Origin of the sequence: Shouchella tritolerans (assembly GCF_025770735.1) — a bacterium.
Classification (GTDB): domain Bacteria; phylum Bacillota; class Bacilli; order Bacillales; family Bacillaceae_D; genus Shouchella; species Shouchella tritolerans.
The window spans coordinates 1-57,671 of the sequence record NZ_JAODPB010000007.1 but is presented as its reverse complement, the minus strand read 5'-3'; the positions used below and the strand labels follow the sequence as shown (position 1 = coordinate 57,671).

35 protein-coding genes (1 of these 35 running past the window's edge) are annotated in these 57,671 nt (G+C 46.9%); 30 read left to right on the top strand and 5 right to left on the bottom strand.

All coding sequences use genetic code 11. The annotated features are described in order from the left end of the window. Nucleotides 1-216, top strand: the 3' end of a protein-coding gene (locus tag N6H06_RS19210) for an MFS transporter (RefSeq protein WP_263707737.1). 1,008 nt of this gene lie to the left of the window's left edge; only the last 216 of its 1,224 coding nucleotides appear in the window; its start codon lies beyond the left edge, outside the window; its stop codon occupies nucleotides 214-216. A gap of 111 nt (nucleotides 217-327) precedes the next feature. Here N6H06_RS19210 and yicI read toward each other — a convergent pair whose 3' ends face one another. Then, nucleotides 328-2,631, bottom strand: coding sequence for an alpha-xylosidase (gene yicI, locus N6H06_RS19205; protein ID WP_263707736.1), 2,304 nt, complete (start codon nucleotides 2,629-2,631; stop codon nucleotides 328-330). A gap of 468 nt (nucleotides 2,632-3,099) precedes the next feature. On the opposite strand from yicI, the gene N6H06_RS19200 reads away from it, so the two are divergent. The 8 genes from N6H06_RS19200 to N6H06_RS19165 all read left to right on the top strand — a co-directional run bounded on the left by N6H06_RS19200 (nucleotide 3,100) and on the right by N6H06_RS19165 (nucleotide 14,082). Then, the gene (locus N6H06_RS19200) at nucleotides 3,100-4,899 is read left to right on the top strand and encodes a sensor histidine kinase (protein ID WP_263707735.1); all 1,800 of its coding nucleotides are present in this window, start codon (nucleotides 3,100-3,102) and stop codon (nucleotides 4,897-4,899) included. Then, nucleotides 4,892-6,373, top strand: a complete 1,482-nt coding sequence (locus N6H06_RS19195; RefSeq protein ID WP_213029426.1) for a response regulator transcription factor — start codon at nucleotides 4,892-4,894, stop codon at nucleotides 6,371-6,373. Before N6H06_RS19200 ends, N6H06_RS19195 begins: the two co-directional genes overlap by 8 nt. 94 nt (nucleotides 6,374-6,467) lie before the next feature. Further along, a complete protein-coding gene (locus N6H06_RS19190; protein WP_062750148.1) occupies nucleotides 6,468-7,433 on the top strand; it encodes an ABC transporter permease in 966 nt (321 codons plus the stop codon). Nucleotides 7,434-7,463: 30 nt separating this feature from the next. Continuing rightward, nucleotides 7,464-8,360 (top strand): carbohydrate ABC transporter permease, encoded by an 897-nt coding sequence (locus N6H06_RS19185; RefSeq protein ID WP_035202095.1) that lies wholly within the window; start codon nucleotides 7,464-7,466, stop codon nucleotides 8,358-8,360. Between the two features lie 23 nt (nucleotides 8,361-8,383). Further along, on the top strand, nucleotides 8,384-10,045 hold the full coding sequence (locus N6H06_RS19180; protein ID WP_263707734.1) for an ABC transporter substrate-binding protein: 1,662 nt from the start codon (nucleotides 8,384-8,386) through the stop codon (nucleotides 10,043-10,045). Nucleotides 10,046-10,187: 142 nt separating this feature from the next. Beyond that, complete coding sequence (locus tag N6H06_RS19175) at nucleotides 10,188-12,536, top strand: glycoside hydrolase family 95 protein (RefSeq protein WP_263707733.1); 2,349 nt, start codon at nucleotides 10,188-10,190, stop codon at nucleotides 12,534-12,536. An 84-nt stretch (nucleotides 12,537-12,620) separates the two neighbouring features. After that, nucleotides 12,621-13,352: an NAD-dependent epimerase/dehydratase family protein gene (locus tag N6H06_RS19170; protein WP_213029424.1), complete on the top strand. Its 732-nt coding sequence runs from the start codon at nucleotides 12,621-12,623 to the stop codon at nucleotides 13,350-13,352. Between the two features lie 130 nt (nucleotides 13,353-13,482). Next, nucleotides 13,483-14,082 (top strand): GNAT family N-acetyltransferase, encoded by a 600-nt coding sequence (locus N6H06_RS19165; RefSeq protein ID WP_249413936.1) that lies wholly within the window; start codon nucleotides 13,483-13,485, stop codon nucleotides 14,080-14,082. A 141-nt stretch (nucleotides 14,083-14,223) separates the two neighbouring features. Here the strand turns inward: N6H06_RS19165 and pelA are convergent, their stop codons facing one another. Both pelA and N6H06_RS19155 read right to left on the bottom strand, forming a co-directional pair. Beyond that, entirely contained in the window at nucleotides 14,224-15,258 is a 1,035-nt protein-coding gene (gene pelA, locus N6H06_RS19160; protein ID WP_263707732.1) for a pectate lyase, read from the bottom strand. A gap of 64 nt (nucleotides 15,259-15,322) precedes the next feature. Continuing rightward, complete coding sequence (locus tag N6H06_RS19155) at nucleotides 15,323-16,201, bottom strand: AraC family transcriptional regulator (protein ID WP_062750142.1); 879 nt, start codon at nucleotides 16,199-16,201, stop codon at nucleotides 15,323-15,325. A 95-nt stretch (nucleotides 16,202-16,296) separates the two neighbouring features. Between N6H06_RS19155 and N6H06_RS19150 the strand changes: the two genes are divergently transcribed. The 19 genes from N6H06_RS19150 (at nucleotide 16,297) to N6H06_RS19060 (ending at nucleotide 48,756) form a co-directional block, all read left to right on the top strand. Continuing rightward, nucleotides 16,297-18,585, top strand: coding sequence for a helix-turn-helix domain-containing protein (locus N6H06_RS19150; protein ID WP_263707731.1), 2,289 nt, complete (start codon nucleotides 16,297-16,299; stop codon nucleotides 18,583-18,585). Between the two features lie 211 nt (nucleotides 18,586-18,796). Further along, on the top strand, nucleotides 18,797-20,314 hold the full coding sequence (locus tag N6H06_RS19145) for an extracellular solute-binding protein (RefSeq protein WP_263707730.1): 1,518 nt from the start codon (nucleotides 18,797-18,799) through the stop codon (nucleotides 20,312-20,314). A gap of 212 nt (nucleotides 20,315-20,526) precedes the next feature. Next, nucleotides 20,527-21,486 carry an ABC transporter permease gene (locus N6H06_RS19140; protein ID WP_263707729.1) on the top strand — a complete coding sequence of 320 codons (960 nt, stop codon included), beginning with the start codon at nucleotides 20,527-20,529 and terminating at the stop codon, nucleotides 21,484-21,486. A gap of 19 nt (nucleotides 21,487-21,505) precedes the next feature. Beyond that, entirely contained in the window at nucleotides 21,506-22,381 is an 876-nt protein-coding gene (locus N6H06_RS19135; protein ID WP_062750138.1) for a carbohydrate ABC transporter permease, read from the top strand. A gap of 4 nt (nucleotides 22,382-22,385) precedes the next feature. Beyond that, nucleotides 22,386-23,318 (top strand): dienelactone hydrolase family protein, encoded by a 933-nt coding sequence (locus N6H06_RS19130; RefSeq protein ID WP_263707728.1) that lies wholly within the window; start codon nucleotides 22,386-22,388, stop codon nucleotides 23,316-23,318. Then, nucleotides 23,305-24,876 (top strand): glycoside hydrolase family 43 protein, encoded by a 1,572-nt coding sequence (locus tag N6H06_RS19125; RefSeq protein ID WP_263707727.1) that lies wholly within the window; start codon nucleotides 23,305-23,307, stop codon nucleotides 24,874-24,876. The genes N6H06_RS19130 and N6H06_RS19125 overlap by 14 nt, the downstream gene beginning before the upstream one ends. Next, complete coding sequence (locus N6H06_RS19120) at nucleotides 24,873-25,985, top strand: glycoside hydrolase family 88/105 protein (protein WP_263707726.1); 1,113 nt, start codon at nucleotides 24,873-24,875, stop codon at nucleotides 25,983-25,985. The genes N6H06_RS19125 and N6H06_RS19120 overlap by 4 nt, the downstream gene beginning before the upstream one ends. After that, a complete protein-coding gene (locus N6H06_RS19115) occupies nucleotides 25,982-26,476 on the top strand; it encodes a hypothetical protein (protein WP_062750134.1) in 495 nt (164 codons plus the stop codon). The genes N6H06_RS19120 and N6H06_RS19115 overlap by 4 nt, the downstream gene beginning before the upstream one ends. Continuing rightward, nucleotides 26,451-27,158, top strand: a complete 708-nt coding sequence (locus N6H06_RS19110; RefSeq protein WP_263707725.1) for a YesL family protein — start codon at nucleotides 26,451-26,453, stop codon at nucleotides 27,156-27,158. The genes N6H06_RS19115 and N6H06_RS19110 overlap by 26 nt, the downstream gene beginning before the upstream one ends. Further along, nucleotides 27,115-28,401 (top strand): Gfo/Idh/MocA family protein, encoded by a 1,287-nt coding sequence (locus N6H06_RS19105; protein ID WP_263707724.1) that lies wholly within the window; start codon nucleotides 27,115-27,117, stop codon nucleotides 28,399-28,401. Before N6H06_RS19110 ends, N6H06_RS19105 begins: the two co-directional genes overlap by 44 nt. Before the next feature lie 3 nt (nucleotides 28,402-28,404). Continuing rightward, nucleotides 28,405-29,901 (top strand): UxaA family hydrolase, encoded by a 1,497-nt coding sequence (locus tag N6H06_RS19100; protein WP_263707723.1) that lies wholly within the window; start codon nucleotides 28,405-28,407, stop codon nucleotides 29,899-29,901. A 13-nt stretch (nucleotides 29,902-29,914) separates the two neighbouring features. Further along, entirely contained in the window at nucleotides 29,915-31,396 is a 1,482-nt protein-coding gene (locus tag N6H06_RS19095; protein WP_263707722.1) for a tagaturonate reductase, read from the top strand. A 344-nt stretch (nucleotides 31,397-31,740) separates the two neighbouring features. Then, nucleotides 31,741-32,727, top strand: coding sequence for a sugar-binding transcriptional regulator (locus tag N6H06_RS19090; protein ID WP_263707721.1), 987 nt, complete (start codon nucleotides 31,741-31,743; stop codon nucleotides 32,725-32,727). Beyond that, nucleotides 32,727-33,176, top strand: coding sequence for a transcriptional regulator GutM (locus tag N6H06_RS19085; protein WP_263707720.1), 450 nt, complete (start codon nucleotides 32,727-32,729; stop codon nucleotides 33,174-33,176). Before N6H06_RS19090 ends, N6H06_RS19085 begins: the two co-directional genes overlap by 1 nt. Further along, nucleotides 33,176-33,745: a PTS glucitol/sorbitol transporter subunit IIC gene (gene srlA / locus N6H06_RS19080; RefSeq protein ID WP_062750127.1), complete on the top strand. Its 570-nt coding sequence runs from the start codon at nucleotides 33,176-33,178 to the stop codon at nucleotides 33,743-33,745. The genes N6H06_RS19085 and srlA overlap by 1 nt, the downstream gene beginning before the upstream one ends. After that, nucleotides 33,738-34,739, top strand: coding sequence for a PTS glucitol/sorbitol transporter subunit IIB (gene srlE / locus N6H06_RS19075; RefSeq protein ID WP_263707719.1), 1,002 nt, complete (start codon nucleotides 33,738-33,740; stop codon nucleotides 34,737-34,739). Before srlA ends, srlE begins: the two co-directional genes overlap by 8 nt. A 98-nt stretch (nucleotides 34,740-34,837) precedes the next feature. Next, the gene (locus N6H06_RS19070) at nucleotides 34,838-35,197 is read left to right on the top strand and encodes a PTS glucitol/sorbitol transporter subunit IIA (protein WP_263707718.1); all 360 of its coding nucleotides are present in this window, start codon (nucleotides 34,838-34,840) and stop codon (nucleotides 35,195-35,197) included. Between the two features lie 19 nt (nucleotides 35,198-35,216). Then, nucleotides 35,217-35,999, top strand: coding sequence for a sorbitol-6-phosphate dehydrogenase (gene srlD, locus N6H06_RS19065; RefSeq protein WP_263707717.1), 783 nt, complete (start codon nucleotides 35,217-35,219; stop codon nucleotides 35,997-35,999). 1,201 nt (nucleotides 36,000-37,200) lie between these two features. After that, nucleotides 37,201-48,756 carry an isopeptide-forming domain-containing fimbrial protein gene (locus N6H06_RS19060; RefSeq protein WP_263707715.1) on the top strand — a complete coding sequence of 3,852 codons (11,556 nt, stop codon included), beginning with the start codon at nucleotides 37,201-37,203 and terminating at the stop codon, nucleotides 48,754-48,756. A 213-nt stretch (nucleotides 48,757-48,969) separates the two neighbouring features. Here N6H06_RS19060 and N6H06_RS19055 read toward each other — a convergent pair whose 3' ends face one another. Together N6H06_RS19055 and N6H06_RS23105 are read right to left on the bottom strand one after the other, a co-directional pair. Beyond that, a complete protein-coding gene (locus tag N6H06_RS19055) occupies nucleotides 48,970-49,755 on the bottom strand; it encodes a lytic polysaccharide monooxygenase (protein WP_263707714.1) in 786 nt (261 codons plus the stop codon). Between the two features lie 172 nt (nucleotides 49,756-49,927). Beyond that, nucleotides 49,928-50,134 carry a sporulation histidine kinase inhibitor Sda gene (locus tag N6H06_RS23105; RefSeq protein WP_318527589.1) on the bottom strand — a complete coding sequence of 69 codons (207 nt, stop codon included), beginning with the start codon at nucleotides 50,132-50,134 and terminating at the stop codon, nucleotides 49,928-49,930. 841 nt (nucleotides 50,135-50,975) lie between these two features. Here N6H06_RS23105 and N6H06_RS19045 point away from each other — a divergent pair. Together N6H06_RS19045 and N6H06_RS19040 are read left to right on the top strand one after the other, a co-directional pair. Beyond that, nucleotides 50,976-51,536, top strand: coding sequence for a class D sortase (locus N6H06_RS19045; RefSeq protein ID WP_263707713.1), 561 nt, complete (start codon nucleotides 50,976-50,978; stop codon nucleotides 51,534-51,536). 113 nt (nucleotides 51,537-51,649) lie between these two features. Further along, on the top strand, nucleotides 51,650-57,671 hold a 6,022-nt coding region (locus N6H06_RS19040), incomplete at its 3' end, for an isopeptide-forming domain-containing fimbrial protein (RefSeq protein WP_263707712.1).

Below are 57,671 nucleotides of genomic sequence, written 5' to 3'. Positions count from 1 at the left end.
AGCTTGTTAATTGCGATGGGTGGACTAGGCGGAGCGCTGTTGCCTCGTCTAACAGGAAGCTTGCTTGATCATTACTCCGTGCAAGTAACGCTGCTCGTGATTTTCGCGATTGCAATCGTAATGACAGCGTTGATGTTTCTCATCTTCCATTTTCGCAAACGGTTGTTAAGAGAAGCGGGAAAAGGCGGCAGTGAACGGATAAGTGAAGTTGGGTGACGAGGACGACAGAGAAAAATGTTGTGGGGATGGCCATCTGACAAGTGGATCAAGCGCACAGGAGAGAGAAGACAGTTTGAACGGGGCAGCAATCGCTGCCCCGTTCTTATGTTAATCAGGCAATGTGACGCTTACGTCTTCGCCCACTACCAAGACGCCAAGCTCATGTGTTGTCCACGTCCCACCGTCTAGGTTGCGAATGGTGTCGACGTTGCGCAGCAGCCAAGTGCATGTTCCTGTTACGCCGCTTGCGCTCAAAGCGAGTGTGTTGCCTGTTTTTGAGGCGCGGGCAGAAGCAGCAGCTGTCCCGTTTTCATCGTGGATTGTACACGTTGCTTCACCGTTTATTTCGAATAAATGAAAGGCCACATTTTCGGTATAATCATAGTTCGCTGTTTGCTCTTCTGCTCCGAAAGGAAGAATCGTGTTTTCGCGGACGAGCAGTGGCAATGTTTCATAACTGTGGTGTTCGCTATGCCATTTTCTGCCGTCGATGAACGCGTTTGTCAGGAGGTTGGTCCAATTGCCTGCTGGCGCGTAATAGCGGACGTTCCCTGTTTCATTAAAAATCGGCGCGACGAGAAGGCGGTCGCCAAGCATGTATTGACGGTCAAGTGTGTGGCATGTTTCGTCATCTCGGTATTCGAGCAGCATCGGCCGCAGCATTGGCACGCCATTTTTGCTTGCTTCAACGGCTTTAGCAAATAAATAAGGCATTAATCGGTTTTTTAATTTCGTAAACAACCGTGTGACATCTACCGCTTCCTCGTCATACAGCCATGGCACTTTGTAATCGCCGCTTCCATGGTAGCGGCTATGGGAGGACAGCAAGCCAAATTGCGTCCAACGCTTGTACAGATCAGGCGTTGAGCCTGTTTCAAATCCGCCAATGTCGTGGCTCCAATAGCCAAAGCCAGCTAATCCAAGTGAAAGGCCGCCCCGGAGCGTCTCGGCCATGGAAGCGTATGTGGAAAAGCTATCGCCACCCCAATGGACTGGAAATTGCTGGCCGCCAACCGTTGCCGAGCGGGCAAACAGGACCGCTTTGTTTTTTCCTAGGCGCTTTTCAAGCAATGTGTAAACGGTTTCGTTATAAAGGTGCGTGTAATAGTTATGCATTTTCAGAGGGTCGGCCCCATTTGCATAAACAACGTCCGTCGGTATTCGTTCGCCAAAATCGGTTTTAAAACTATCAACGCCCATGTCAATCAATGCTTCCAGCATTTCTGTATACCACGTTTTTGCCTCTTCATTTGTAAAGTCAACAACGGCAAGGCCAGGCTGCCATTTGTCCCACTGCCACACGCTGCCGTCAGGGCGCTTTAGCAAGTAGCCTTTCTGTTTGGCTTCGGCAAACAGCGGTGATTTTTGGCCGATATAGGGATTGATCCAAACACAAATGTTTAGCCCTTTTTCTTTTAAACGTGAAAGCATGCCTTTTGGGTCTGGAAATGTCCGTTCATCCCACTGGAAGTTGCACCATTCGAACTCTTTCATCCATAAGCAATCAAAATGGAAGACATCAAAAGGCAAGTCCCGTTCTTGCATGCCGTCGACAAACGAATGGACCGTTTTTTCGTCGTAGTTTGTTAAAAACGACGTGCTTAGCCACAAGCCAAATGACCACTTCGGCAGCAGCGGCGGCTTGCCGGTGAGCGTTGTGTAGGTGCGGAGCACATCTTTAAGCGTATCACCAGAAATAATGAAATACTCAAGCTGTTCGCCGGGAACGCTAAATTGCGCTTTTGATACTTTCTCTGAAGCGATTTCAAAAGATACCCGTTCTGGATGGTTGACAAAAACGCCGTAGCCTTTATTGCTTACGTAAAACGGGATGTTTTTGTAAGCTTGCTCGCTGCCAGTGCCGCCGTCTTCGTTCCAAATGTCAACAGACTGGCCATTTTTGACAAATGGCGTAAACCGTTCGCCGAGCCCGTATACGTACTCACCGACGTCAAGTGACAGCTGTTCGCGCATAAATGGGGCCCCGTTGTCATCGATAATGTGGCTTAAGCATTGCCTTTCGCTTGTCGTCACGACTTCGCCTTTTCGGGAAAAAGCGAAACGCCAGTCGTTTTTATTGACTGTTAGCAGAAGTTCGCCGCTTTGGAAAGAAAAGGACTGTTCGTCTTCTTTGCTGGCAACGTCTGCTTTTTCCATATAAAGAGGAAAATCAGGGCCCTTGTCAACGCCGCCTCCGTGGTGGACGCTATGGACGCGAATGACGTCATTCATAGGAGCCGATACAGTGACGGTCATCATACCGCCGTCAAGTGTCATCCCTGGATGAGCAATTTTTTGGAATGGGCCAAACAGTGTTGCCTCTGAGTCTGTTTTGCGAATGTCATACACTTCTTGCGGAGATCGAATCTCAAAGCCTGCTCGATTCATCCAGCAGCCATTGCTAAACTTCATCGTCTCACTCACCTCATTTATATGATAGCGTTTTCGAAATCGGGATTATCGTACATGAGATTGCCGTTATGCGCAATGAGGCAGCTTAAGGGCAAAAAGAAGCAAAACGACGAGAGGACCGGAGAAAAGCCTTGATGGCATACGGTTTTCCAGCAATCGTGTTGTCTTGTTACCTATAATTTTAACATGAAATTTGCACTGATTTTTTCTCTATATGGCGCCCTTGCCTTTGTCCTACACTGAATGTAGAAGTAGGAACAGCAACGATAGCCAAATGGGGCAACTTCTGTGATTGTTGGCACTTCGGACTTACGGTCTACTCGCATCTTCACTCTTTATCTGACAAGTGTTTTCATCAGTCTGACGTCGACTGAATCAAAGCCTTAGCGGATTCCGGGAAATCGGCTTTTTAGGCATACGTTATAATGAGGGCACAATTGAAAGCGTTTGCTTGAAGGAGATGACAACATGAGGAAGGCTTTCCATCAATATGTTTCGACGAAACTGAATCAAATCAAAATAAGGGATAAGCTTATTTTGATGTTCCTGTCTGGCGTGGTCATCCCAATTGCGGTTGTTGGCTTGTTTTTAACCAATGAATTAAAAGCCAATGCCATAAAGGATGCGCAAGAACAGGCAGAAATGAATGTCGAACGTGTCAAACAGCGAATCAATGAAGTGCTGAAAGGGCCCATTATGGTTGCGAACCATTTGCAATTTGATGAACGGTTAAGCGAACTGGTCAACACTGACTACGATCACTCGTTTTCTGTCTTTCAAGCATACCGCTCTTACCCTGATTTTGCCTACCACAAAGGAAACCACCCAGAAATTGAAACCATCCGCCTTTATGTAGACAACCCAACGTTGTTGAATAACTGGACGTTTATACCAGTTGAAGAGTCGCAAATGGCCAGTTGGTACAACATCGCAAAAGCGGATGTAGGCTTTTACCAATGGTTTTATTTGCAAGACGAGACGCAAGGTGGCGGTTACTATTTAAGTTTAATGAAACGGATTAATTTTATTGAATATGGCACATTCGGATTGCTCGTTATTACGATTGCCCCTGACCTGTTGGAAACGATTATGCAACAGGAAACGCACCAGACGGTCGTGGTCGATGAACACAATTCCATTATTTCGTCGTCGGAACCGTCATTCATTGGCGAAAACTTGGACGAGCTTGTCGTGGTGACAGACCAGGGAGAAGGAAAGCGTGGATTTTACGAAGGCCAAGCAAATGGGGAACCGATTCACATGATGGAAACTAGTCTGTTTCCCGAGTTAAGCCAAAACCAACTGCGGATTGTCTCGATTATCCATACGGAGGATATCGTTGGCGCGGCGAAAAAACTTAGTTATTTTGGCATTCTTGTTACCGGGCTCGGCATTGCGTTCTCGTTATTTTTAATCGTGTGGTTTTCATGGGGGTATGTGAATAGGCTCTCGCGTTTAAGCGCGACGATGAAAGAAGTGGCACAAGGCAATTTAACGACGAAAGTGGCGCTCGATGGAACAGATGAAATTGGTCAAATTTCTTTACAGCTGAACAAAATGATTGATGACTTAAACAAATCGATTGCCCAAGTGCTCGAAGCCAATGAACAGAAAACGGCACTTGAACGGAAGCAAAATGAAATGAAATTTAAAATGATGGCAAGCCAAATGAACCCCCATTTTTTGTTTAATACGCTTGAGGCAATCCGTATGCGCGCCCATATGAGCAATGAAACGGACATTGCGAAGGCTGTCAAACGCCTAGGGCAGCTATTGCGAAAAAGTTTAGAAGTCGGCAGCAGCATGATTCCATTGAAGGAGGAACTTGAAATGGTGCGGAGCTATCTAGAAATTCAGTCGTTTCGCTATGGGGAGCGGTTAACGTATGACATGGACGATGCTGTTACAATCGATGAAGTTGCCGTGATTCCTCTCACGATCCAACCGCTCGTCGAAAACGCCGTCTCCCATGGGCTTGAAGCCAATGAGGCAGATGGCTACGTGAACATTTGCGTGAAGCAGGCAGAAGACGGAATATGGATCGAAGTGAGCGATAACGGGATCGGAATGGGGCCACAACGGCAGCAAGAAGTTCGCGCAATGATCGAAGATCCTCTTGAAAAGCCGGAAAACCGGATTGGGTTGCGCAATGTCCATCAGCGTTTAAAACAAACATATGGCACCGACGGGCTCTTGATCAGCAGCAGCCAAGGAGAGGGGACAACGGTGCGTTTTTTTATTCCGAAGGAGGAAGGAAGCCATGTATAAAGTGTTAATTGCCGACGATGAATGGATGATTCGGGAAGGGGTAAAAAATCTAATTCCCTGGAAACACTATGGTTTTGAAGTGGCTAGCTTAGCATGCAATGGCAAAGATGCCCTTGAAAAATACAAACACCATAAGCCTGATTTAGTCATCGCTGATATACGAATGCCACAAATGGACGGGCTGTCTTTGCTGAAGCAAATTCGCACTGAAAACGAAGCTGTCCCTTTTTTATTGCTTAGTGGGCATGCCGACTTTCACTACGCACAAGAGGCGATCGGTCAAGGCGTAGACGGGTATTTGCTCAAGCCTTTAGAGGAAGACGAGCTTATTGAGCATTTGCAAATCGTCTTTCACAAATTGGAACAAAAAAAGCAAACGCATGTCTTGCACCAGCAAAGTGTACGGTTCGAGCAACAACGACTTCTGCTCAACCTGTTGGAAGGAAAACCGCTTCCGCCAAGTGTGGACATCTCTCGGCTTGGCCTTGCTGCCTCACGCTATCAAATATTTTTGGTACACGCTGGGGAGAGAGACGAGTTAGAGCACTTAGCCGAACAAATTCCCCACACCGCCGTGCCCTTTGCCAAAGGCGGGCACGCTGGTTTATTGATTTGCCATAGGCAAGGGGGATTGGCGAAAAGCGAGTTGCAGCAGTGGGCGTCTCACCTGCTCGCCCATATGCGCCATGGGGCATTAGGGAAGTGTGTTCGCAAGCTGTCTGCGATTCAAGTTTCCTATACTGCTGCTAAAAAGCTTCTTTCACTCGCCTTTTATGCAGACAAAGGAAGTGTGATTTCAGAACGGCCGACTGTGCTCCAAAGCGGTCAGCCAGCGAAAAAGCCGCTTTCGTTTTATGAAGAGCGCGCCTATTTGGCGCTCCATATTGGTGAGAAAGAGCCGGCCAAACAGGCGGTCTCCGATTTTTTGGCGGATGTCGCTGCCGGGGGTATGAAGGAGGCTCCTTTAAAAGCAAAAGCAAGTGAATTGGCGCTGAACGTCATCCAACGCTTAATCGCTAGCCGTGTATTGGCAAAGGAATGGGCGCAAAAAGGCTATCGCTTCACGGCCCAGCTCCAAGAAGCGGAAGACTTTTTACAATTGCGGCATGTGCTTCTATGTTTGTGCGACGAGCTTGCTGCGAATACGAACGTGCGCAGCAACGATGCCGCCGTTAAAAAAATGATCGATATGATTGATAGCCGCTACGACGAAAATTTGCGGCTTGAGACGATTTCTGCCGTTTTAAACTACAACAGCGCCTATTTAGGCAAACGGTTTAAACAAGAAACAGGCGATTATTTTAACACGTATTTGGATAAAGTCCGCATTAACAAAAGCAAAGAGCTGCTTCGCGCTGGCTGCAAAGTATATGAAGCGGCAGAAAAAGTTGGCTATCCCAATGTCGATTATTTTCACCGCAAGTTTAAAAAATACACGGGAATGTCGCCGTCGGCATTCAGAAAAAAAGGCTAGGCCCTCCAATTTTGGCCTGATTTCTAGTCGGATTTAGTTGGTATTTCCAAAATCGAAATCCAGCTAAGATGAAAGACAGAGAGGCGGGGGTGAAATGAAGCTCACAAAAAAGAAAGCGCATTCAGTCGCTGCTGCGCCTTTAGGGCAAAAACGCTCCTTTTGGCAAACTGTACTGCAGCAACGGTATCTCTATGCGATGTCATTGCCGTTTGTCGCCTGGGTGTTTGTATTCCATTATTTGCCGTTGTTCGGCTGGACGATGGCCTTTCAAGATTATCGCCCAGGGCTGGCCTTTTTTGAGCAGGAATGGGTAGGGCTCAAGCATTTCATTGAGTTGTTCCAAGATGAACGCTTTTACTTAGTGTTGCGGAACACGTTAGTCATGAGCATTTTAGGGTTGCTTGTCGGTTTTACATTTCCAATTCTATTTGCCGTGCTGTTAAACGAAGCGCGGGCAAAATTGTTTAAAAAGACTGTACAAACCGTTTCGTACTTGCCCCATTTTGTCTCGTGGGTCGTTGTTGCCGGGATTGTCACAAAAATGCTTTCTGTTGATGGAGGCATTGTCAATGAAATTCTCGTGGCAACAGGGGCTGCTGATAAGCCGATCCAATTTATGACGAAAGGCGAATGGTTTTGGATTATTGTCACACTTGCTGATTTGTGGAAGGAAATGGGCTGGAACTCGATCATCTTTTTGGCGGCAATGGCTGGAGTCGATCCTCAGCTTTATGAGGCGGCAAAAGTCGATGGCGCCAGCAGGTGGCGGCAAATTTGGCATATTACGTTGCCAGGCATCCGCCCAACGATCTTAGTCGTGCTCATTCTGTCGATTGGCAGCTTAATGACCATCGGTTTTGAAAAGCAATTTTTGCTTGGAAACCCGACAGTTGTTAACTATTCTGAAGTACTTGATTTGTATGCGTTAAATTATGGCATTAACCTTAGTCGTTTTTCTTATGGGACAGCGATCGGCATTTTCAACTCGCTTGTAGCGATTATTCTGCTTTTTATTGCAAACGGCATATTCAAACGCTATTCCAATCAAAGTGTCATGTAAGGGGGGAGGGAAGTGAATAAAAGCAAGCCGATGCGTTTTTTAACAAGCGATGGGTTGTTTAATGTGATCAATTACTGTTTTTTAACAATCGTGTTTTTAGCAACGCTTTACCCTTTTTTAAACGTGCTGGCGATTTCTTTAAATGATTCAACCGACACAGTTCGAGGCGGCATTTACATTTGGCCTCGGGAATGGACGCTTGAGAATTACCGAACGATCTTCCAATACGACCATTTGGTGACAGGGTTCATCAATTCCGTGTTGCGGACGATCATTGGCACTGTGCTTGGCGTTTTCTCATCGGCCATGGTTGCGTTTACACTGAGCCGCGCCGATTTTCAAGGGCGAAAGTTTGTGTCGACGACGCTTGTGTTGACGCTTTATTTTACAGGAGGATTAATTCCCGGCTACATGTTAATGAGAGAGTTGAACTTAATTAACACGTTTTGGGTCTATGTTCTCCCTGGAATGGTGAATGCGTTTCACATTATCATCGTCCGCTCGTTTATGGACGGGCTGCCGTACTCCCTTCAGGAATCGGCCAAGATGGATGGCGCCAATGATTTTACGATTTTTTGGCGCATTATCATGCCATTATGTACGCCCGTGCTTGCGACGATTGCCTTGTTTGTCGCAGTTGGCCAGTGGAATGCTTGGTTTGATACGTATTTGTACAATGGCAGCAATCCAGACTTGACGACATTGCAGTATGAACTGATGAAAATCTTGCAAAATACGACAATGGGCGGTTCTGGCGATGCCAACGCTTACCGCAGCATAAGCGGCGAACAAGCCGCGCAAACGGTCTCGCCTGAGTCGATTAAAATGGCGATTTCAATGGTGACGGTCGTGCCGATTTTATTGGTTTACCCATTTTTACAGCGCTTTTTCGTCCAAGGCATGACGCTCGGTGCTGTAAAAAGCTAAATGATAAAAAGGGGGAAGAAGACATGGAGAAAAGAAGCGTGGTAAGGGTATCAACCATCGCTGGAGCGGTTATAGTGGCACTGGGAATGGCCGGGTGCACGAGCGATGATGCTAGCAATGAGTCAGACGATAGCCCGGTTACATTTACGTTGTTTAGCGCCGATCCTCACTCCCAGTGGGACAACATGGAAAGCCCTGTTAGCCAAAAAGTGATGGAAGAAACAGGCGTTACGTTGCAGCCTGAATTCGATGTCAACGGAGGCGAGCAAAAAATTGCCTTAATGGCGGCAAGTGGCGATTACCCAGATTTCATTTTGCCAAAAGGCTCTGCGAGCACACTTGTCAACGCCGGCGCCTTTATTGACTTGACAGACTTGATCGAAGAGCACGGCCCGAATTTAAAGAAAGTGTATGGCGACTACTTTAACCGCCTAAAATGGAGCGAAGAAGACGAGAGCATTTACATTTTGCCGACTGCGCCAATCGACCATACGTATTGGGAGCCTGGCAACGGCTTTATGCTCCAGCATGAAGTCGTAAAAGAACTCGGTTATCCTGACATTCGCACAGTCAAAGATTTTGAAGACGCGATCCGTGCTTACATGGAGGAAAATCCGACAATTGATGGCCAGCCGACACTCGGTTTGTCGTTATTGGCTGATGATTGGCGGATTATGATATCGACAACGAATCCGGCTTTCTATGCGACTGGAGCTTCAGACGACGGCGAGTTTTATATTGACCCAGACACCTATGAAGCGACGATGCATTACCGCCGCGCGGAAGAAAAGGAATATTTCCGCTGGCTGAACCATATGAATGACAGCGGTTTACTAGACCCAGAAAGCTTCGTGCAAAAATACGACCAATATTTAGAGAAAATCTCATCAGGGCGTGTGCTTGGGCTCATTGATGCAGATTGGCAAGTGGACGATGCGGAAAGGGCATTGCGAGAAGCAGGCAAACATGAACGGATGTACGGCATGTATCCTGTGACATTAACGGAAGAATACAAGCACCCTAATTTCCAAGATACAGGGTATCTTGGCGGCTGGGGCATCGGCATATCTGTCGACAATGAAGACCCAGTCAAGGCGATTCAATTTCTGGATTACCTCGCTTCAGAAGAGGGGCAAATCCTGCAAAACTGGGGATTGGAAGGAGAACATTATGAAATCGTCGATGGCAAGCGTGTCATCCCTCCAGAAGAAATGGAGGAACGGAATAACAATGCCAACTACGTAAAGGAAACGGGCATTGGCGTTTTAAAGGGCTTCGCTCCAGCTTACGGCGATGGTGTGGAAGATTCGACAGGGCAAACATTCACAATCGCCAATACAGAGCAAATCATCGATTCCTATACAGAAGTAGAAAAAGAAGTCTTAAGCAACTATGGCGCTGAGATGTGGAAAGACTTATACCCACAAGAAGACGAATTTCCAGTTAAGCCATGGGGAGCTGCTTACAATATTCCAGTTGATTCTTCCTCCGATTTGAATGTCATCATGCAGCGCTGCCTTGATATTGTCAAACGCAAAGTTCCTGAAGCGATTTTAGCATCTCCAGAGGAATTTGATAAAGTCTGGGATGAGTTTATGGCCGAGCTTGAAGGAGCTGGCGTCGAAGAAGCCGAAGAAGAATACACGGAACTTGTGCGCACACGCGTTGAATTGTGGAATGACTGACGATCACGGTGGCTGACCACAACACATCAGCGGAGACGACGGATGCGAGCGTTTGGCTACAAGCATCACTCAGACTGATGGTCTGAGAACCTGCGGCAAGCAGGTTCTTTTTTTAATCTATATACAAAAGGAGGAAGAACAGATGCAACTGACCGAACAGCAACCAGCGCGGACGTGGACCGAAGCCTATCCGATTGGAAATGGGCGGATAGGGGCGATGGTTTATGGCGGTGTTGAACACGAAAAAATGGCTTTAAACATGGACAGCCTTTGGTCAGGGCCGCCTGCTAAAAGAAACCAAGCGCCTGTGAAAGGAACAGTAGCGAACATGCGCGCAGCCATTGCCGCAAGAGACTTTCAGGCGGCAAGTCGATATGCAAAAGACATGCAAGGCCCATACACGCAATCGTATTTGCCACTCGGCGATTTGCATATCTCGTTTCCTTTACGTACGCATTCAAGCACTGATTATGAACGGAGGCTTCAGTTAGAAACGGCAACGGTGACGGTGGAAGACGGGTTATACAAACGAAGCGTTTTTGCTAGTAAGCCTGACGAGGCCATCATTTTGCGTTTAGAGGCAGTTGCCGAGCTGCCGTTATCTTTTTCGGCGTGGCTAACATCGCCATTGCGTACGATTGAATGGCCCGATCAGGACCATGTCGGACTAGCAGGTTGGTGCCCAGAACATGTGGACCCCAACTATGCTCCATCTTCAGAGCCGATTCGTTACACAAGCTATGAAACATCGTCGGCGATCCGCTTTGCTAGTGCGATACAATTACTAGAAACAGACGGGAACGCAGCGGTTAAAAACAACAAACTCGTTGTCGAGGATGCCCGTTATGCAACGGTGCTCGTTCTTATGGAAACTAGTTTTGCATCAGCACAGGCAGCCCAAGGCAAAGAGCCAGCTACGCTCATTCGCAAACGCCTCAGCGAAACGGTTACGAGCACGTACGAGACGTTGCAGAGCCGGCATTTGCAAGACTATCAATCCCTTTTTCAACGGATGACGTTTACCCTTAACGAAACGGAACGAGAGAAGCTTTCCACAAGCGAACGCCTCGCCAAGTACGGCGCCAATGATGGTAAGCTGGTTGAGCTGCTCTTTCAAATGGGCCGTTATCTCCTCCTTGCTAGCTCAAGGGAGGGGACAGAGGCAGCCAATCTCCAAGGAATATGGAATGAACACATTCAACCGCCTTGGAGCAGCAATTATACGTTAAACATTAATGCACAAATGAACTATTGGCCAGCAGAAACCGCCGCTTTGCCAGAATGCCATCAGCCTTTTTTAACATTTATCGAAGAGCTGGCCGAGCAAGGAAAAGCTGTCGCCAAAAATTACTACCAATGTAGGGGCTGGACAGCGCACCACAATAGCGACATTTGGCGGCAAGCAGAGCCAGTCGGCGGTTTTGGCGACGGCGATCCTGTCTGGGCTTTTTGGCCAATGGCAGCTCCGTGGCTCACGCGCCATTTGTGGGAGCATTATTTGTTTTCAGCGGATCGTTCCTATTTAACGGAGCGCGCCTATCCAGTCATGAAAGGCGCCGTATTATTTTGCCTAGATTGGCTCGTCCAAGATGAAAGCGGCGCCGTCTATACGAGCCCGTCAACTTCGCCAGAGCATCGCTTTCTGTATAAAGGCCAGCCTTATCCAGTCTCCGAAGGCGCTGTGATGGATCTTGCCTTACTGGAAGATGTCTTTCACCTTTTTTTAGCGGCAAACGAGCTAGTAGGCGGAGATCAGCAGTTGGCTACCGATGTGAAAGATGCTTTAAATCAGTTGAAAAAGCCGACGTTAAGCGCTGAAGGAGCGTTGCAAGAGTGGACGCACGGCTTTCCAGGAGAAAACATTCACCATCGTCATCTGTCTCATTTGTATGGTGTCTATCCAGGCAGCCAGTGGAGCAGCAACCACCAACAAAAACGTTACCAAGCAGCGAAGCAATCGTTAAGCGAACGGGGCGACGGAGGGACTGGCTGGAGTTTGGCGTGGAAGCTCTGTTTATGGGCACGATTTCTTGACGGGGAACGGACAGATGCGCTCATTTCCCGTTTTATGCAACCAGTGCGCGAAGGCGATGAACAGCATGAAAGCGGCGGCGTCTACCCGAATTTGTTTTCCGCCCACCCACCTTTCCAAATTGATGGCAATTTTGGCTTTGTTGCCGGAGTGATTGAAACGCTCGTCCAGTCCCATGAAGGGTTTATCCGGTTGTTGCCGGCTCTTCCCCATCGTTGGAAACAAGGCGCTATTACAGGAGTCAGATGCCGAGGCGGTTTTACCATTGATCTCGAATGGCAAAACAGCAGCGTTCTTGCTTGTACCGTCTATGCCAGTTGTGAGAATGCTTGCATCGTCGTCTTCCCAAATGTGATGAGTACGACTGAAAACGGAGAGCGAATTTCCATTGATGCAGGCAAGCTTTATGCGTTTAAGGCGGAAAAAGGCAAATGCTATACCTTTCAAAACAATGGTTAATGTGGAGCGGAAAACGGTAATAATCAATAGAGAGGCACGCTAAGCGCTTGCACGAGTTTGCCGAATGAGAAGGAGGGCGCGGTTGTGAAAAAAATCGTTTTAGTGGGCGGAGCAGGGACGATTGGCGCTATTCTTGCGGAAGGGCTAAAGGACAAGTATGAAATCGTCGTCATGGACGTGCAAAAGCCAGACGACAATGTGGCTTTTATTGAAGGGGATGCCATTGATTATCACGGTCTCTTAGAAAAGCTTCCTGATGACACAGATACGATTGTCAATTTGTTGCGGATCGAGTCAACAAAGGGCATTGACAGCAAAGAGCAATTTGACGACATGACGGCGTTGTTTTTCAATGCCAGTTATTATCTGTTATTGGCAGCGCAAACAAAAGGCGTTCGCCGGGTCGTGTTTGCGAGCAGCAACCATGTGACGGATGGTTACGAAAAAGACGGCTACTCTTTATTGCCACGGGAAATTACCGTTGACGATTTTCCGAAAACGAACAGTCTTTATGGCGTGCTGAAATTTGCCTCTGAACAGCTAGGTTATTTGTTTGCCAAAGAAGGCAAGCTATCTGTCATCAACTTGCGGATCGCCTCTGTCCCTCCAGCCGAAAAACGAAAACAGCCAAATGATCGACTTGAGCGGACGTTGCTTGCCGATGAAGACTTAGTGGCACTCGTTCAAGCGTCGATTGAAACAGACAAAAACTACGGGACGTATTATGGCGTTTCTGACAATCGCCATAAACCGTGGAGCACATTAAACGCCTACCAGGAGCTAGGATTTGGCGGAAAAGCAAGCAAAAGGGAGTAGGGAAGGAAATAGGGTTGTCCAAAAAGGCCGCGTGTCTATTTGGGCAGCCTTTTTTAAAAGGAATGGCATAACAGACGACGAATGATAAGATAGGTAGGAAACAGATAGATAGAATGAAGGGGTTATGATTATGGAAGATATTTTACAAAAAGTAGATGACAGCAATTATTTTTGGCAAGACGATAACGTTAGATTGCGTGCGATCCAACCTGAAGATTGGCAAGGAGACTATCTTAGTAAGTTTGATACACCGGCTCGTCGTTTTTTGGCATGCGCGATTGAGTTGCCTCCTACTATTTCAGGTTCTAAAACGTTTGCAGAGGAACATGCAGATTTTGCTTCAACAAATGGAAGAATCATGTTTACGATCGAAAATGAAGAAGGTAAGAATATAGGCGGTATTAATTTAAATAGTATCGACGAAAGAAATGGCACATTCAGTATTGGGATCATCATTGATAAAGAGCACCGGGGAAAGGGATACGGTACGAGCGCCATGAACATTCTTTTAAAGTATGCTTTCCTTGAACGAAGACTTCACAAATTCAATGATTGTGTTCTTGAAGGAAATGAAGGTTCTGTTAAAATGATGGAAAAGCTTGGCTGCGTTCAAGAAGGGGTACGTCGTCAAGTTGTGTACATAAACGGACAATATGTGGATTTAATACTATTTGGATTAACAAAAGATGAATTTGTTGAAGCGCGGAAAGAAGAATATACGTTTGGCTAAGGAGCGATTCTTCAATCAGAAGATCGCTTTTTTCTTATTACCTTTAAACGGACAGGGAGTGTAAGGGGATAGATAGGTCAAGGACTTCCAACATTGTGGAAGTCCTTGACTGTAGACTAACGACAACCTGAAAACCAACGTTTAACGAAGTTTTTGCGGCCACGTGCCAGCCCAAGCATAGCCATAACGTCGTTCTTGTTCAACGTTCATAATGTCATGGTGGATGACGCCATCACGCCCTGAAAAAATCGGGCGGTTGGTGCCGATTTGATAAAAACGATACCATGTCTCTGCCCCAGGCTCATGGAAAAAATGGGGCTCAACGCGGCGCTCGTAGCGTGTGTCAGCGACACGGGCTTCATCCATCCACGCCCGCGCGGCAGCGACCGCTTCCCGGACAGCGGCTGATTGGTTTGGTTGTTCTTCCAACCATTGGACAATGCCTACCGATTCATCTGTTGCAATCGAAGGGTGCTCATAAGCGCGCCCGTGCTGTGGTTCCAACGTCACAGGATCATGTTGTTGGCCCCAGGCGGTTTTTTTGCCGTTGGCGACGATTTGGGCACGTAAAATATAATCCAATCCGCCCTCAATTGAAGCGGCCATTTCACTGCGCTGTGAATCGTTGAATAAGTCGCCTCCAAATGGTGCTTTTCCTTGGCGGGCGTCTTCAAGCAAACGGAGGACGTTGACCATCGCATGGTCGTTAAAAGTGACATAATTGGAGTACCATACGGAACTGGACGGGTCGCTGCCCCGTTGTGGATACACTTGGCGAAAGCCGCCGCTCGGATATTGGAGTTTATAAAGGAAATCAATGCCGTTGTGGACGCTTGCTTTAAAGCGTTCGTCTTTTGTCAGTTGGTACGCTTCGGCAACAACGCGAATTTCATCGACGGTGGCATCATTGTCAATCGTCCCAAGTTCTTTTCCATTTGAAGTCCAAACTGATTTCGCTTCCCTGCCGTTCCAGTCTCGCATATACATTTGCGGCATGTCTTTCGACCAGCCGCCATGGTCCATTTGCCAAGTCAACAGGTGGTTGGCTTGTTTAATGATCGTTTCGTTGGAAACCGTTGCTTCTTCTGCGGCGGCAGTCGTGGATGCCAGCATAACGAAAAAGCCAGCACATAATCCGGAAATAACAAGCTTGGACATTCGTTTAAGCGCTTTCAAAAATGACCATCCTCCTTTAGTTAAGTTGCCTTTAGCATAACAAAGAAGAATTGACTGATTTTGTTTATCTGCCACCTAAAGATTGCCTATTTTTGTGCAAATAGGAATGACGGTATTGAATCGGCGAAACCGCCATTATACGTTTAAAGACGCGATGAAAATGTTCGAGGCTGGCAAAGCCTGCTCTCTGGCAGACGATTTTAACAGGCAAGCTTGACTCTCCCAATAGTTTGCAAGCCTCTGCAATGCGGACTTTTTGAATGTACTCGCTTAAACGAGTACCTGTGACATGTTTGAATAGCCGGCTTACGTAGGAAGGGCTTAAGTGGACATGAGAGGCAAGCCGATTAAGGTCTAACCGCTCCTGGTAATGCTGTTCGATGTGCTGAATTAGCTGTGATGCCACTCGTGTTTGTTCGGAAAGGGCTGGCAACGGCTGTTGCTCCATGTGCAGCGTAAAATCAAGCGCCCGCTTGCTTTCGATTAACAGCTGTGACAGCAGCGATTGCTGATAAAGAAGGCTTTCCTTCGTAGCAGGACTGTTGTACTCTTTAAGAAGCTGCATAAAAAGCTGATTAAACCCATCTGCCCGCTTTTGCGGAATTTGCAAAACGGTAAAAGCAGGGGAGAGCAGCGGTTTAGCCAGTTTTTTTAAATCGTTTGAGAGAATCGCTGGTTGGAAATTAACGACATAACGGGCATGTTCAGGTACAGGAGCGGCTTTCATTCTATGGATGAAGTGGGGTGAAATAATTAATAGTGTGTGCTTCTTTAACAAGATCGAGCCGTTTTTGGACATGAACAGACGCTCGCCTTCTTCCAGCCAATGAAACTCAAAATCGTTATGGAGATGGTAATGGTTCATATCAAACGGCGGTTTTATCTTGCAGTTGTAATGTACATAAATAGAGCGGCTTCGGACAGAAATGGCCAATCGGTTCATAATCAAACTCCTTTCTTTAAGGGAGACCTGCTCGGTATCTTTCACTTTACCAGAAATTTAAGCGCTTTCATATATACGGAAAAGGGGTGTATTGATTGCAGCGTAGCATGTGGATGAAATTGCTGTTATATGGTGGTCTGCTAAGCACCATACCGGTTATCGTCGTTGGCGTGTTTGCTTATATACAGTCAACGAACCAGGCCGAACAGAGAGTTGAAAATGAAAAATTGCAATTGATGAGGCAAGTGCAGGCAAATATTGAAACGGTGCTGACAACTGTCCACCATTCTTTAAATAATACGATTGAGTCGCCGACAATGGAAGCGGCCATTCGCACGCCTTTGTACGGCGAAGATTTTCTCGTTTACCGAGATTTGCGGACGGAGCTTAGCAAACTGCAATCATTTGATACAAAAGTAGAGGAAACGATCGTGTTAAACAATGACCAAAATTGGCTTGCCACCAATCAGGGCATTCGGCGCCTGGACAGCCACGTAGATTATGAACGCTATTTGACTTTTTTTGATTTGCCGTATGATACGACGTGGAAATTGATAGCCAATGATTCTTTTACAGAACCGATTATACGGCGGAATTGTCCGTATAGTCTCAGTCTTATAAAAAAATTGCCAGCACGGGCTAGTGAGAAATTTGGGCTTGTTTTTGCCAATATCCCGATGTGCACGATCCAAGAAATGATCGGCGGAGATGAAGTGGACGACGAGTTAATGATTTTAGACGAACATAACCGTGTCATTGTCCACTCTGATGAGCAGGCAGTCGGAAAAACATTAGCTGAATTAGGCTTTTCAGAACCAGTGTGGACAACGGAGGCAGCTGGCCAGTTTACGGTTGACCGAGATCAAGAGCCATTTGCTATTACCTATTCATCTTCTACATTTACTGGTTGGAAATATGTCTCAGTTACACCAATGGACGAATTAATGGCTGAAACAAAAAGCATTGGCTGGTTTACGTTTTATGTTGTGCTTGCGATCATTTTGCTGTCAGCACTCGTTGTATGGCTGTTCTCACGCAAGTTGTATTTGCCTGTGCAAAAGCTTGTTGCCGCAGTCACGCAAAAGGAGAACGGCGTGCCAACTGGGAAAAGACGGACGGAGTTCCAAGTCATTGAAGATACGCTGCAAGAGCTGTTCTCATCAAAGTCGATGCTGGAACAAGAACTAAGCATCCATGCGAAACAGTCGATGACGCTATTTTTAATGCGTTTGTACCAAGGCCATTTCTCGGAAGCAGAAAGGCAAGAACGGCTCAAACTTTATGGGCTCGACAGCCGCATGGCAAAGTGGCATTCCTATAGTTTGCTCGTTGTCCATTACGAGCATCCTCAAAAAGAAGAAGACCAACAGGAAATGGATTTGCTTACGTTTGCGATGCTCAATGTCGCTGAAGACACCATTCCCGAAGAATACCGTCTTCCTGCCGTGTGGGTCGACCAGTTGCTTGTCCTGTTTATTGGCTTAGAAACAGACAGCCAAGAACAAGGGAAGTCAGTCATTTACCAATGGAGCGAACGGCTTAAATCATTTATGCACCATTACTTAGAGACCGATGTTAGCATTGGCATTAGCGCCCCATTTACAGACATGGCCCAGACAAGCACTGCCTTTAAAGAGGCAAAAGAAGCACTCACCCATCGGCTTAAATTTGTCGATAACGTCATTATTAATTATGAAAGCATCCAAGCGAAAGAAAAGTCGAGTATGTTCCAGTACCCTGAACACTTGGAAGAAGAATTGTTGCTAGCGCTCCGTCTTGCCGATGAAAAACAAGCTTACAACTTGTTTAGCCACTTGCTGGCAGAGGTTAGCGAAGGAGCCCCTCATCTCGGTGAAGTCCGCGTTTCCTTTATGCGGTTGCTCAACCGAATGCTGCAACTATACCAAGAAAGCGGATTGCGCCACGATCTCTTGCCAGAAGGCACCCTTTATCAAGAGTGCTTAAAGATCCGTAGCCAAGAGCAAATGAAAAACTGGTTTGTCAGTCGCCTGATTGACCCATTGTTATCAGCCTTCAAACAAGTGAGCGAATCCCAGTTCCAGCACTTATCAGAAAAAATGATTGACTACATCCACCAGCATTACCACCAAGCGGTAACGCTTGAACAATGCGCGGCTGATTTGCATTACAATGCCAATTACTTGAGCAGCGTGTTTAAGGAAGGCACGGCAATGACGTTTAGTGAATATTTGGCCCAATATCGCTTGAAAAAAGCAAAGGAATGGTTAGCGAAGACATCAGAACCAGTCAAAACGATTGCCGAAAAGCTTGGTTACAACAACTCGCAAAACTTTATCCGATCGTTCAAAAAAATGACTGGAATGACGCCAGGCCAATACAGACAACAAAAACAATTAAAATGACGGTATAAACGTAAAAAAACAGGTCCGTAACCGCAGTAATCATTTTGTTAGGTGAGGCGCAAATCGTGGATTGCTGCTGGGATTATGGGCAAATGATTATTCAAAAAAATGCGGCGCCTCGCTAATATGGGAAGCAGAGAAAAAGGCTGCAGCCAAAAAACAAGCAGGTGGGAAGCGGAGAAAAAATGAACAAAAAGGTGGGGGTTTACAAATGGCAAGTTGGAAACAAATGTGTGCAGCATTGAGTGTGGGCGTTAGTTTAGTAGCGATCACAGGATGCGGCGCCGAAAATGAAAGCGCTTCCTCTGAAGGGGAAAAGCCTTCTGCTGAAGAAGGCCCGTTTAAATTTACAATCATGGCTAATTTGCATACAGCAGAAGTGCCAGAAAAAGAAGTCCAACATTTGTTGGAAGAGGCAACAAACACAGAGCTCGATATTCAATGGGTGCCAGATAGCAATTATGAAGAACGGTTAAATACCGCTTTTGCGACAGGGACGTTGCCCCAAGCCGTTTATATGAAAAACCAAACGACCTATGACCAGTTTAAAGATGCAATCCGCGATGGACAATTTTGGGAAATTGGCCCTTATTTAGATGAATTCGAGAATTTGAGAAAACTAAAACCGGAAGTCGTTGAAAATACAATGGTTGATGGAAAAGTATATGCGCTCTACCAAGGCCGTCCTTTAGCTCGTTCAGGCATCATCTATCGCAAAGACTGGGCTGACAACCTTGGGCTTGAGGCGCCAACAACGATTGAAGAGTTCGCAGAAATGGCCCGCGCTTTTACAGAAGACGACCCTGATGGCAACGGCCGCGACGACACGATTGGCTTAACAGACCGGAACGACCTCGTTTATGGGGCCTTTAAAACAGTCGCGTCGTGGCATGGGACGCCAAATGGATGGGGCGAAAAAGACGGCGAGCTTTTGCCAGAATTTATGTTTGATGAGTATATCGATACGTTAGATTTTTTTAAAGAACTTCATGAAAACGGATACATGAACAAAGACTTTCCAGTTACAAGCAAGCCGGACCAACAAGCGCTCTTAAAAAATGGAACAGCAGGCATCTATGTAGGCTCTATGGGCGATGTATTGACGCTGTATTCAGAAGCGTCGCAAATCAATCCTGATTTAGAATTTGATGTCCATAACTATGTCGAAGGGCCAGATGGCGAATACAACATTTGGGCGATTCCTGGTTACGGCAATTTAGTGATATTCCCGAAATCAGCGGTGCAAACAGAAGAAGAGTTAAAAAGCATTCTTTCTTTCTATGACCAGCTCATGGAGCCGGAGAACGCAAACTTGATTTACTGGGGCATCGAAGACGAGCACTACAGCGTGGAAGATGGCAAAGCTGTTGCGATTGAAGATACGCAACGGACGGAGCGCGAAGTCAAGCCATACCAATCGATTGAAATCGGCGAAGCTGAAACAAATGGCCGCTACTTAGGGCAAAGCCATTATCCAGTCAAATTAAAGGCCGATGAGCTCGAAATCGATAACGAGTCTTATTTGGTTCACGACCCGACAACGACGCTTCATTCGCCAACAGCGCAAACACATGGCGAACGTTTGCAGCAAATTATTAACGATGCAACGTATCAGTATATCCTTGGACAAACGGACCTCGCTGGCTTCGAGCAAGCAGTTGAAACATGGAGAAGCCAAGGCGGCGATGACATGATCAGCGAGTACAACGAGTCATACAACCAGCAATAATCCGCTATCATCCAGACTGATAGAAAACGCTTGTCAGCCGAGGCGCGAGCCGAGTGAAGATGCGAATAGAACATGGGTTCATGAGCACCTGAACGAGGAGAGCAACGAAGGATGCGAGCGTTTGTCTACAGTCTGAAAGGGCAGGTAAGCTTCGGCCAGAGTCATCGGGCGGAGGCTTGCCTCCCTTTATATTCGAGTGAAAGAGGTGTGCCATGGACAGCCCGATAATGGCAAATAAAAAATGGACCCGGACAAAAGCAGAAAGGCGCCAGGAACTATGGCGCAAAATCAAAAAGAACAAATGGATTTACTTAATGATTGCACCGGGTATTCTCTATTTTTTTGTCTATAAGTATATTCCCATGTATGGATTAATCATTGCGTTTCAAGATTATAAACCGTATCTAGGCATCACTGGAAGCGAGTGGGTCGGATTGGACCATTTCCGCCGGCTGTTTGCCGATCCTGACTTTTGGATGATCTTCAAAAACACGCTCGTTCTCTTTGCGTTGCAAGTGTGTATTTCGTTTCCAGTGCCAATCATACTGGCGCTGATGCTCAATGAATTGCGGAGCCGCGCGTACCAACGCAGTATTCAGACGATGATTTACATTCCCCATTTTATGTCGTGGGTCGTCATCGTTTCGATCAGCTATGTCATGCTGACGCTTGATGGCGGGATTGTGAACAACATTTTGCGCGCGCTCCAGTTTGACCAAATCAATTTCTTGCTAAACCCTGAATGGTTTCGGCCAATGTACATTTTGCAAATTATTTGGCGCGAGGCTGGCTGGGGCACAATCATTTTCTTAGCAGCAATTGCCGCAGTCGATCCCCAGTTATACGAAGCGGCAAAAATGGATGGCGCCAACCGTTTCCGGCAAATGTGGCATATTACGCTGCCAGCGATCCGCAGTGTCATCATCGTCTTGCTTATTTTGAAAATCGGCGATGTGCTTGAATTAGGATTTGAACATGTCTATTTGCTGTTAAATGCGTCTAACCGCGAAGTGGCGGAAATTTTCGACACTTACGTTTATACGGCTGGATTGAGGCAAGGCCAATTTAGCTACAGTACCGCCGTTGGCTTTTTTAAAGGGGTTGTTGGCTTAATTCTTGTTGTGATGGCCAACTGGCTGGCGAAGAGATACGGAGAAGAAGGAATTTACTAGGAAAGGGGGCGTTTGTTTTATGGTTGGCGATAAATCGTTATCAAGCCGCATTTTTAATGCGACCAATATGATCATTCTTGGCATCATTGCCTTGCTTTGCATTTTGCCGTTTATTCATGTCATCGGCAGTTCCTTTGCGACAGGCGCTGAAATTGCCCAACGCAGCTTTTTGCTGTTCCCGACACAATTTAGTCTAGACGCCTATCGCTACATTTTTTCAACAGACACGCTTCTGCGCTCCATGGGCGTTTCCATCGGCGTCACGTTAGGCGGCACGTTGTGGAGCATGCTGTTGTCCGTTTTAACTGCCTATGGCTTGTCACGGAGAGATTTAGTCGGCCGGCGCTTTCTCATGTTTTTCATCGTTTTTACGATGTTGTTCAACGGCGGCATGATCCCGACATTTCTCGTTGTCCAGCAAACAGGGCTGATTGATTCATTGCTAGCTCTTATCGTACCTGTAACGATTAACGCGTTTAACATGATTATTTTGCGGAGCTTCTTTATGAATTTGCCGAGCGGCCTAGAGGAATCGGCAAAAATTGATGGGTGTAGCGATTTCGGCGTGCTGTTTCGCATTGTCATCCCGTGCTCGTTGCCGGCCATCGCGACGATTTCATTGTTTTATGCCGTAACCTACTGGAACACCTATATGCACGCGATTCTTTATATAAATGATCCTGATAAGTGGCCTGTGCAAGTGCTGTTGCGGCAAATTGTCGTCTTAGCAACTGGGTTGAATTACGATGGCTCTGAATATACAAGCGTTCCGCCACCGGAAATTAGCGTCAAAATGGCGGTGATCGTTGTCGCGACAATTCCTGTTTTGCTCGTTTATCCATTCTTGCAAAAATATTTTGCCAAGGGCGCCTTAATTGGCTCCATGAAAGGGTAAGCCTATGGCAGAAATCGATGATTATTTGCAAGGGCTCTACCGGCAACAGGTTGGCAGCATCACTTGTAAAGACGAGCGTTTGGCAGCTTTACGCGAAGCGATTGGCGATTTCCCGAAAGCGACAATGCTTGAGGCGACTTGCCTTTATAAGCGGCAACACCGCTCGTTTACGGAGAGCGCTTACGTGCTTCCAACAACGGCAGAACTAAAACTGCCGTTCCGTTTATTCGAGCCTGTTGACGGCAACAAGGAGACGGTTGTACTCGCATTGCATGGCCACGGCGCAGGCGCAGTGGAAGCGTTGCAGGAAGATTCGAGCCATAACGCCTTTGCCTTAAAGCTTGTTGAGCAAGGGGCCGTCGTTGTGTTGCCTGAGCTTGCCGGCTTTGGCGCCCGTAAACGGAAGCAAGACCAATCGGAGCAGAACAGTTGTTTTTCCCTTGCCTCTCACTTGCTTCTTTACGGCAAAACACTTGCTGGCCTGCGCGTGTTTGAATGCGTCCGTTTGCTTGATTGGATAGGCGAAACGCGCCGTGGCAACGTTGGCTGTATCGGTTTTTCAGGCGGGGCCTTGATTGGGCTGTTGTTGGCAGCAACAGATGAGCGGATCAAAGCAACCGTACTAAGCGGTTTCGCGAGTCTGATGCGCGACAGCATTTTAGCTTCACGCCATTGCCTAGACAACTACATTCCTGGCTTGCTCACGATCGGCGAAACGCCACAATTGCTTGAGCTGATTAAGCCGAGGGCACTGTTTATTGAAAGCGGCAGCGACGATCATCTCTTCCCGTCTGAATCGGTAAAGCAAGCATTGCATGAAAGCAAATGGGGAAAAGCCGATTTTTTTGCCGGAGGCCATCAAGTGAACGGAACAAAAGCGATCCCGTGGCTTTTGAACGAATTGGGAAAGGAGCAACAACAACATGGAACCGTTTAACAATCCGATCATTCCAGGGTTTTATCCTGACCCGTCGATTTGCAGGGTAAACGAAGACTATTATTTAGTTACGTCTACATTCGAATATTTTCCTGGTGTGCCGATTTTTCATTCAAAAGATCTTGTCAATTGGAAGCAGATTGGCCATGTGTTAGATCGTCCAGAGCAGCTCAATCTTGATGGCACCCCGAATTCACGGGGCATTTATGCGCCGACGATTCGTTACCATAACGGCCTGTTTTATATGATTACCACATTTGTGGAGAGCCAACACGGCGCAAGACGCAATTTCTTTGTGACCGCAACAGACCCCGCTGGGCCTTGGTCAGACCCCGTCTGGATAAAGGGGGCGCCTGGGATTGACCCATCGTTGTTTTTTGATGAGGATGGCCGCGTTTATTATACAGGCAATCGTGTCCCCTCTACAGGGCAAACACACGCCAAGCATATGGAAATTTGGCTCCAGGAAATCGATCCCATTACAGGCCGCCTGCTTGGCGAACCGACTGGGATTTGGGATGGTGCGCTAAAAATAGCCCATGCCCAGGAAGCACCCCATCTTTATAAAAAAGACGGCTACTATTACTTGTTTATTGCCGAAGGGGGGACTGGATTCACCCATGCGGTGACAGTAGCGCGAAGCCGGGAGATTGCCGGCCCTTATGAGGCGAATCGGCGCAACCCCGTGCTGACGCACCGCCATCTCGGCCAGGACTACCCGATTACGAATGTAGGCCACGCCGATATCATCCAAACACAAGACGATGAATGGTGGCTTGTCTGTTTAGGTTCCCGTCCATATGGGGGCATGTACCGCAATATGGGGCGTGAGACGTTTTTAGCGCCTATGCGCTGGGAGGACGATTGGCCTGTTGTTTGTCCTGAGACAGGGAAAATCGAAGGCGAGATGCCAGGCCCGTCTTTGCCGCGGCAAAAGGTGGAACCCTTGCCGGTCCGGGATGATTTTAACGCTCGCAAGCTAGGCTTTCAATGGAATATGATCCGCACGCCGCGGACGCCGTTTTACTCCCTTGAAGAGAGGAAAGGGTATTTACAGTTAAACGTGCGCCCGGAAACGCTTTCTGACGAGGCAAATCCGAGTTTTATCGGGCGCCGCCAGCAACATCGATCGTTTACTGTCCGCGCTTTTATGGAATTCGATCCTAAGCAAAGCGGCGAGGCTGCTGGACTTGCTTTATTTTACAGCCAGAAAAACCATTACCGCTTTGAACTTATACATAGTGGGCAGTTGTTTATACGGCTCGTAAAAGTAGAGGATGGGGTGGAAACAGTGGTGGGTAAAAGCACGGCGCCGATTCCGGCAACAGCGATTGAATGGCAAGTTGACGCCGATTTGCAAGAACTTTCGTTTTCATACCGTGTGCCAGGTGGCAAGTGGCGCATGGTTGCTAATAAGCAAGATGGCAGGCTATTGAGCACAGATCGAGCAGGAGGCTTTGTCGGCACTTATATTGGCATGTTTGCGACAAGCAACGGACAAAACAGCACAACGACAGCCACATTTGATTGGTTTGAATACAAGGGGGAATCGACATGACCTCATTCGCGAAAGTGCGGAGCCAACAGCCGTTAGAGTGGGGAAAAAAGGCGTGTGAGGCGATTATGAGCAAGTACGAGCCGGTTGAAATGCCGCCAGCCAACCGCTGGCATTACCATCAAGGCGTGTTTTTATGCGGCGTGCACCGGATTTGGGAACTGGATCACAACGAAGCCTACTTTCAGTATGTGAAAGACTACGTCGATGCCTTAATTGATGAAGACGGCAACTTCCTGTTTCGCCGCGATGAGTTAGACGCGATTCAAGCTGGACTTTTGCTTTTGCCGCTGTTTAGGCGTACAGGTGAGTATCGCTATCAAGAAGCGGCCCGCAAACTCCGAGGCTTGCTCCATACGTTAAACCGCAACCGCTTTGGCGGCTTTTGGCATAAGGACAAATACCCGAACCAAATGTGGCTTGACGGCCTTTATATGGCTGGCCCATTTGCAGTCCAATACGGGCAACAATTTAATGAGCCTGAATTGATTGACCTTGTCCTGAGGCAAGAAGAGCTGATGCGCACCCATACGAAAGACGAAGCGACAGGTCTGTATGTCCATGCTTGGGACGCAAGCAAACAAGTAGCTGTCTGCGACAAAGAAACAGGCAAGACAGAGGAAGTTTGGGGCCGTGCTCTTGGCTGGTATGCGATGGCGCTTGCCGATCTAATTGACTTGCTTGGCGAGAATCATATGAAACGCCCTATGTTAGAAAGCGCGTTCCAGTCTTTAATGGCCCGCCTCCTCGCTTACCAAGACGAACAAACAGGGCTCTGGTATCAAGTCGTTGACAAAGGCAACCAGCCTGATAACTGGCTAGAAAGCTCATGCACGAGCCTGTTTGTCTATGCATTGGCAAAAGGCTACCGCCTAGGGTTGCTTGGTGAAGACGCGTTTTTCCATGCTGAAAAAGGGCTTTCAGGCTTGTTGGACTATGCGGTTGAGACGGAAGAAGACGGCACGCTTGTTTTAAAAATGATTTGCATCGGCACATCGATCGGCCGTTACGACGATTACATTAGCCGGCCGACGAGCGCCAATGACTTGCATGGCATCGGCGCATTTGCACTCGCTTGTACGGAAATCGAAAAAGGACGGAAGCACCGATGAACCGGCGGTTTGTTTGCTTTGCTGTCATCGTTTTGATCGCGTTAGCAGGATGCGGCAAACAAGGAGACGATGACCGCCTTCATGTGATGGCCTTCTCTGACGAGCTCTATCAACAGCAAGACCAGTTGCTTGAACTTGTCAATGAAGACGAAGCAAAGCTTACGGTGTTTCCAACCGTATTAGAACGGCTTGTCGTTGAGTTGGCAGGCCACGAAGCTGACATTTTGCTCGTGGATGGCAGCCTAACAGAGGCAATCGATCCAGAAGGGCTCGTTTCATTAGAAGGAATGGACGGCGTTCCTGTCCAATTAAAGGGAGAAGAGTCGACAGTCGCAGTGTCTGTTGACAGCGTGCTTGCCACAAGCTTCGCCCTCGACCATGAAGCCGTCCTTGTCCTGCCTGTTTATAGCAATAAGCAAGCAGAGGCAAAAAAGCAAGTCGAAAAATGGCAGGAGGGAGAACAACGTGGAGTTAACGGGAATGTGGGGTAGCTTTTACCGTGTATCTGTATTTATTTCCAAACTGGCTTATGGAAACGCTCTCTGGCTCGGTTTTACGGTGCTCGGGCTTGGCTTGTTCGGCGCGGCTCCAGCGACGGTCGCTTTGTTTGCCGTCACCCGGGGATGGGTGAACGGCAAGTGGGAAGAGGTGCCTGTGTTCAAAACGTTTTGGCAAACGTACAAACAGGAATTTTGGCGCGCCAACGGCGCAGCGCTTGCTTTGTTCCTTGTCGGTTTTCTCCTGTATTGGAATTTCACGTTGTTTGCTGGCCCTGGGCTCGCGATGATGGTCGTTCGCGGCTTATTGCTGATTGTGTCGGTGCTGTACGGCAGCATGCTGCTGCTCTATTTTCCTACGTATGTCGGTTTTGATTTAAAAGGCTTGAACCGTGTCCGCGCTGCACTGCTCATTAGTTGCGGCCATCCCTTGCATTTGATTTTGTTAGGCGCCTCCTTGTACGGCCTGCAATTTTTGTTTATGTCGATGCCAGGTTTGATTTTGTTTTTTGGCGCAGCAAGTGTCGTTTATGTGATTTCTTGGGGAGCCGAGCGGATTTTCCGCTCGATGAAACGGTTACAGCTTTCTCAGCAAAAGGCTTCATTAGAAAAGGAGCCAGAAGGAGTGTCTAATGGAAAGAGTCGTGATTTGCGGCCTGAGCAACAGGGCGCTTAAGATGTTTGTAGAACCGCTTATTGCTCGTTTTCACCAGGACAATGAGATTGTCGCTTTGCTTGATATTGACCCGAAACGGTATGAGGTTTGTTTGCAAACGTATCCTACACTTGCCAATGCCACGTTTTACCGGCCAGACCAATTTGAACAAATGGTCAAGGAAACGAACGCGACGATGGCCGTTGTCGCAAGCCGCGACGATACACATGTGGATTACATTTTACGCGGCTTGGCGTTAGGGCTCAACATAATTAGCGAGAAGCCGATGGTGACAACAAGCGAAGATGCGAGGCGTGTCCTCGAAGCGGAAAAGGCGAGCAAAGGAAAGGTCACTGTCGCGTTTAACTATCGTTACAACCCGTACCACATCAAAATTAAGGAATTAATCCAATCAGGGCGAATTGGCCGTATAACGTCGATTGACTTAAATTGGTATATCGATACGTACCACGGATCGAGTTACTTTAAACGCTGGAACCGAAACCGCGCTTTTTCTGGCGGTTTGTCTGTCCATAAGTCGACGCACCATTTTGACCTCGTTAATTGGTGGATTAGCCAGCGCCCCCAAGACGTGTTTGCCTTTGGCGACCTGCACTATTACGGGGCAAACAGCGAATTAAACCCACGGCGGGAAAATGGCCGCCATTGCGGGACGTGCAGCGATCAGCAAAATTGTTCGTATTACAGGCGCTGGTTTGGCCGCAGCCAATCGACGCAAATAAAAGACGACCATTTAATGGCAGGGCAGGACCTTGGCGCGTACACAGGCTATCGTCCCGACGCCTGTGTGTTTGACGAAGAAATTGACATTGAAGATACGTATGTTGCTAATGTCCGCTACGATGGCGGTGCATTGCTCAGCTATTCGATCAACTTCTCGCTTCCGTATGAAGGCTACCGCCTGGCGATCAATGGCACAAACGGGCGAATTGAGACGCAGGAATACCATGCGCCGTCGCGGACGCCATTTCCTGTGCCAGAACAAACGATTGAATTATTTCCGCTATTCGGAGCGAAAGAAACGATCCATGTCGTCCAAAAAGAGGGCGGCCATGGCGGCGGCGACCCGGTGATCCAAGAAGATTTGTTTTTAGGCGAAGATCCTACACGGCCATTCGACGTCCTCGCCGGGGCAGAAGCAGGGGCGCTCTCGGTCGCTGTCGGGGAAGCGGTGTGGAAGTCGGCGAAACAGGGCGCTCCGATTCGAATTGAAACGTTGCTCGCCAATAAAGAGGAGGTATAGGCTGTGGACGGCTTGAAGATCCACCCAAAAGACGATGTCCTCATCGTGTTAAAAGAGGCAGCTAAAGGCGATGTCATTAGCGTGGGCCAACAGCAGCTCGAGCTAGCAGAGCCAGTCGAACGTGGCCACAAAGTGGCCCTCCGCAACATTCGCGAAGGAGAACCAGTGTTAAAATACGGCTTTCCGATTGGCATTGCCAAACAGACGATTGCTACAGGGGAGTGGGTCCATACACACAACTTAAAGACGGGGCTAGACGGCAAGCTGGCGTATGAATACAAGCAAAGCCAAAGCGCGGCGACGGCAGACACAGACAAAGGGACGCCCGCTTTTACGTTTAAAGGGTACGTCCGCAAAAACGGCGATGTCGGCATACGCAATGAAATTTGGATTTTAAATACGGTCGGCTGCATTAATAAAACGGCTGAGCTCATTGCCCGCCTCGCCCAACAAGAGCATTTTGCCAATATTGATGGCGTCTACCATTATCCACATCCTTTTGGCTGTTCTCAGCTAGGCGACGATTTAAAAAGCACGCAAGCAATTCTGAGCAGCTTAGTCCACCATCCTAATGCAGCAGGTGTCCTTGTGCTTGGCCTTGGTTGCGAAAACAACTACATTGACGTGTTTAAAGAGGCCGTTGGTCCTTACGACAGCGAACGCGTCAAGTTTCTCGCCGTGCAAGAAGTAGAAGACGAACTAGAGGAAGCTCTTCAACTAGTGTCCGAAATGGCCGCTGTCGCGAAAAACGATGTACGGACAGACGTGCCAGCGTCCAGATTAAAAGTTGGCTTAAAATGTGGAGGCTCTGACGGTTTTTCAGGGATTACAGCCAATCCACTTGTCGGCGCATTTTCCGATCGGCTCATTGCCCAAGGCGGGTCAACGGTGCTGACAGAAGTGCCTGAAATGTTTGGCGCAGAAACGATTTTGATGGAACGAGCCGTAGATGAAACGGTTTTTAATGGCATTGTCGATATGGTCAATGGCTTCAAAGACTATTTTATCCGCCATGGCCAGCCTGTTTATGAAAACCCTTCCCCAGGCAATAAAAAAGGCGGCATTACTACGTTGGAAGAGAAGTCACTCGGCTGTGTGCAAAAAGGCGGCTTTGCGCCAGTAGCCGATGTCGTCCCTTACGGAGGCAGAATGAAAAAACAAGGGCTGACACTCGTGGAAGGGCCAGGGAATGACCTTGTATCTGTCACAGCCCTTGCTGCTTCAGGGGCCCATATCGTGTTGTTTACAACAGGACGGGGCACACCATTTGGCGGCCCTGTTCCAACTGTCAAGCTATCGACGAATACGCCTTTATATGAACGAAAGAAAAACTGGATTGACTTTAATGCAGGCACACTCCTTGACGGAAAAGAGCTTGGCAAACTAGCAGACGAACTATTTGCCTATGTGCTGCAAATTGCCTCAGGGGAAAAGACGACTCACAATGAACGGAATGGCTTTAAAGAAATCGCCCTGTTCAAAGATGGCGTCATTTTATAAAAGGAGTGACAGCATGGATCGAACGGAAACAAAGCAATTGACGAAAAAGCTGATTGGCCAAGAGACGCCGGCAGGCAAGGAAACAATCGTTCAAATCGGGGAAGGCAACTTCATGCGCGGTTTCATTGATTGGATGGTCCATCAGCTTCACCAACAGGGGCTCTATGATGGCCGCGTCGCAGCGATACAGCCGACGCCACACGGCAAAATCGTCCCTGTCCTTCAAGCACAGGATGGCCTGTACACCGTGATTTTACGAGGCAAATTCGACGGCAAAGTCATCGATGAAGCCGAAGTGGTCCAAGCGATTGCCCGAGGCATTAACCCTTACAATGACTGGGAAGAGGTCAAAAAATTAGCGCGCTCTCCTGATGTAAAATGGTTGTTTTCCAATACGACAGAAGCAGGCCTCGTCTATCAACAGGAACGATATGAAGAGGACAAAGCGCCACTGTCTTTCCCAGGCAAGGTGACTGCCTTTTTATACGAGCGCTTTTTAGCGTTCGAGGGCGCTCTTGAGGCAGGGATCACACTCGTGCCTTGTGAGTTAATCGAAGACAATGGCGCTGTGTTAAAAGACATTGTTAAAACGATCGCCGAAGACTGGGATTTGCCGATTGAATTTGGGCAATGGCTAAGGAAAGCGAATGTCTTTTGCAACACGCTCGTCGATCGAATTGTAACAGGCTTTCCCCATGGCGAAGAAGAAACGTGGGCAAACAGGCTCGGCTACGAAGACCGGCTGTTGACAGTCGCTGAACCGTACCATTTGTTTGTGATCGAACCAGAGCGCCCGCTAGAGGAGCGTTTGCCGTTCGAGCAAGCAGGGCTCCATGTCAAATGGGAACCTGTGGCGTTGCATCGAGAGCTAAAAGTAAGGCTCTTAAACGGATTGCACACGATGATGTTCGCGCTCAGCTTTTTAGCAGGAGAAGACACGGTCAAAGGCGCCCTTCACTCTCCCCGCTTGCGGCGCTTTATTGAACAAGGGCTCGCACAAGAACTGATCCCCGTCGTCCATGCGCCAGAGGAAGAAAAGCAAGCCTATGCCGCTAGCGTGATTGAACGGTTTGAAAACCCATTTTTGGCACACAAGCTGACCGATATTGGCTTAAACGCGATCTACAAATTTAAGACACGGCTGCTGCCAGCATTAGAGGCCCATGAACAGCAGGACAACGAGCCGAACCAGTTGTTGGCGAGCCTCGCAGCGTTGCTTGTCTACATGAAGCCACACGAAAGAGATGGCGCGTTTCTAAAAGGAAACTGGCAAGGCAGAACCTATCAAATCCGCGAAAACGAAACGGCGCTCGCCTTATTGGAAACAACATGGGGCCAGTATGACGCAGGGGAAGCGACAGTAACAGAAACGGTTTCCACGTTGCTGCAAGCAGACAACCTTTGGGGCCGTGATTTAAGCCGCTATAGCGAGAAGGTTGCTGATTATGCAGATGGTTTGCTAAATGGCAATCCGCTAGATGTGATAGAGGGATGAAAAAGAAGGCGACCGCGCCTTCTTCAGACTGTAGACAAACGCTCGCATACTTCGTCGTTTGCCTCAGTCATATGCTCATGAACCCCCGTTCTATTCGCATCTTCCCTCGGCTGCACTCCTCGTCTGACAAGCGTTTTCTATCAGTCTGAGGGCGGTTATCGACTTTGTCGACAACCTCAAGAAGGCGACCGCGCCTTCTTTTTTTTGCGCTTACTTACTAAAAAAGAACACAAATGTGCAAATCGAATTTGAATTTTATTCCATTTGCCAAATCGAATTGCATAAAGAAATGAAAGCGGTTATATTCGATCTATCAACCACATATGAGCGGGTGTTGCACATATGTGCAAACGAAAGAAGGTGAACAAACAGGCATGAAGTGGCAAGAGGAACGCCAATTAGTCATTGTCGCAAAAATGTACTATGAGGAAGCGCTTACGCAAAATGAAATTGCTAAACGGCTAGGCCTTTACCGGACAACGGTGACAAGAATGCTGCAAAAAGCACGGGAGGCAGGAATTGTGCAAATAAAAATTGCCAGCACACAGCGTCTTCGCGTTGATTTGGAAGCAAAGTTGGCCCGTATGTTCGGCATTCGCGAGGCTGTGATTGTCCCGGTAGACCGTCACGCGAGCAGAGAAGAGCGCCTGAAAGCATTAGGGGAATCAGGAGCGAATTTGCTCGACAGCCTCCTCGTTGATGGCGATGTCATCGGCCTTGCATGGGGAGACACCCTTGGAACGATGGCCGAAACGATCGGTTCTTTTCGAAAACGTGACACCGTTTTTGTGCCGATCGTTGGCGGTCCTGGCAAGATGCACGTCAAGCATCATATCAATACGATCGTCTACAATGTTGCCCGTGCCTTTAAAGGCAAAGCACAGTATATCGATGCTGCGGCTATTGTGACATCAGCCGACGCGCAAAAAGACATTCGCGAATCGGCATACTTGCAAGACGTCTTACAGTTATGGGAAGAAATGACCGTTGCTGTCATTGGCATTGGTGCCCACGTCCGTTCATCCAATTTGGTTTGGAGCGGTTTTATTGGCGAAGCTGAACAGCAGCTGCTTGCGAAAAAACAAGCGATTGGCGATATTCTTTCCCGTTTTTACACGATTGATGGCAAAGAAGTGCAAACGCCTATAAGAGAGCGGACGATTGCGGTCGAGCTAGATCGTTTAAAGGAAAACCGGGCTACAGTGGCGATCGCCGAGTCGAAAGAAAAAGTACCTTCGATCATAGGCGGTTTGCAGGGAGGCTACATTTCCCACTTGATCACAGATGAAGAAACAGCGGTCGAACTTATTAAGTGGAAGGAGAATCCGTAATGGCGATTTTGTTAGCAATTGTCTGTCTTGGAGTCGGTTTCCTTTTGCAAAGTGTACTCGTTTTTTGGCAAATCAAGCATTTTAACAACCGCTATCGCTCCTTTCGGCAAGAAGGCCAAGTGGCGATTGGCCGCTCAAAAGGAATCATTCGCACTGGCGTGATTTTGCTGTTGTTAGTAGACCGTAAAGCGAATATTATTCGTGCTGAGCGGATGCAAGGAATGACGATTTTCGCCAGGTTTAAAGAGTTGCCAGCATTAAAAGGGCAGCCGTTGTTTTACATCGACCAAGGGGTAGAAAGGCGATTGGACCCCTTTACGAGAAAAGCGTTGGCGGACGCAAAACATGTCTATCGCGTCGTTAAGGCAGGCGGGGAAGTAAAACCGCCGAAAGCCCCGCTTAGCCAACTTTTGACGGTAATTACAAGAAAGCGTGAGGTGAGTAGCTAATGGATTGGCTCGTAAAAATGGCCGAAGGCTTTATCGGTTTATTTGCAGAAGGAGCATCCACATTTGTTGGATTAGTCGGTGATATCGTCCCGCTTTTAATTATGCTGCTTGTTGCAATGAATGCGGTCGTCCAATTTGTCGGGCAAGAACGAATTGAAAAATTGGCGATGAAGTCCGCAAAAAACATCTTTACCCGGTATTTGGTCCTGCCCGTTATTGGCACTTTTTTCTTCCTCAATCCGATGACGTTATCTTTGGGGCGGTTTTTACCAGAACGATACAAGCCTGGCTATTATGCATCGGCCAGCTATTCTTGCCACTCGATGAACGGGTTGTTCCCCCATGTCAACCCTGCCGAACTATTTGTTTTTCTTGGCGTTGCTGCTGGGATTACACAATTAGGCCACTCCACCGCCGAGCTCGCGCTACGGTATTTTCTCGTCGGTGTCGTCATGAATATGTTCCGGGGGCTTGTGACCGATTGGATGGTCGCGTATGTAGAAAAGCAGCAGAAAGTGAAGTTGAAAACGTCTATGAGCGAATCGTTAGGAGGTGTTCGCAATGGCTGATTTCAAAACCGTTCGAGTCGTAAAAGGGACAGGCGGATTTGGAGGGCCGCTTGAGATTACGCCAACACCTGAAAAAAATAAGATCGTCAACATTACAGGCGGGCCTGTTTCCGATGTGGCAGCAAAGTTGTCGGAACTTAGCGGGGCTGAACTTGTCAATGGGTTTACAACTTCTGTGCCAGAAGAACAAATCGCAGCAGTTGTGATTGACTGTGGCGGGACGCTCCGTGCTGGTTTATATCCAAAAAAACGAATTCCGACAATCAATATTATGCCGACTGGCCAAAGCGGGCCAATGGCCAAATTCATCGTCCCCGATATTTATGTATCTGGTGTGAAACCGAGCCATTTGACGATCGTCGACAAAGAGGGACATCAACAAGAACAAAGCATAGCAACCGAAGAAAGTGCCGCTACAAAACAAGCAACCTATGACACAAGCAAAAAAATAACCGAGCAAAACGACAACTTAATGGCGAAGATTGGCAAAATGATGGGCGGCATCGTCAATGTGTTTTACCAAGCTGGCCGTGAAGCGATTGATACCGTCTTAAAGACAATCTTGCCGTTTATGGCGTTTGTGTCGCTCTTAATTGGCTTAATTTTAGCTTCTGGCGTAGGCGATGTCATCGCCAATGTCTTAAAGCCACTTGGCGGCACCGTTTGGGGACTGTTAATCTTATCAGCGATTGTGTCTTTTCCGTTATTGTCTCCTTTTCTCGGCCCAGGAGCGGTTATTGCCCAAGTGATCGGCACGCTAATCGGCGTCGAAATTGGCAGAGGCAACATCCCGCCTCAGTTTGCGCTGCCTGCGCTATTTGCGATTAATGCCCAAGCGGCTGCGGACTTTGTCCCTGTAGGGCTTGGCTTAGCTGAGGCAGAGCCTGAAACGGTCGAAGTCGGTGTTCCTGCTGTATTGTATGGGCGGTTTTTAACCGGCCCGCCGACTGTCTTTGTTGCTTGGCTAGCCAGTTTCGGCATGTACGATGGATAACGGATAGTCCCACGAAGGAGTGAGAGACAGCTAAAACTTGCATAACCAGCAATCACTATTTTTGCAAAAGAGAAAGTAAAGTGAAAAGGTGGAAATTTATGATGATTTATAAAACAACTGTGACAAAGTTAGGCGCTCTTGCTTGCGATTTTTTGGCAGAGAATATATTGATTTTGTTTAAAGACAATGCGCCAGAAGAGTTAGCTGAGTATTGTGTCCTTCATCAGGAAAACCAATTAATAGACAAGATCCAACCAGGCGATACGGCGATTTTAGCTGGACAAGCGTTTGAGGTTACAGCCGTTGGCAGTGCTGTTGAAAAAAATTTACGCTCCCTCGGGCATATAACGATAAAAGCCGATGGAGCGGGGGAAGCGGAATTGCCAGGGACTTTGTCACTCGAAGCAAAGCCGCTACCCCCACTAAAAGAAGGGGACACCATTATAATTTCTAGATAAATAAAGGAGTGGAGATATCATGGCAGAAACAAAAAAAACCGCTGTTGTCGCCGGGGGCGGCCAAAATTTAGGAGAACATATTAGCTGGCGGTTAGCGCGAGAAGGCTATTATGTCGTTATCGCTGATCTGCAAGGGAGCAGGGCGGAAGCCGTCGCCGAAGAGATTGCCAATCAAACGGGAAGCAGAACACTGGGCATCGGCTTTGACGCGACGGTAGAAGACGATGTTGCCTATGTCATGGATACAACGGTCAACACGTTCGGATCTCTTGATTTGCTCGTCTACAACGCAGGCGTGGCTCGCAGCGCCAAAATTGATCATTTTCCTACAAAAGATTGGCAAATGGCACTAGACGTCAATTTGACAGGTTATTTTTACTGTGCCAGAGAAGCAAGCAAAATCATGATCAAACAAAACAGCGGCAACATCATTCAAATCAATTCAAAGTCAGGAAAAGTCGGAAGCAAACATAACGTTGCCTACTCCGCTTCCAAATTCGGCGGCGTCGGCCTCACACAAAGTCTAGCGTTGGATTTGGCAGAGCACAACATCCGCGTCAATGCGATTATGCCAGGAAATCTCCTGTCTTCGCCGATGTTCCAAAGTTTAATCCCTTCCTATGCGAAAAAACTTGGCATCAAAGAAAGCGAAGTCGAACAAGTCTACATCGACAAAGTGCCCTTAAGACGGGGCTGCACGTATGAAGATGTTGCCAATGCTGTCGTTTTCTATAGTTCAGACAAAGCCGCCTATATGACTGGTCAATCGATCAACGTTACCGGCGGGCAAGTGATGTTTTAAGTAATATAGAATCCCCCTTTTTGCTTCGGCTAGTTGCCAAATAAGGAGGGGGATCTTCCTTTACAAGCCGATAAAAACCTTCCATTCGCCTCCCTCATAGGATAAAGCGCTTCCATCCATTTTTATAGTTCATTCCTATAAAATGGAAAAAATGGGCCCTTCTTAACTGAAAATCTTTATCATTTGATGATAAAATTTTCGTACATTTCAATAATGAATGGGAAACAATGGATAATATGAAGGAGAAAAAACCTGGTTCCTTCAATCGGTTAAAGTTTGTTAATTACCAAAGTAAAAACATTTATTTTTTGCACTTGACAAGAAAAAAGTCCATAGATATAAGAGGTAGATTTGAGGCCTATTAATAGAACAAGAAATAAATGATGGTAAATATGAATATCTAAGTGTCTAGTCGTTTAGTTCTGTTAATTGGATGTAAATGGAATTTAAACCTATGAGATCAAAATACACAGGTACATAGTTGTATCATTATTCAGAACTCTTGACGTGTTTCCAGAGGCCAATTAAATTGAAAATAGATTCATATAAACCCTTTTAAACCAGCCTACCTTAATAGAAAAACCCTTTCATTTTTATTTGCGATACTTAAAAAATAGCTGTAGGTCAAAAGACTGAATGACGGTTTTGCGATTACTAGAATACGTATGCCTGTTTAAGGCTGTTTTTTCTAGCTGGCGCGTTTTTGAGCTACACAGCCAATAGAAAGCCGATCAACAGTCATTGACTGAAAACACAGCTGTGGGTTGGCAAAGGACGTTACAAGAGATGTCCACTACATAAGGCAAGACATTTGCGACTTAGACATTCTGAGGCTCGATAGGATGCTGTCTATGTCGAAGGAGCCGATCCTGATTCATGAATGCCGGCGTCGGGCACTTGCCCGAGACCGCTTTGCCCTCCCAGGGAGAACAAACTGTTTTTTTCAGCGCACCTCGGAGGTCTAACGCGATTTCGATAAACCGATGATCCGCAAAGTGGGAGAAAAAGTCCTAGTGATCAGCATCTGCTTATAAAATGGCCGGAACGAGTTTGTCATTTATGCGTGTCCCTTAGAGGAAAAAGCCTGACAAAAAACAGTACCAACATACACATCCTTTTAAGGGGGTGATGGCCATGGTGACTAAATAAATTTCCAGAAAAAGAAGGTGTTAGAAGACTAAAAAAAGAAGGTGCGAATACGTTGCAATCGAAAAAACTGATGACCAGAAGAAGACTTCTGGAATTAAGAAAACTCGTCATTGTTACGATGGTTTTCTTGCTTTCGCTTAGCAACTTCCTTCCTTATTCGGCGCAATACGCGCAAGCGAATGAAACGCCTTCCCTTTCTGATCTTGAACTCACACAAGATGTGGATGGAGAAGAGCGCAAGGAAGTTGAAAAAGGCGCCACATTTACGTTCAATGTCGATGCGTTGATTCCAGAAAGCGGATCGGATGAGGGAACGTTAACGATTCTTAATCAAGTGAATAAACAACTTTCGATTGAGAATGTGGAAGTCGTTGTGAATGAAGAAGAAAGCGATTTGGAGGCAACTGTAGAAGGACAAGATGTCAGTCTTGAGCTAACACCAGAACAACTGGACACAGTCGCTGGCCAACATGTCACTCTGAAGATTACCGCTGCTTTTCAAGATGAAGTAGAAGCAGGCACAGAAATCGAAAACGTGGCAGAAGCATTCATCAACGGCGAGTTAGCCGAGAAAGCAGAACCAGTAACAGTCGCGCTTTTAGCTGATGCCGAAGCTACTTCGGAAGAAGAGGAAGCTCCAGCTGAAGAGGAAGCCCAGCAAGAAGAGGAAAATGCTGGTGAAGAGTCTTCAGAAGAGGAAAAAGCTTCAGAAGAGGAGCAATCTTCGGAAGAAGAGCAAGGCACAGAGGAAGAGGCTGAGGGCGAAGAGGAATCGAACGAGGTTTCGGTAAAAGACACTGCTGAAGCAAGGATAGCAGCAACTGATGGGCAATGGCTCACTCATAAATTTGATGAATTTTCTGGTAATACGTTTGAGTCGTTATTTGCCGCTGACGGTGCTGCCGGAATTCCTGACGGAGCTAATTTTATCCGCCTGACGCCAGCAGAGACATTACAAAGTGGTGCCGTTTTTAATAAAAATGCGGCTTGTCCTACTAATGAATATTCATTCAGCACTGGCTTTTCATTTCAAATGAGTGGCCAAAGTCCTGAAGGCCCAAGTGACGGATTAACTTTTACGCTCCAAACTGGGACAGCTAGTCAAAACTCAAATGGAGGCGGATTAGGATACTACGGCATCCAACCGAGTTTTGCGGTTAAATATGACACGTTTTTAAACACGGTTTATAACGACCCTTCAGAAAACTACATTGGACTTGCTGTCGATGGATCAGTAGTCAACCAGCCTGGATGGTATACGGATTTAAATGCGTATAACACAGATAACAGCACCAATTTTGTTTTATCGAACGGAACGAGGTACTACACATGGATTGACTATGATGGACTAAATCAGAATGTCCAAGTCCGCCTTGGGACTTCCCCAGATAGAGGGAGTTCTAACTTAGTATTAAATGTTGATAATATTGATCTTAGTGGAATCTTTAATGGTCAACCGTACCATGCTGGTTTTACCGCGTCCACAGGGTTGCCAAACTATGAGAACCATGATATCTACAACTGGTATTTCATAGACGACTATTCTCCTATTGCGACACTGAGCCCAGAAGGCGGTTCCAAACAAGCGCCGAGCGATTTGGAACTAACGATAGAACAAGGCGCTGAGCAGGGAGAACACAATGTGATCATCACGTTGCTCGATCCACTAGGTAATCCGGTTTCAGGTGCATCGTTGGATGAATTGACTGCAACAGCTGGAGAACTAACAGGGCCAAACGGAGAATCCGTAACTGAGTTAGTGTCAGACGAAGATGGCAAGGTTCATGCCGTATTAAAAAATGCCAATCCAACTCAAGACATTACAATCTCAGCCACTACGGGTTGCTTCAATGTTTCTGACACCATTGAAGGAACAAACGAACCGCTAGTTGTTGCTGAAAAATCCGTCTCTCCAGAAGGAGACGTCTTTGTAGGCGATGAATTAACCTATGAAGTAACGGTTAAAAATGAAGGCGGAGATGTTGCAACAGATACGGTTATTGAAGATGTTATTCCTGAAGGCACGGAATACGTTCCTGGCTCGATGAAAATTGTTAATGGGCCAAATGCAGGCGATTTAACCGATGAAAACGATGAGGACGCCGGCCAATTTGACGGCGACAAAGTCGTTATTAACATTGGTGATGTGCCAAACACGACTGAGCTAGAAGACGGCATTACCGTCCAGTTTAAAGTCAAAGCGTTGTCCAGCCATGTCGGCGAGTCTGTAGTGAACAAAGCAGTAGTAAGCTACAAAAACGCGGAGACAGATGAAGAGGGAACGGTTGAGTCGAACGAAGTCACAAATGAGGTTATAGCAGGCGAAGACATCGATGCTTGCGCGAACCCGGTAGCATTGGTGAACGGTAGTTTTGAACAGCCCGATATTACCACTGGAGATTTACCAACATACGGCCATGCTGCTTTCTTTCATCAAGATGATATTCCAGGTTGGAGTACAACACATCCTAATGGAGTAATCGAACTTTGGAACGATGCATTACTCACACCAGGTAGCAATCGTTTTGAAGCAGCAGATGGCGTTCAAAATGCTGAACTCAATGCAGATATTCCTTCTATGCTCTATCAAGTTGTAGATACTGAACCAGGCCAAGTCATTTATTGGCGGCTAGCTCATCGGGGAAGAAATGGTCCGGATACTATGTCCGTTCATATTGGGCCAGTTACAGACAACCCTGAGAATACGCCTATCACAACAGATAGAGATGGAAACGAGCATTTAACCGATGATCGCGCTCAATGGGGCTATCATTATGGCGAATATGTGGTTCCCGCTGGACAAACGAAAACTCTTTTTGGATTTAAAGCTGTTTCTTCGGCTGGCGGTCAACTGAATTTTGGGAATGCTTTAGACGACATCTTCCTTGGAACCGAGCCGTGTGTCGTTGCGGAAAAATCCGTTTCTCCAGAAGGAGAGGTATTTGAAGGCGACGAACTCACTTATGAAGTTACCGTTAAAAACAACGGTGGCGACGTTGCGGGAGATACGGTGATTGAAGACGTTATCCCAGAAGGCACGGAATATGTTCCTAATTCAATGAAAATCGTCAACGGACCAAATGCAGGCGATTTAACCGATGAGAACGATGATGACGCTGGCCATTTTGACAGCGACAAAGTCATGATCAACATTGGCGATGTGCCAAACACGACTGAGTTAGCTGATGGAATTACCGTCCAGTTTAAAGTCAAAGCGTTGTCCAGCCATGTCGGCGAGTCTGTAGTGAACAAAGCAACAGTAGGCTACAAAAACTTGTTGACGGACGAAGACAAAACGACGGAGACGAATGAAGTCACGAATGAGATTGTCGAAGGTGAAGACATCGATGCTTGCGCGAACCCTGTCGCATTGGTGAATGGTAGTTTTGAAGAGCCACCGTATTCTTCAGATTATGCTACAGGACCTGGTTACTTTACCATTGATCAGGAACTAGTTCCTGGATGGCAAACAACAGATTCATATAAGGTACTGGAAATCTTCAACAAATCGTTAATGGATCGAATTGCTCCTGGTTCGCCTCAGGATCAACAAGGTCTCAAAAATGAGGTGCCCCACGGGCAGCAAATGGCAGAACTGAATAGTAAAGAACCTGCTCAGCTGTATCAAGATGTGGAGACGACACCAGGTCAAGTCATTCATTGGCGCTTGGCTCATAAAGGTAGACTTGGCGATGACACAATGGTTGTAAAAATTGGTTCAGCCGATGTCGCTCCAAAAGATTTACCGACGATTGAGACGATTACCACAGGCAAAGATGAGTGGAAATACTATTCAGGAACGTACACTGTTCCAGCAGACCAAACGGTGACACGCTTTGGATTCGAAGCTGTTTCTTCCGCTGGTGGAAATCCTGCAGCAGGAAACTTCTTAGACGACATCTTCCTCGGAACCGAACCGTGCGTTGTTGCCGAAAAATCCGTTTCTCCTGAAGGAGAGGTTTTTGAAGGCGATGAACTGACATATGAAGTTACCGTTAAAAACAACGGTGGCGATGTTGCGGCCAATACGGTCATTGAAGATGCGATTCCGGAAGGGACAGAGTTTGTTCCAGGATCAATGAAAATTTTGAACGGCCCAAAAAAAGGCGATTTGACTGATGAGAACGATGATGACGCCGGCCATTTTGACGGCGATAAAGTCATTATCAACATTGGTGAAGTGCCAAATGCGACTGAGTTAGAAGAGGGAATCACCGTTCAGTTTAAAGTCAAAGCGTTGTCCAGCCACGTCGGCGAGACGGTTGTGAACAAAGCAACCGTAGGCTACAAAAACTTGTTGACGGACGAAGATGGCACAACGGAGACGAACGAAGTCTCGAATGAGGTTGTCGAAGGCGAAGACATTGATGCTTGTGCGAGCCCGGTAGCATTAGTGAATGGTAGTTTTGAGGAACCGGTTGTAGTTGGAAGTGAATATAGTATAGAACAAGACAATTATGTCTATGCCCTCTTTCCTCAAGACGTAGTCCCAGGTTGGAACACTACCGCTAGCGATGGTTTGATAGAATTATGGGATGAAAGTGTAGCTAATCATAGGTTTAAAGGCATAAAAGGTGGCGTTCCTGACGGCAAGCAAGTGGCTGAATTGAATGCAAATGAGGCTAGCACATTATATCAAGATGTCAAAACCACCCCAGGCCAAACGATTTATTGGCGTTTATCTCATCAAGGAGGGGCTGACGTCGATACGGCGGAAGTGAGGATTGGGTCTCCAGACTTACCTTTTGAACAACTTTCCCTTGAAGCATCTTTAGAAACGGGCCCTGATGAATGGAAAATATATTCAGGGACGTATACAGTGCCAGCTGGACAAACGACGACACGTTTTGCTTTTGAATCTACGGATGAAAAAGACCCTTATGCTGGTAATATTTTAGACGACATCTTCCTAGGTACAGAACCGTGCGTCGTTGCTGAAAAATCCGTTTCTCCTGAAGGAGAGGTTTTTGAAGGTGATGAACTGACATATGAAGTCACGGTTAAAAACAACGGTGGAGATGTTGCCGCGGACACGGTCATTGAAGATGCGATTCCTGAGGGCACAGAATACGTTCCAGAATCAATGAAAATCGTCAACGGACCAAATGCAGGTGATTTAACCGATGAGAACGATGATGACGCTGGCCATTTTGATGGCGACAAAGTCATTATCAACATTGGCGATGTGCCAAATACGACTGAGTTAGAAGACGGCATCACTGTCCAGTTTAAAGTCAAAGCGTTGTCCAGCCACGTCGGTGAGTCCGTAGTGAACAAAGCAACAGTAGGCTACAAAAACTTGTTGACCGATGAAGATGGCACAACGGAGACGAACGAAGTCTCGAATGACATCATTGAAAGAGAAGACATTGATGCGTGTGCACGGCCAGTTGCCTTGATTAACGGTAGTTTTGAGGAGCCGCTCTATTCTCCTGATGATTCAAACCATGTAAGATATGCTAACCATCCATGGTTTGAAATTAAACAGGAGTTTGTTCCAGGATGGCAAACAACGGATTCTACTGGTTTACTTGAGATTATGAATAAAAGTTTAGCAGATGATGCGAGAGCCAACTATCCACCAGGTCATGGCCAATTAGCATGGGCATTTGATCCAGCTCATGGTCAACAATTTGCAGAGTTAAATTCAAAAGAATTTGCACAACTATACCAAGATGTTGAAACAACACCAGGGCAAACGATTTATTGGCGTTTAGCCCATAGAGGTGTAGCTGGTTCGGACACGATGGCTGTAAAAATTGGCCCGAACACCACTGCTCCAAGTGACCTACCAACTATTGAGACGATTACAACCGATAATAATGGATGGCAATATTATTCAGGCACCTATAAGGTTCCTGCTGGTCAAACCATCACACGCTTTGGTTTTGAAGCCGTTTCGTCTGCTACTGGAGCTCAAAACCAGGGTAATGTCTTAGACGAAATCTTCCTCGGAACCGAACCATGCGTCGTTGCGGAAAAATCCGTTTCTCCTGAAGGAGAAGTCGCTGTTGGCGATGAGCTAACCTATGAAGTCACGATTAAAAACAATGGTGGCGACGTTGCAGCTAATACGGTCTTTGAAGATGCGATCCCTGAAGGAACTGAATATGTACCAGGTTCGATCAAAATCCTTACTGGACCAAAAGCAGGCGATTTAACCGATGCAGACGGTGACGATGCTGGCCATTTTGATGGCGACAAAGTCATTATCAACCTGGGTGATTTACCGAATACGACCGAGTTGCCTGATGGCGTCACGGTTCAGTTTAAAGTGAAAACGATATCGGACAACGGCGGGGAGCCTATCGTAAACAAAGCGACTGTCGGTTATAAAAACTTGTTGACCGATGAAGACGGCTCCACAGAGACCAATGAAGTCGAAACACCGGTTCAATACAACGCGCCGAAAACGGAATCGGAAAAATCAGCAGAGCTGCTTGAAAAAGCAGACGGCAACACCGATGCTGACAACCCAGAAGTCGGCGACACGCTTAAGTATACGATTCAAACACGGAACACGGTCGAAAATAGCTTGATTACGAATTTGACCATCCGTGATGCGATTCCAGAAGGCTTGGAATACGTGTCAGGCACGTTGAAAGTCAATGGCGAAGCAGTTACTGATGAAAAAGATGACGACGAAGGCCACGTAGTCGATGGCGAAGTGTTTGGTTCCTTCGGTGACGTAACCAACACCGAATGGCATACACTGGAATTCCAAGTCATCGTTTCGGAAGGGCAGGCTGGCAACGACATTGAAAACGTTGCAGTCGTTGATGGCGACAATCTCGACGAGCCAGACGAGCCACGTGAAGAAGTGAAAGTCTATCCACGTGAGCCAAAGACTGAATCGAAAAAATCAGCGAAGAATGCCGATGACAGCAAAGAACACTATGAAGTCGGCGACACAGTTGTGTACACGATCGAAGCACGCAACACCGTCTCTGATAGCTTGCTTGAAAACTTAAAAATCACAGACGTCCTTCCAGAAGGGTTGACGTTTGTCGAAGGCAGCTTGAAAGCAAGTGATGGCGGCACAGGAAATTACGAAGACGGAAAAGTAACCGCTGAATTCGGCGAAGTCACAGACACCGAATGGCGTACGGTTACGTTCGAAGCAACGATCAACGCTGGCTATTCAGGCGAGAAGATTAAAAACGTTGCTCTCGTCGAAGTGCCAAATATCGAAATCCCAGATGAGCCAGAAACGGAAATCGATGTCGATCCGAAACAGCCGAAAACGGAATCAGAAAAATCGGCAGAACTGCTTGAAAAAGCAGACGGCAACACCGATGCCGACAACCCAGAAGTGGGGGACACACTCAAGTATACGATTCAAACACGGAACACGATCGAAGACAGCTTGATCACGAATTTGACCATCCGCGATGCGATTCCAGAAGGATTGGAATACGTGCCAGGCACGCTGAAAGTCAATGGCGAAGCGGTTACTGACGAAAAAGATGACGACGAAGGCCACGTAGTCGATGGCGAAGTGTTCGGTTCCTTCGGTGACGTAACCAACACCGAATGGCATACACTGGAATTCCAAGTCATCGTTTCGGAAGGGCAGGCTGGCAACGACATTGAAAACGTCGCAGTCGTTGACGGCGACAATCTCGACGAGCCAGACGAGCCACGTGAAGAAGTCAAAGTCTACCCACGTGAGCCAAAGCTTGAATCGAAGAAATCAGCGAAAAACGCTGATGAAAGCAAAAACGGCTATGAAGTCGGTGACACGGTCGTGTATACGATTGAAACGCGTAACACGGTTTCCGATAGCGTAGTTGAAGACTTACGCATTACCGACAAGCTCCCAGAAGGCTTAGCATTCGTAGAAGGCAGCCTCCAAGTAAGTGATGGCGGCACAGGCAACTACGAAGATGGCACTGTCACAGGAGAATTCGGCGATGTCACAGACACCGAATGGCGTACAGTGACATTTGAAGCAAAAATCGAATCAGGTTTCATCAACAAAAAGATTAAAAACGTCGCAACAGTAGGCGGCGGCAACATCGATGAACCAGATGAGCCAGAAACGGAAGTTGATGTTGATCCGAAAGAGCCAAAGCTTGAATCGAAAAAATCAGCGAAAAACGCTGACGAAAGCAAAGACGGCTATGAAGTCGGCGACACGGTCGTGTATACGATTGAAACGCGTAACACGGTTTCCGATAGCCTAGTTGAAGACTTACGCATTACCGACAAGCTCCCAGAAGGTCTGGCATTTGTAGAAGGCAGCCTCCAAGTAAGTGATGGCGGCACAGGCAACTACGAAGACGGCACTGTCACAGGAGAATTCGGCGATGTCACAGACACCGAATGGCGTACAGTGACATTTGAAGCAAAAATCGAATCAGGTTTCATTAACAAAACGATTAAAAACGTCGCAACAGTAGGCGGCGGCAACATCGACGAACCAGATGAGCCAGAAACAGAAGTTGATGTTGATCCAAAAGAGCCGAAGCTTGAATCGAAAAAATCAGCGAAAAACGCTGACGAAAGCAAAGACGGCTATGAAGTCGGCGACACGGTCGTGTATACGATTGAAACGCGTAACACGGTTTCCGATAGCCTAGTTGAAGACTTACGCATTACCGACAAGCTCCCAGAAGGTCTGGCATTTGTAGAAGGCAGCCTCCAAGTAAGTGATGGCGGCACAGGCAACTACGAAGACGGCACTGTCACAGGAGAATTCGGCGATGTCACAGACACCGAATGGCGTACAGTGACATTTGAAGCAAAAATCGAATCAGGTTTCATTAACAAAACGATTAAAAACGTCGCAACAGTAGGCGGCGGCAACATCGACGAACCAGATGAGCCAGAAACCGACGTCGACGTTGATCCGAAACAGCCAAAAACCGAATCGGAAAAATCGGCAGAGCTGCTTGAAAAAGCAGACGGCAACACCGATGCCGACAACCCAGAAGTCGGTGACACGCTCAAGTATACGATTCAAACACGAAACACGATCGAAGACAGCTTGATCGCGAACTTGACAATCCGCGATGTAATTCCAGAAGGATTGGAATACGTGTCAGGCACGTTGAAAGTCAATGGCGAGGCGGTCACAGATGAAGATGATTCCGATCAAGGCCACGTAGTCGATGGCGAAGTGTTTGCTAGCTTTGGTGATGTTACAGATACAGAATGGCGTACAGTCGAATTCCACGTCATCGTTTCTGAAGGCCAAGCAGGCAAGGACATTGAAAACGTCGCAGTCGTTGATGGCGACAATATCGACGAGCCAGACGAGCCACGTGAAGAAGTCAAAGTTTACCCACGTGAGCCAAAGCTTGAATCGAAAAAATCAGCGAAAAATGCCGATGACAACAAAGAACACTATGAAGTCGGCGACACGGTTGTGTATACGATTGAATCCCGCAACAGCGTCTCTGATAGCTTGCTCGAAAACTTAAAAATCACAGACGTCCTTCCAGAAGGGCTGACGTTTGTCGAAGGCAGCTTGAAAGTAAGTGATGGCGGTACAGGCAACTACAAAGACGGAACCGTAACAGCTGAATTTGGTGAAGTCAAAGACACCGAATGGCGTACGGTCACGTTTGAAGCAACAATCGACTCTGGCTATTCAGGCGAGAAGATTAAAAACGTTGCTGTCGTCGAAGTACCAAACCTTGAAAAGCCAGATGAGCCAGACACAGAAATTGTTGTCGATCCGAAAGATCCAAAAACGGAATCCGAAAAATCGGCAAAACTGCTTGAAAAAGCAGACGGCAACACCGATGCCGACAACCCAGAAGTCGGCGACACGCTCGTGTATACGATTCAAACACGCAACACAGTCGAAGACAGCTTGCTAGCCAACTTGACCATCCGCGATGCGATCCCAGCTGGCTTAGAGTATGTGCCAGGCACGTTGAAAGTCAATGGCGAAGCCGTCACCGATGAGAACGATGACGATAAAGGCCACGTAGTCGATGGCGAAGTGTTTGCTAGCTTTGGCAATGTCACCGACACAGAATGGCATACAGTCGAGTTCCACGTTATTGTTTCTGAAGGCCAAGCAGGCAAGGACATTGAAAACGTCGCAGTCGTTGATGGCGACAATATCGATGAGCCAGATGAGCCACGTGAAGAAGTCAAAGTTTACCCACGTGAGCCGAAACTAGAGTATGAGAAAACGGCTAAAAATGCAGATGAGGCGAAAGACCGTTATGAAGCAGGAGATACGGTCGTATATACGATCCGTGCTCGCAACACGGTCTCTGATAGCTTGCTGGACAACATGACATTCACAGACGAACTTCCAGAAGGATTGACGTTTGTCGAAGGCAGCCTCGAAGCAAGTCATGGCGGCAAAGGAAGCTATGAAGACGGAAAAGTAACGGCTGAGTTCGGTGAAGTTAAAGACACCGAATGGCGCACCATCACATTTGAAGCAACGATCAACGCTGGTTATGCAGAAGAGACAATTAGAAACGTTGCTGTCATCGAAGTGCCGAACATCGGCATACCAGGAGAACCAGACACGGAAATTGTTGTTGATCCAAAACAACCGAAGCTCGAATCGAAAAAATCAGCGAAAAACGCTGACGAAAACAAAGACGGCTATGAAGTCGGCGACACGGTTGTGTACACGATCGAAACACGCAACACGATCGAAGACAGCTTAGTCGAAGACTTACGCATCACTGACCAGCTTCCAGAAGGCTTAGCATTCGTAGAAGGCAGTCTGAAAGTAAGCGAAGGCGGCGAAGGCAGCTTCGAAGACGGAACGGTAACAGCCACATTCGGAAATGTACCAGATACCGAGTGGCGCACGGTCACATTTGAAGCGACAATCGAGCCAGGCTTTGCGAACAAAACAGTCAAGAACGTTGCCACAGTAGACGGAGGCAACATTGACGATCCAGACAAGCCAGAACAAGAAGTCGACGTTGATCCAAAACAACCGAAGCTTGAATCGAAAAAATCAGCGAAAAACGCTGACGAAAGCAAAGACGGCTATGAAGTTGGCGACACCGTTGTGTACACGATCGAAGCACGCAATACGGTTGAAGACAGTGCCGTAGAAGACTTAACGATCATCGACCAACTGCCAGAAGGCTTAGCATTCGTAGAAGGCAGTCTGAAAGTAAGCGAAGGCGGCGAAGGCAGCTTTGAAGATGGTACCGTTACAGCCACATTCGGCAATGTGACAGACACCGAGTGGCGCACGGTCACATTTGAAGCGACAATCGAGTCTGGAACGTCGATTAAAAACGTTGCAACTGTAAATGGCGGCAACATTGATGATCCAGACAAGCCTGAAGCAGAAATTGAGATTAACGAACCACCAACACCACCAACACCTGATGATGGAGATGACAAAGAGGATCCAGTAGACCCAACTCCTGGCGATAAGCCAGAAGAGCCAAAACCAGGAAATGACGGAACGGATAAACCTCAAGTTCCTCCAGGCAAAGTTGGTAGCGGCGAGCCTCAAGACAAAGGGGACGCGACGCCAGGCGACAAGTCGCCGTCAGATGGAACCAAGCTGCCGAAAACAGCGACAAGCACGTACACTTTGCTTCTCATTGGTGCAAGTTTACTTGTTCTTGGAGCGATTCTATGGTTCGTTAGAAGGAAAAAGGCAGCATAAGCATTAAAAAAGGAGTGCCTTTAAAAGCACTCTGAAGCATGAAATCGGGAGAACCGCAGCAAACGGTTCTCCCGATTTTTGTTGTACTAGGCTTCCAGGAACGATCCATTTCTTAGATGCAAGGGCACCTACGTTTGTTGCGAAGAGGAGCCTTTGGAAGCCGAGTTTTTGTTCGATTTATGGATCGCGATCATTTCCTGATCAGATGTGCGGTTAAAGGGGGCGCCATACTTCGGCAGTCCCTGGCCTATCAACTTGCGTCCACCATCTTGCTTCGTAGGCCCGGCCTTCGAATGTGACGCGATCACCACCGAGATAAACGGTACCTGCATTCCACTCTGGATAGGCTGGTGCAGGGTCAGGGGGGCTTGGTTCGCCAGGCGAAGTCCCATCGTTAGGACCAAAATCTACGTCAATCACATTGTAAAACGCATTGGCTGTGTCAGCTACATCCCAGACACCTAAAATCACATGGTATCCTGTACGCTCAGGAATCGTTACTTCATGTGAGACCTTCTCACCTGGTCTCGCCCCATTGTCATGCCTCTCATAAAAGGGGATAAGTTCAAATTGATCACGAGTTAATGGCTGATCGGGGTTCCAGTCTGGTTTTGTGATGTAATAATGCCATTTTGCTGTCGAATGCATGGCCGTTAAATGCCAAGTAAATGTATGTGTCCCACTTGTAAGCGGCACTTTTGACCAGCGAGTTGAGCTTTGCTCATCCAATTTTGGGAACAACCCACCTGCTGAGGCAATTTGGCCATCTGGCACGCTCTGCCCTGGAAATCCTTTTGGCGCTTCCAAGCTTTGTGGCTCCCAAACAATCGCTCCACAGTCCTGATTGGCACCTTGCTGGCAAAGGAGCCCACGGGAGCTAGGACTTTCAATGTACCCATGGGCGGAAGCAACTTGGACTCCTGCAAAAGCAAGCAACCCAAACACGACTGTTTGTAACAAGACGGCGCGACAACATTTCATCCATTTTTCTTTAACCATACAGTCCTCCTTAAACATTTAGGTTGTTACAACTTTCATGAATATGTATATAACATTGATACAAATTTTATAACGAATTTTTTCCAGTGATCATGATCTATTTTAATATCAGAACATGGAAGCATCGCCAGGCTATAATCAAGAAGTCAATCGGAATAGACTTGTTAATTAATTAAAAACGTTCATATGTAGAATCCTCTTCCCTTTCACTCCATGTTTTATCTAGTACTTGACGGTCCTTGCCATTCAAGTGGTGTGAAATTGAAAGGTTTCGACGTTGACATTCCTTGAGTAAAAGATGAATAAAGTCTGGATCAAGGTTAAGCTTGATTGCATTTTTACACGCTTCAATTAGAATTTTGTCGGACAATGTTTTCATAAAATCCCCCATTTTTTAAGAGTATAGCCTCTCATTTATAATCAAGCTGGCAAGAGGTAGAAACGATCAAATCTCTGAAAAGACGATAAGTCTATGCCAAGCTTAATCCTGATTTTCTGTTTAACTAAGCAGCGGTTATGGTGGCTAGTAGTCACGATGCCTACACATCGGTCTCGGTCACTCATAACAAAAATCTTTCATATGAGCTGAAAGTCTTGCGAATTGGTTTGATGAACAAAAAAATCGGCAATTACATACATCGACCCATTCTTTTTTCTATCGAATGTCCTGAATAAAGCGTTTTTCCATTCGTATATTCACTAGCGGGCGATTTCGTTATCAGCTTATTCTTGTTCTTTTACTTAAAATCCTATTAGTCCTATGACAAAATTTCTGCACTTGTGAAGAGTAGTTGGAAAAAAATAGATAACATGAAGGAGAAAAATCCTACCCTCTTCAAGCCGTTAAAGCGGTTAATTACCAAACCAAAAACCGCTGATATGTAGCCTAAAATCATTTCATTTGTAGTAGATTTATAGTTTTTGTGAACAAACGAAGATAGATGAATAATGACAGAAAAATAGGTACAAAAAAATAGTAAATAGCGCCTGTTTATTGGAACAAATATCTAAAAAATACATACAAACGTAATTAATAGGGTCTATAGTTGTTTGATTGTTCAGAACTCTTGACTTGTTTCTATAACCGAATTAAATTAAAAATAGATTGATATATTTATAGAAGACACCCTTTTTTACCCATTTTATCTAAATAAAACAATTGCTTTATTATTTTCATTATTATTAGTTGCAATTAGGATAAAAAAATTGGAGGGCCATATATGCGAAAACTGGGTTCCTTATTTCTTCTGGCAGGCCTGATTTTTTTAGGGTGGTTCGCTTTCGAGCTATACAGCCAACACAAAGCCGAAAAACAGTCATTGACGGAAGCACAGGCGCGGATTGGCGAAAAAGCATCACCCGAAGATTTTTCGCCAGGACAAGGCGAGGCGTTTGCGACATTGGAAATTCCAAAGCTTGAAAGGACCCTTCCTATCGTTGAAGGAGCTGATCCTGATTCATTGGATGCTGGCGTTGGCCACTTGCCTGAGACCGCTTTACCTGGGCAGGATGAACAAATTGTTTTGTCGGGACATCGCGATACCGTTTTCCGCAATTTCGATCAATTAGAAATAGGAGACCCACTTATTGTCGAAATGCCTTATGGAACGTTTACCTATGAAATCGCCTATACCGAAATCGTGCCAGAAGACGATACGTCGGTGATCCGCAAAATGGGAGAAGAAGTCCTAGTGGTCAGCACCTGTTACCCATTCCACTTTATTGGCAACGCTCCAGAACGGTTTGTCATTTATGCATATCCGCTGGAGGATGAAGTCTGAGCAAACATCGTACCAGCAAACACATCCTTTTAAGGGGGTGATGGCCATGGTGATCAAATAAATTTCCAGAAAAAGAAGGTGTTAAAAGACTAAAAAAAGAAGGTGCGAATACGTTGCAATCGAAAAAACTGATGACCAGGAGAAGACTTCTGGAATTAAGAAAACTCGTTATTGTTACGATGGTTTTCTTGCTTTCGCTTAGCAACTTCCTTCCTTATTCGGCGCAATACGCGCAAGCGAATGAAACGCCTGCCCTTTCTGATCTTGAACTTACACAAGATGTGGATGGAGAAGAGCGCAAGGAAGTTGAAAAAGGCGCCACCTTTACGTTCAATGTCGATGCGTTGATCCCAGAAGACGGATCGAATGAGGGAACGTTGACGATTCTCAATCAAGTCGATAAACAACTATCGATTGAGAATGTGGAAGTCGTTGTGAAGGAAGAAGAAGAAGCAGAAGAAGAAGAGAGCGAGTTGGAAGCCGTTGTAGAAGGACAAGATGTGAGTCTTGACCTTACACCCGAACAACTGGACACAGTCGCTGGCCAACATGTCACCATAAAGATTACCGCTGCTTTTCCAGATGAAGTAGAAGCAGGCACAGAAATCGAAAACGTGGCAGAAGCATTTATCAACGGCGAATTAGCCGAGAAAGCAGAACCCGTAACAGTCGCGCTCTTAGCTGACACTGAGGCTACTTCGGAAGAAACCGAAGAAGAGGATGCTTCTGAGGATGCTTCCATAGAAGAAAAGGCTCAAGAAGAAACCCAGCAAGAGGATGAAGCCTCAACTGAAGAGGAAAACGCTGGCGAAGAGTCTCTAGAAGAGGAAAAATCTTCAGAAGAGGAGCAAACTTCAGAAGAAGAGCAAGCCACAGAGGAAGAAACTGAAGGCGAAGAGGCTGCTGAAGAGGTTGCTGAAGAGACGACAGGTGCCGAAGCGAATAATAATGAAATAATCGAAAAACTAGATATTGATGCATGCGGGAATCGTGTAGCATTGGTGAATGGTGAGTTTGACTTGCCGGAGGGACCTGGTAACTATGATCTCCCGATAGCAGGCGGCGGTTATTACTATGCAGACACTGTTCCAGGGTGGGAAACGACTGATATGACCCGTACACCAAGAGGGATCATTCAAATAATGGACCCTGCCCGACCGAGCACGATACCTCCAGATGCTGGGAATAAAGAGAACCTTACGAGTAGATTTGCAGAATTAAATGCTGATACACATAGTATGTTGTATCAAGAATTACCGACCGTACCAGGGCAGACCATTTATTGGCGCGTAGATCACAGATCATACACTGGTGTGGATACGATGAGTGTGAATATTGGACCGGTTACGGCCGATCCATTCAACACCACGCCAGAAATAGAGAGATTTTCAACTGGGACTGTATGGGAAACGTATTCAGGAAGTTATACGGTTCCAGCAGGCCAAACAGTGACGCGTTTTGGATTTAAAGCCATTAGTACAGCTACTGGATCGTTGGCTTTCGGTAATTACATTGATAATGTTTTCCTAGGTACAGAACCGTGTGTCGTTGCGGAAAAATCCGTTTCTCCAGAAGGGGAAGTCTCTGTTGGCGATGAGCTAACCTATGAAGTAACGGTTAAAAATGGCGGCGGCGATATTGCAGCTGATACGGTCATTGAAGATGCGATTCCAGAAGGCACGGAATATGTCCCTGAATCATTGAGAATTGTTAATGGTCCAAATGCAGGCGATTTGACTGACGAAAACGATGATGATGGTGGCCATTTTGATGGTGACAAAATCGTTATTAATCTCGGTAATTTAGCGAATACAACGGAATTGCCAGACGGCATCACCGTCCAATTTAAGGTCAAGACACTCGCCAGCCATGCCAATGAGGTTGTTGTCAACCAAGCGAATATTGGCTACAAAAACTTACTGCTGAATGAGGATGAAACAACCGATACCAATGAAGTGGAAACACCTGTTGTGTATCAAATACCAGAATTGGAATCAGAAAAAACAGCAACACTTATTGAAAAAGGGGAAGGAAACACGGATGAAGATCATGTAGAAGTAGGAGATACACTACGCTATACGATTCAAGCCCGTAATATTGTATCCGGTAGCATAGTAGAAGGCATGGTCATCTCCGACACGATTCCAGAAGGCTTGGAATATGTGGCAGACACATTGAAAGTCGACGGAGAAGCGGTGACTGATGATGAAGATGACGACGAAGGCCATTATGTTGATGGTGGAGTAGTTGGCAGCTTCGGTGATGTCGCAGATGCAGACTGGCATACATTAGAATTTGATGTCACCGTATTGCCAGGCCAAGCAGGCAAAGACATTGAAAACACCGCTTTAGCTGACGGTAACAATATCGACGAACCGCAGGAACCGAGCGAACTCGTTGAAATTTATCCACGTGAAGGTCCTGTTGTCGAAGCTGAAAAAACGGTCTCTCCAGAGGGCGAAGTGTTTGCAGGCAATATCCTCACATACGACGTTACGATTAAAAATGTCGGTGAGCATATTGCAGCCGATGCCGTTTTCGAAGATGCGATTCCAGAAGGAACTGAATACGTTCCTGGCTCCTTGAAAATTGTCGCAGGGCCAAATGCTGGCGATTTAACCGACGAAGAAGATGACGATGCTGGCCATTTTGCTGGCGACAAAGTCATGATTGAGCTCGGCAATTTGGAAACAACAACGGAATTACCAGATGGTGTTACCGTGCAATTCCAGGTGATGACATTGGAAAGTCACGTAGGTGAAACGGTTGTGAACCAAGCTGACATCCAGTATCGCAACTTGCAAACGGATGAAGAGCAGTCGGCACAATCGAATGAAGTTACAAACGAGATTGTGGAAACACCAGACATTGATGCATGTGCACAGCCAGTTGCATTGGTAAATGGTAGTTTTGAAGAACCAACTGCAAGAATGCCAGGAGATACAGGCTCGCCTGGTCACGAACAACATTGGATGTACTTTCTCGAGGATGAAGTGCCAGGTTGGAAGACCAATGCTTCGGATAAACTCATCCAAATTATGAAAAATGAGTATATTTATCAGTATCAGATCAACCCTCCACACGGGAACCAATATGCTGAATTAAATGCTCATCAAGTATCAGCATTGTATCAAGACGTTGAAACCACGCCAGGGCAAACGATTTATTGGCGTTTGGCTCATAGGGGCCTCCAGGGTGTAGATACAATGAACGTACAAATTGGTTCAGCCGATGTGGCGGCAGAGGAACTGCCAGTGATCGAGCAAATCAGTACGGATAAAACGGAATGGGTCTATTATTCAGGAACCTATACTGTACCAGCAGGCCAAACCGTAACCCGGTTTGCTTTTAATTCCGTAGATGCAGCTGGCGGATCGCAAATGTTTGGCAATTTATTAGACGACATTTTCCTCGGAACGGAGCCATGTGTCGTTGCCGAAAAATCCGTTTCTCCAGAAGGAGAGGTATTTGAAGGCGATCAGCTTACCTATGAAGTCACCATTAAAAATAACGGTGGCGACGTTGCTGTAGATACCGTCTTTGAGGATGCGATTCCTGAGGGCACAGAGTACGTTCCAGGATCAATGAAAATCCTTAATGGGCCAAATGCAGGTGATTTGACTGATGAGAACGATGATGATTCTGGCCATTTTGATGGCGACAAAGTCATTATCAACATTGGCGAATTGCCAAATACAACAGAGCTAGAAGACGGCATTACCGTCCAGTTTAAAGTTAAAACGTTGTCCAGCCACGTCGGCGAGACGGTTGTGAACAAAGCAACCGTAGACTACAGAAGCGTGCTGACCGATGAAGACAAAACAACTGAAACGAATGAAGTGTCGAATCCTATCATTGAAAGAGAAGACATTGACGCTTGTGCCGCACCAGTTGCCTTGATCAACGGTAGTTTTGAACAAGGGCCAGCGAGAGGATCTTATAATCAACCTTACTTCTTTTTAGAAGAGGAAGTTCCAGGCTGGCAAACAACGGACGATAGCCAAGGCGTGAAAATCATTGAAATTTGGGATTATGCCCAGCAATATCCAGGAGGAGTAATCAACTTTCCACCTCCGCCTGATGGAAATCGTTATGCAGAACTTAATGCTTTTGACCATGGGTTGTTGTATCAAGACGTAGAGACGACTCCTGGCCAAACGATCCAATGGCGTTTGTCACATATGGGACGCCACGGTGTGGATACAATGCAAGTTCGTATCGGACAAGTAACCGACGACCCGTATGATACGGAAATCATCGAACAAATGTCAGATGGAAACACGGCATGGGGGACATACACAGGAACGTATACTGTCCCAGCTGGTCAAACGGTAACGCGTTTTGGCTTTGAAGCTGTTTCTACTGCAAACGGAATCTTAGGGGCCGGTAACTTCCTAGACGATATTTTCCTTGGGACGGAGCCATGTGTAGAAGCGGAAAAAACAGTATCCCCTGAAGGAGAAGTTACCGTTGGTGATGAGCTCACCTATGAAGTCACTGTTAAAAACACGGGTGGCGACATTGCGGCTGACGCGGTCTTTGAAGATGCGATTCCAGAAGGAACCGAATATGTACCAGGTTCGATCAAAATCCTTACTGGACCAAACGCTGGTGATTTAACTGATGCAGACGATGATGATGCTGGCCATTTTGATGGTGATAAGGTCATCATCCAACTTGGCGACCTGCCAAATACGACCGATTTGCCAGACGGCATCACTGTCCAATTCAAAGTAAAGACACTCGCAAGCCATGCCAATGACGTCGTTGTCAACAAAGCAAACATTGGCTACAAAAACTTGCTCACAGATGAGGACAAAACAATCGATACTAATGAAGTGGAAACACCGATTGTGTATCAAAAACCAGTAATCGAATCAGAGAAAAACGCCACCCTTCTTGAAAAAGCAGACGGCAACACCGATGCGGACAACCCAGAAGTCGGCGACACGCTTCTGTACAAGATTCAAGGCCGGAATACACTTGAAGGAAGCATTGTTGAAAACTTTGTCATCTTCGACGTGATTCCAGAAGGCTTGGAATATGTTCCAGGAACGCTGAAAGTGAACGGAGAAGCTGTGACTGATGATGAAGATGACGACGACGGCCATTACGTTGATGGCGAAGTGTTCGGTTCCTTCGGTGACGTAACAGACACCGAGTGGCATACGCTTGAGTTCCAAGTCATCGTTGGTGAAGGTCAAGCAGGGAAAGACATTAAGAACACAGCCGTTGTTGATGGCGACAATCTTGATGATCCAGATGAACCAAGTGAAGAAGTCAAAATCTATCCACGTGAGCCAAAGACAGAGTCAAGAAAATCAGCCACAAACGCGGATGAAAGCAAAGAGCGCTATGAAGTCGGCGACACGGTTGTGTACACGATTGAAGCACGCAACACGGTCTCTGATAGCTTGCTTGAAAACTTAAAAATCAGCGACGTCCTCCCAGAAGGGCTAACGTTTGTGGAAGGTAGCTTGGAAGTAAGCCATGGTGGCACAGGAAGCTATGAAGACGGCACCGTAACAGCTGAGTTCGGTGAAGTCACAGACACCGAATGGCGTACGGTCACGTTTGAAGCAACGATTGATTCCGGCTATTCAGGCGAGAAGATTAAAAACGTTGCGCTCGTCGAAGTGCCAAATATTCCACCAGATCCACCAGAAACCGAAATTGATGTCGATCCGAAAAAGCCAAAAACGGAATCAGAAAAATCGGCGGCACTGCTTGAAAAAGCAGAAGGCAATACCGATGCCGACAACCCAGAAGTCGGCGACACACTTCGGTATACGATTCAAACACGCAATACAATCGAAGATAGCTTGATCGAAAACCTTGTCATTTCTGACGTCATTCCAGAGGGACTGGAGTATGTGCCAGGCACGCTGAAAGTGAACGGAGAAGCCGTAACGGATGAGGAAGACGACGATCAAGGTCACTATGTCGATGGCAAAGCAGTGGGCCACTTCGGTGATGTTAAAGATACCGAATGGCGGACCCTCGAACTAGACGTGGTCGTGTTGCCAGGTCAAGCAGGGAAAGACATTGAGAACACAGCCGAAGTAGATGGCGACAACTTGGACGACCCAGATCGCCCACAAGAAGAAGTCAAAATCTACCCACGTGAGCCGAAAA

Coding starts and splice junctions, on each gene's coding strand:
- N6H06_RS19155 (WP_062750142.1), bottom strand. CDS start 16,201: ATGAACCGATTGGCCATTTCTGTCCGAAGCCGCTCTATTTATGTACAT.
- N6H06_RS19180 (WP_263707734.1), top strand. CDS start 8,384: ATGGAGAAAAGAAGCGTGGTAAGGGTATCAACCATCGCTGGAGCGGTT.
- N6H06_RS19200 (WP_263707735.1), top strand. CDS start 3,100: ATGAGGAAGGCTTTCCATCAATATGTTTCGACGAAACTGAATCAAATC.
- N6H06_RS19185 (WP_035202095.1), top strand. CDS start 7,464: ATGCGTTTTTTAACAAGCGATGGGTTGTTTAATGTGATCAATTACTGT.
- N6H06_RS23105 (WP_318527589.1), bottom strand. CDS start 50,134: ATGAAAACATTGTCCGACAAAATTCTAATTGAAGCGTGTAAAAATGCA.
- N6H06_RS19105 (WP_263707724.1), top strand. CDS start 27,115: ATGGAAAGAGTCGTGATTTGCGGCCTGAGCAACAGGGCGCTTAAGATG.
- N6H06_RS19165 (WP_249413936.1), top strand. CDS start 13,483: ATGGAAGATATTTTACAAAAAGTAGATGACAGCAATTATTTTTGGCAA.
- N6H06_RS19145 (WP_263707730.1), top strand. CDS start 18,797: ATGGCAAGTTGGAAACAAATGTGTGCAGCATTGAGTGTGGGCGTTAGT.
- N6H06_RS19190 (WP_062750148.1), top strand. CDS start 6,468: ATGAAGCTCACAAAAAAGAAAGCGCATTCAGTCGCTGCTGCGCCTTTA.
- srlA (WP_062750127.1), top strand. CDS start 33,176: ATGGATTGGCTCGTAAAAATGGCCGAAGGCTTTATCGGTTTATTTGCA.
- N6H06_RS19135 (WP_062750138.1), top strand. CDS start 21,506: ATGGTTGGCGATAAATCGTTATCAAGCCGCATTTTTAATGCGACCAAT.
- N6H06_RS19095 (WP_263707722.1), top strand. CDS start 29,915: ATGGATCGAACGGAAACAAAGCAATTGACGAAAAAGCTGATTGGCCAA.
- srlE (WP_263707719.1), top strand. CDS start 33,738: ATGGCTGATTTCAAAACCGTTCGAGTCGTAAAAGGGACAGGCGGATTT.
- N6H06_RS19045 (WP_263707713.1), top strand. CDS start 50,976: ATGCGAAAACTGGGTTCCTTATTTCTTCTGGCAGGCCTGATTTTTTTA.
- N6H06_RS19195 (WP_213029426.1), top strand. CDS start 4,892: ATGTATAAAGTGTTAATTGCCGACGATGAATGGATGATTCGGGAAGGG.
- N6H06_RS19115 (WP_062750134.1), top strand. CDS start 25,982: ATGAACCGGCGGTTTGTTTGCTTTGCTGTCATCGTTTTGATCGCGTTA.
- yicI (WP_263707736.1), bottom strand. CDS start 2,631: ATGAAGTTTAGCAATGGCTGCTGGATGAATCGAGCAGGCTTTGAGATT.
- N6H06_RS19130 (WP_263707728.1), top strand. CDS start 22,386: ATGGCAGAAATCGATGATTATTTGCAAGGGCTCTACCGGCAACAGGTT.
- N6H06_RS19055 (WP_263707714.1), bottom strand. CDS start 49,755: ATGGTTAAAGAAAAATGGATGAAATGTTGTCGCGCCGTCTTGTTACAA.
- N6H06_RS19175 (WP_263707733.1), top strand. CDS start 10,188: ATGCAACTGACCGAACAGCAACCAGCGCGGACGTGGACCGAAGCCTAT.
- N6H06_RS19070 (WP_263707718.1), top strand. CDS start 34,838: ATGATGATTTATAAAACAACTGTGACAAAGTTAGGCGCTCTTGCTTGC.
- N6H06_RS19085 (WP_263707720.1), top strand. CDS start 32,727: ATGGCGATTTTGTTAGCAATTGTCTGTCTTGGAGTCGGTTTCCTTTTG.
- srlD (WP_263707717.1), top strand. CDS start 35,217: ATGGCAGAAACAAAAAAAACCGCTGTTGTCGCCGGGGGCGGCCAAAAT.
- N6H06_RS19120 (WP_263707726.1), top strand. CDS start 24,873: ATGACCTCATTCGCGAAAGTGCGGAGCCAACAGCCGTTAGAGTGGGGA.
- N6H06_RS19125 (WP_263707727.1), top strand. CDS start 23,305: ATGGAACCGTTTAACAATCCGATCATTCCAGGGTTTTATCCTGACCCG.
- N6H06_RS19140 (WP_263707729.1), top strand. CDS start 20,527: ATGGACAGCCCGATAATGGCAAATAAAAAATGGACCCGGACAAAAGCA.